The organism is Nocardiopsis sp. CNS-639, from assembly GCF_000381685.1.
GTDB lineage: Bacteria > Actinomycetota > Actinomycetes > Streptosporangiales > Streptosporangiaceae > Nocardiopsis > Nocardiopsis dassonvillei.
In genome coordinates, this window is the sequence record NZ_KB906864.1 from 1 (window position 1) to 57,671 (window position 57,671).

At 71.6% G+C, this 57,671-nt stretch carries 47 protein-coding genes (1 of these 47 running past the window's edge); 34 read left to right on the forward strand and 13 right to left on the reverse strand.

The features are described from left to right. Positions 1-1,008: ATP-dependent Clp protease ATP-binding subunit ClpX (gene clpX / locus G011_RS0117265; protein ID WP_019609581.1), on the forward strand; the 1,008-nt coding region annotated here is incomplete at its 5' end. A gap of 215 nt (positions 1,009-1,223) precedes the next feature. Here the strand turns inward: clpX and G011_RS0117270 are convergent. Beyond that, positions 1,224-1,937 carry a DUF305 domain-containing protein gene (locus tag G011_RS0117270; protein ID WP_019609582.1) on the reverse strand — a complete coding sequence of 238 codons (714 nt, stop codon included), beginning with the start codon at positions 1,935-1,937 and terminating at the stop codon, positions 1,224-1,226. A 324-nt stretch (positions 1,938-2,261) separates the two neighbouring features. Between G011_RS0117270 and G011_RS0117275 the strand changes: the two genes are divergently transcribed. The 3 genes from G011_RS0117275 to G011_RS0117285 all read left to right on the forward strand — a co-directional run bounded on the left by G011_RS0117275 (position 2,262) and on the right by G011_RS0117285 (position 6,811). Beyond that, positions 2,262-3,638 carry an LVIVD repeat-containing protein gene (locus G011_RS0117275; protein ID WP_019609583.1) on the forward strand — a complete coding sequence of 459 codons (1,377 nt, stop codon included), beginning with the start codon at positions 2,262-2,264 and terminating at the stop codon, positions 3,636-3,638. A gap of 193 nt (positions 3,639-3,831) precedes the next feature. Further along, on the forward strand, positions 3,832-5,244 hold the full coding sequence (locus G011_RS0117280) for a hypothetical protein (RefSeq protein ID WP_026338394.1): 1,413 nt from the start codon (positions 3,832-3,834) through the stop codon (positions 5,242-5,244). A gap of 151 nt (positions 5,245-5,395) precedes the next feature. Then, the gene (locus G011_RS0117285) at positions 5,396-6,811 is read left to right on the forward strand and encodes an LVIVD repeat-containing protein (protein WP_019609585.1); all 1,416 of its coding nucleotides are present in this window, start codon (positions 5,396-5,398) and stop codon (positions 6,809-6,811) included. 482 nt (positions 6,812-7,293) lie between these two features. On the opposite strand, the gene G011_RS0117290 is transcribed toward G011_RS0117285, so the two are convergent. Next, the gene (locus G011_RS0117290; protein WP_019609586.1) at positions 7,294-8,649 is read right to left on the reverse strand and encodes a hypothetical protein; all 1,356 of its coding nucleotides are present in this window, start codon (positions 8,647-8,649) and stop codon (positions 7,294-7,296) included. 120 nt (positions 8,650-8,769) lie between these two features. Here G011_RS0117290 and G011_RS0117295 point away from each other — a divergent pair, with 120 nt between their 5' ends. From G011_RS0117295 to G011_RS0117375, 17 genes are all read left to right on the forward strand, one after another. After that, entirely contained in the window at positions 8,770-10,122 is a 1,353-nt protein-coding gene (locus tag G011_RS0117295) for a folylpolyglutamate synthase/dihydrofolate synthase family protein (protein ID WP_019609587.1), read from the forward strand. Between the two features lie 31 nt (positions 10,123-10,153). After that, entirely contained in the window at positions 10,154-10,549 is a 396-nt protein-coding gene (locus tag G011_RS0117300; protein ID WP_019609588.1) for a DUF4233 domain-containing protein, read from the forward strand. 154 nt (positions 10,550-10,703) lie between these two features. Beyond that, positions 10,704-11,108, forward strand: a complete 405-nt coding sequence (gene ndk / locus G011_RS0117305) for a nucleoside-diphosphate kinase (RefSeq protein WP_013154401.1) — start codon at positions 10,704-10,706, stop codon at positions 11,106-11,108. 221 nt (positions 11,109-11,329) lie between these two features. Beyond that, entirely contained in the window at positions 11,330-12,364 is a 1,035-nt protein-coding gene (locus G011_RS0117310; RefSeq protein ID WP_013154400.1) for a rod shape-determining protein, read from the forward strand. A gap of 3 nt (positions 12,365-12,367) precedes the next feature. After that, the gene (gene mreC, locus G011_RS0117315) at positions 12,368-13,264 is read left to right on the forward strand and encodes a rod shape-determining protein MreC (RefSeq protein ID WP_019609590.1); all 897 of its coding nucleotides are present in this window, start codon (positions 12,368-12,370) and stop codon (positions 13,262-13,264) included. Then, positions 13,261-13,821, forward strand: a complete 561-nt coding sequence (gene mreD, locus G011_RS0117320) for a rod shape-determining protein MreD (protein WP_019609591.1) — start codon at positions 13,261-13,263, stop codon at positions 13,819-13,821. The genes mreC and mreD overlap by 4 nt, the downstream gene beginning before the upstream one ends. An 8-nt stretch (positions 13,822-13,829) precedes the next feature. Continuing rightward, on the forward strand, positions 13,830-15,980 hold the full coding sequence (mrdA, locus tag G011_RS0117325; RefSeq protein ID WP_019609592.1) for a penicillin-binding protein 2: 2,151 nt from the start codon (positions 13,830-13,832) through the stop codon (positions 15,978-15,980). Positions 15,981-15,982: 2 nt separating this feature from the next. Next, positions 15,983-17,155 (forward strand): rod shape-determining protein RodA, encoded by a 1,173-nt coding sequence (gene rodA / locus G011_RS0117330; protein WP_019609593.1) that lies wholly within the window; start codon positions 15,983-15,985, stop codon positions 17,153-17,155. A gap of 270 nt (positions 17,156-17,425) precedes the next feature. Further along, positions 17,426-19,363, forward strand: coding sequence for a TIGR03960 family B12-binding radical SAM protein (locus tag G011_RS0117335; protein ID WP_019609594.1), 1,938 nt, complete (start codon positions 17,426-17,428; stop codon positions 19,361-19,363). Between the two features lie 670 nt (positions 19,364-20,033). Further along, positions 20,034-20,810 carry a TIGR03936 family radical SAM-associated protein gene (locus tag G011_RS0117340; RefSeq protein ID WP_019609595.1) on the forward strand — a complete coding sequence of 259 codons (777 nt, stop codon included), beginning with the start codon at positions 20,034-20,036 and terminating at the stop codon, positions 20,808-20,810. A gap of 158 nt (positions 20,811-20,968) precedes the next feature. Continuing rightward, a complete protein-coding gene (locus G011_RS0117345; RefSeq protein ID WP_019609596.1) occupies positions 20,969-23,902 on the forward strand; it encodes an Rne/Rng family ribonuclease in 2,934 nt (977 codons plus the stop codon). A gap of 359 nt (positions 23,903-24,261) precedes the next feature. Further along, complete coding sequence (gene rplU / locus G011_RS0117350) at positions 24,262-24,573, forward strand: 50S ribosomal protein L21 (RefSeq protein ID WP_019609597.1); 312 nt, start codon at positions 24,262-24,264, stop codon at positions 24,571-24,573. A 14-nt stretch (positions 24,574-24,587) separates the two neighbouring features. After that, positions 24,588-24,848 (forward strand): 50S ribosomal protein L27, encoded by a 261-nt coding sequence (gene rpmA / locus G011_RS0117355; protein WP_019609598.1) that lies wholly within the window; start codon positions 24,588-24,590, stop codon positions 24,846-24,848. 121 nt (positions 24,849-24,969) lie between these two features. Further along, on the forward strand, positions 24,970-26,334 hold the full coding sequence (obgE, locus tag G011_RS0117360; protein WP_019609599.1) for a GTPase ObgE: 1,365 nt from the start codon (positions 24,970-24,972) through the stop codon (positions 26,332-26,334). A gap of 81 nt (positions 26,335-26,415) precedes the next feature. Beyond that, on the forward strand, positions 26,416-27,573 hold the full coding sequence (proB, locus tag G011_RS0117365) for a glutamate 5-kinase (RefSeq protein ID WP_019609600.1): 1,158 nt from the start codon (positions 26,416-26,418) through the stop codon (positions 27,571-27,573). A gap of 72 nt (positions 27,574-27,645) precedes the next feature. Further along, complete coding sequence (locus G011_RS0117370) at positions 27,646-28,536, forward strand: alpha/beta hydrolase fold domain-containing protein (protein ID WP_026338395.1); 891 nt, start codon at positions 27,646-27,648, stop codon at positions 28,534-28,536. Between the two features lie 37 nt (positions 28,537-28,573). Further along, positions 28,574-29,020 (forward strand): type II toxin-antitoxin system PemK/MazF family toxin, encoded by a 447-nt coding sequence (locus G011_RS0117375; RefSeq protein ID WP_019609602.1) that lies wholly within the window; start codon positions 28,574-28,576, stop codon positions 29,018-29,020. 115 nt (positions 29,021-29,135) lie between these two features. Here the strand turns inward: G011_RS0117375 and G011_RS0117380 are convergent, their stop codons facing one another. The 3 genes from G011_RS0117380 to G011_RS0117390 form a co-directional block, all read right to left on the reverse strand. Further along, positions 29,136-30,095, reverse strand: coding sequence for a cyclase family protein (locus G011_RS0117380; RefSeq protein WP_019609603.1), 960 nt, complete (start codon positions 30,093-30,095; stop codon positions 29,136-29,138). 460 nt (positions 30,096-30,555) lie between these two features. Beyond that, on the reverse strand, positions 30,556-31,794 hold the full coding sequence (locus G011_RS0117385) for an AMP-dependent synthetase (RefSeq protein ID WP_231391516.1): 1,239 nt from the start codon (positions 31,792-31,794) through the stop codon (positions 30,556-30,558). 482 nt (positions 31,795-32,276) lie between these two features. Further along, positions 32,277-33,938 carry an FAD-dependent monooxygenase gene (locus G011_RS0117390; protein WP_019609605.1) on the reverse strand — a complete coding sequence of 554 codons (1,662 nt, stop codon included), beginning with the start codon at positions 33,936-33,938 and terminating at the stop codon, positions 32,277-32,279. A gap of 222 nt (positions 33,939-34,160) precedes the next feature. Between G011_RS0117390 and G011_RS0117395 the strand changes: the two genes are divergently transcribed. The 4 genes from G011_RS0117395 (at position 34,161) to G011_RS0117410 (ending at position 38,836) form a co-directional block, all read left to right on the forward strand. Then, complete coding sequence (locus G011_RS0117395) at positions 34,161-35,633, forward strand: MFS transporter (protein ID WP_019609606.1); 1,473 nt, start codon at positions 34,161-34,163, stop codon at positions 35,631-35,633. Positions 35,634-35,812: 179 nt separating this feature from the next. After that, positions 35,813-36,910 carry a ScbA/BarX family gamma-butyrolactone biosynthesis protein gene (locus tag G011_RS0117400; protein WP_231391517.1) on the forward strand — a complete coding sequence of 366 codons (1,098 nt, stop codon included), beginning with the start codon at positions 35,813-35,815 and terminating at the stop codon, positions 36,908-36,910. Between the two features lie 35 nt (positions 36,911-36,945). Continuing rightward, positions 36,946-37,695, forward strand: a complete 750-nt coding sequence (locus G011_RS29950) for an HAD family phosphatase (RefSeq protein WP_019609608.1) — start codon at positions 36,946-36,948, stop codon at positions 37,693-37,695. A gap of 85 nt (positions 37,696-37,780) precedes the next feature. Then, positions 37,781-38,836 carry a 3-oxoacyl-ACP synthase III family protein gene (locus G011_RS0117410; RefSeq protein ID WP_019609609.1) on the forward strand — a complete coding sequence of 352 codons (1,056 nt, stop codon included), beginning with the start codon at positions 37,781-37,783 and terminating at the stop codon, positions 38,834-38,836. Positions 38,837-39,116: 280 nt separating this feature from the next. Here the strand turns inward: G011_RS0117410 and G011_RS32890 are convergent, their stop codons facing one another. From G011_RS32890 to G011_RS0117425, 3 genes are all read right to left on the reverse strand, one after another. After that, the gene (locus G011_RS32890; RefSeq protein ID WP_013154379.1) at positions 39,117-39,581 is read right to left on the reverse strand and encodes a MarR family winged helix-turn-helix transcriptional regulator; all 465 of its coding nucleotides are present in this window, start codon (positions 39,579-39,581) and stop codon (positions 39,117-39,119) included. A 99-nt stretch (positions 39,582-39,680) separates the two neighbouring features. After that, positions 39,681-40,643: an aldo/keto reductase gene (locus G011_RS0117420; protein WP_019609610.1), complete on the reverse strand. Its 963-nt coding sequence runs from the start codon at positions 40,641-40,643 to the stop codon at positions 39,681-39,683. A gap of 106 nt (positions 40,644-40,749) precedes the next feature. Then, on the reverse strand, positions 40,750-42,042 hold the full coding sequence (locus tag G011_RS0117425) for an AMP-dependent synthetase (RefSeq protein ID WP_231391518.1): 1,293 nt from the start codon (positions 42,040-42,042) through the stop codon (positions 40,750-40,752). A gap of 539 nt (positions 42,043-42,581) precedes the next feature. Between G011_RS0117425 and G011_RS0117430 the strand changes: the two genes are divergently transcribed. The 3 genes from G011_RS0117430 to G011_RS0117440 all read left to right on the forward strand — a co-directional run bounded on the left by G011_RS0117430 (position 42,582) and on the right by G011_RS0117440 (position 46,046). Then, entirely contained in the window at positions 42,582-43,856 is a 1,275-nt protein-coding gene (locus G011_RS0117430) for a glutamate-5-semialdehyde dehydrogenase (protein ID WP_013154376.1), read from the forward strand. 308 nt (positions 43,857-44,164) lie between these two features. Beyond that, positions 44,165-45,136 carry a hypothetical protein gene (locus G011_RS0117435; protein WP_019609612.1) on the forward strand — a complete coding sequence of 324 codons (972 nt, stop codon included), beginning with the start codon at positions 44,165-44,167 and terminating at the stop codon, positions 45,134-45,136. Positions 45,137-45,314: 178 nt separating this feature from the next. Continuing rightward, on the forward strand, positions 45,315-46,046 hold the full coding sequence (locus G011_RS0117440; protein WP_019609613.1) for a S9 family peptidase: 732 nt from the start codon (positions 45,315-45,317) through the stop codon (positions 46,044-46,046). Positions 46,047-46,322: 276 nt separating this feature from the next. On the opposite strand, the gene G011_RS0117445 is transcribed toward G011_RS0117440, so the two are convergent. Continuing rightward, a complete protein-coding gene (locus tag G011_RS0117445; protein WP_013154373.1) occupies positions 46,323-47,378 on the reverse strand; it encodes a M48 family metallopeptidase in 1,056 nt (351 codons plus the stop codon). A gap of 231 nt (positions 47,379-47,609) precedes the next feature. On the opposite strand from G011_RS0117445, the gene nadD reads away from it, so the two are divergent. Genes nadD through G011_RS0117460 form a run of 3 tightly spaced genes read left to right on the forward strand, consistent with a single transcriptional unit; the run spans position 47,610 to position 49,337 of the window. Beyond that, complete coding sequence (gene nadD, locus G011_RS0117450) at positions 47,610-48,263, forward strand: nicotinate-nucleotide adenylyltransferase (RefSeq protein ID WP_255342147.1); 654 nt, start codon at positions 47,610-47,612, stop codon at positions 48,261-48,263. A 17-nt stretch (positions 48,264-48,280) separates the two neighbouring features. Beyond that, positions 48,281-48,679, forward strand: coding sequence for a ribosome silencing factor (gene rsfS, locus G011_RS0117455; protein ID WP_013154371.1), 399 nt, complete (start codon positions 48,281-48,283; stop codon positions 48,677-48,679). A 34-nt stretch (positions 48,680-48,713) separates the two neighbouring features. Further along, entirely contained in the window at positions 48,714-49,337 is a 624-nt protein-coding gene (locus G011_RS0117460; RefSeq protein WP_026338398.1) for a histidine phosphatase family protein, read from the forward strand. 374 nt (positions 49,338-49,711) lie between these two features. Here the strand turns inward: G011_RS0117460 and G011_RS0117465 are convergent, their stop codons facing one another. Next, positions 49,712-51,331, reverse strand: a complete 1,620-nt coding sequence (locus tag G011_RS0117465) for a glycoside hydrolase family 13 protein (RefSeq protein ID WP_019609616.1) — start codon at positions 51,329-51,331, stop codon at positions 49,712-49,714. 19 nt (positions 51,332-51,350) lie between these two features. Continuing rightward, positions 51,351-52,370 carry a LacI family DNA-binding transcriptional regulator gene (locus tag G011_RS0117470; protein WP_036552793.1) on the reverse strand — a complete coding sequence of 340 codons (1,020 nt, stop codon included), beginning with the start codon at positions 52,368-52,370 and terminating at the stop codon, positions 51,351-51,353. A gap of 223 nt (positions 52,371-52,593) precedes the next feature. Here G011_RS0117470 and G011_RS0117475 point away from each other — a divergent pair, with 223 nt between their 5' ends. The 3 genes from G011_RS0117475 to G011_RS0117485 are packed head-to-tail and all read left to right on the forward strand — an operon-like array spanning position 52,594 to position 55,705. Continuing rightward, the gene (locus G011_RS0117475; protein ID WP_026338399.1) at positions 52,594-53,904 is read left to right on the forward strand and encodes an ABC transporter substrate-binding protein; all 1,311 of its coding nucleotides are present in this window, start codon (positions 52,594-52,596) and stop codon (positions 53,902-53,904) included. A gap of 56 nt (positions 53,905-53,960) precedes the next feature. Further along, entirely contained in the window at positions 53,961-54,809 is an 849-nt protein-coding gene (locus G011_RS0117480) for a carbohydrate ABC transporter permease (RefSeq protein WP_019609619.1), read from the forward strand. Then, positions 54,806-55,705 (forward strand): carbohydrate ABC transporter permease, encoded by a 900-nt coding sequence (locus G011_RS0117485; protein WP_013154366.1) that lies wholly within the window; start codon positions 54,806-54,808, stop codon positions 55,703-55,705. The genes G011_RS0117480 and G011_RS0117485 overlap by 4 nt, the downstream gene beginning before the upstream one ends. A 71-nt stretch (positions 55,706-55,776) precedes the next feature. Here G011_RS0117485 and G011_RS0117490 read toward each other — a convergent pair whose 3' ends face one another. Together G011_RS0117490 and G011_RS0117495 are read right to left on the reverse strand one after the other, a co-directional pair. Next, positions 55,777-56,940: an alpha-hydroxy-acid oxidizing protein gene (locus G011_RS0117490; protein WP_019609620.1), complete on the reverse strand. Its 1,164-nt coding sequence runs from the start codon at positions 56,938-56,940 to the stop codon at positions 55,777-55,779. A gap of 159 nt (positions 56,941-57,099) precedes the next feature. After that, a protein-coding gene (locus G011_RS0117495) for an ABC transporter ATP-binding protein (protein ID WP_019609621.1) crosses the window boundary here: on the reverse strand, positions 57,100-57,671 show its end. It continues 1,207 nt past the right edge of the window; 572 of the gene's 1,779 nt are visible here — the last part of the coding sequence; its start codon lies off the right edge, out of view; its stop codon occupies positions 57,100-57,102.

Below are 57,671 nucleotides of genomic sequence, written 5' to 3' on the forward strand. Positions count from 1 at the left end.
TACAACCACTACAAGCGGGTGCGTTCGGAGGGGGATCGTCCGGGCGAGGAGGATGTGGAGATCGCCAAGTCCAACATCTTGCTGCTGGGGCCGACGGGGTCGGGCAAGACGTTGTTGGCGCAGACTCTGGCGCGGATTCTGAACGTGCCGTTCGCGATCGCGGACGCGACGGCGCTGACGGAGGCGGGGTATGTGGGGGAGGATGTGGAGAACATCCTGCTCAAGTTGATCCAGGCGGCTGACTATGACGTGAAGAAGGCCGAGACGGGGATCATCTACATCGACGAGGTCGACAAGGTCGCGCGTAAGAGTGAGAATCCCTCGATCACTCGGGATGTGTCGGGTGAGGGGGTGCAGCAGGCGTTGTTGAAGATCTTGGAGGGGACGACGGCGAGTGTGCCTCCGCAGGGGGGTCGGAAGCATCCGCATCAGGAGTTCATTCAGATCGACACGACGAATGTGTTGTTCATCTGTGGTGGTGCGTTCGCGGGGTTGGAGAAGTTGATTGAGTCGCGGACGGGTCAGCAGGGGATGGGGTTCAACGCGGTGTTGCGTCCCAAGGGTGAGCTGGGTGGTTCGGCGTTGTTCGGTGAGGTGATGCCGGAGGATCTGTTGAAGTTCGGGATGATTCCGGAGTTCGTGGGTCGGTTGCCGGTGATCACGAGTGTGCATGATCTGGATCGTGAGGCGTTGATCCGGATTTTGACGGAGCCGCGGAATGCGTTGGTGAAGCAGTATCAGCGGTTGTTCGAGTTGGATGGTGTGGAGTTGGAGTTCACGCCGGATGCTTTGAACGCGATTGCTGAGCAGGGGATTATTCGGGGTACGGGTGCGCGTGGTTTGCGGGCGATTATCGAGGAGGTGTTGTTGTCGGTGATGTATGAGGTGCCTTCTCGTGAGGATGTGGGTCAGGTGATCATTACGCGGGAGACCGTGATCGACAACGTCAACCCCACCATCGTCCCGCGGGCCCAGCTGCGCCGGGCCCGCCAGGAGAAGTCCGCCTAGCTGCGTCCCTCCCGGACCCCGCGCACCGGGTCTCCGCGCCTGCGACGGGTCCGGCGGTACCTTTCCCGGACCCGCGTCCCGCTCCCCGGCGGCCAGGCCGCACGCGGGACGAGGCCCGGCACACGCGAGGGGGCGCCCCGACCGGGGCGCCCCCTCGCGTGTGCCCGGGGCCGTGATCCGTCCCCGCCGGGGCGGACGCGCGGGTCCCGCCGGGCCTACTCCTCCAGCGCCTGCTCCATGCGCGCGATGTCGGCCTTCTGCTCGGCGATCACGTCGTTGGCCATGCGCATCACCGTCTGGTCCTTGCCCTCGGTCAGCACCTCCTCGGCCATGGTGACCGCGCCCTCGTGGTGGGCGGTCATCAGCTCCACGAAGAGGCGGTCGAACTCGTCGCCCTCGGCCGCCGCCAGCTGCTCCAGCTCCTCCTCGGTGGCCATGCCCGGCATGTCGCCGTGGTCGACCTCCAGTTCGCAGGTGGGCACGTCGCCGCTCTCGTCGTGGTGGGTGCCGTCCCCCTCCAGCCCGCAGAAGTTCTGGTGCGCGGGGTTCTCCCTGGCCGGACCGAAGATGTTCTCCTCCAGCCAGCTCTCCATGGCGGTGATCTCCGGGCCCTGGGCGTCGGCGATGCGGTCGGCGATGAGCTCGATGTCCTCGCGCTCGTGGCGCTCGGGTACCAGGTCGGTCATCTCCAGGGCCTGTGAGTGGTGCTCGATCATCATCACCAGGTAGGTGACGTCGGCCTCGTTGTGGCCCTGCTCCTCGGCGAGGGCGGCGATCTGGTCGGCGGTGGCGGGGGAGGAGGACTCCCCGGGCGCGCCGGGGGCGATGACGTTGGCCGACTCCTGCTCCTGCCCGTCCCCCCCGTCCGTACAGGCTGAGGCTCCGAGCAGGGCGAGAGCGGTTCCGGCCGCGAGTACCAGGCGACGCACGAGGTGTCCTCCGATGGGGTGGGGTGCGGACGGGGCCGCTGTGCCGGCGGGCGCTGTGCCCTGGGGCAACGTCCTGCGGGCTTTCTTACTCACTCGACGGGTGTTCTGTCCAGTCCCGGACCCGGGTCGGTGCCATCTCGTTCGACTTCGCGGCACCGGGCGCGGGCGCCGGGGCGCCTCTCACCCCCGAGGATTTCTGCGTGCTTTTGGCCTTCTGAAGTGTTGTATGTCCGTTCTCGGCGTTTCGTCTGGTTATTACCAATGGAGAGGAGTAAAACCCATAGTAGTCAGTTGGATGCTTTGTGTATTTCCGGGGGGTGTGCGGTGGTGTCGGAGACGCGAAGGTCCGCGAACGGACTGCGGTGGGGGACGCTCGGAACGGCACCCCTCCTGGTCACCGCCCTCCTGGCCGTCCCCGGGGCCAGGGCCGACGGGGTGAGCACCGGCGGGGGCGTCGTGCACGTGGCCAACCTGCCCAGGCCGGAGGGGCTGGACGGCGCCGCGTCCTACAACTCCGACCTGGCGTTCAGCGGCGACTACGCCATCGGCGGCAACTACGACGGCTTCGTCGTCTACGACATCTCCGATCCGGAGAACCCGAGCCGGGTGTCCACGGTCGTGTGCCCCGGGAGTCAGGGCGACGTGTCGGTCAGCGGCGACCTGCTCTACCTCTCGGTGGACTACCCGCGCGCCGGCAGCGAGTGCGGCGCGCCCTCGGTGTCGGCCACCGACCCGGACGGCTTCGAGGGAATCCGGATCTTCGACATCTCCGACAAGGCCAACCCGCAGTACGTGTCGGCGGTGCGCACCGACTGCGGTTCGCACACCAACACGCTGGTGCCGGGCGAGGACGGTGAGCGCGACTACGTGTACGTCTCCTCGTACTCGCCCTCGAAGGACTTCCCCAACTGCCAGCCGCCGCACGACAGGATCTCCGTCGTCGAGGTTCCGCTGGCGGACCCGGCCTCGGCCCGGGTGGTCAGCGAACCGGTGCTGCTGCCGGACGGCGGCCACGGGACCACCACCGGCTGCCACGACATCACCGCCTACCCCGAGCGGGACCTGGCCGCCGCGGCCTGCCTGGGGGACGGACTGCTGCTCGACATCTCCGACCCGGTGAACCCGGTCGTCACCGAGGTGGTCCAGGACGAGAACTTCGCTTTCTGGCACTCGGCGACCTTCACCAACGACGCCCGCACCGTGGTCTTCACCGACGAGCTCGGCGGCGGGCACGCGGCCACCTGCGACGCCGAGACGGGGCCCGAACGGGGAGCCAACGCGGTCTACTCGCTGGACCAGAGCGGGGCGGAACCGAAGCTCGAATTTCGGAGCTACTACAAACTGCCTCGTCATCAGGCCGAAACTGAGAACTGTGTGGCGCACAACGGCTCGCTGATCCCGGTGCCCGGCCAGGACTACTTCGTGCAGTCCTGGTACCAGGGCGGCGTCTCGGTGATCGACCTCAACGACCCGACCGCCCCCGAGGAGATCGGCCACTTCGACCGCGGACCCTGGAACCCCGACGCCCTGACGACGGCGGGCTCGTGGTCGGCCTACTACTACAACGGCTACGTCTACTCCTCCGACATCATGCGCGGGCTCGACGTGCTGCGGCTCACCGACTCCCGCCTGGCGGGGGCCGAGGAGGTGCGGATGGAGGAGTTCAACCCGCAGTCGCAGCCGTCCACGCCCTCCGGCTGAGCCGTCGGTCGCGGCGCGCCGGAGCCCTTCGGTGCGCCGCGCGGCACCCGGATTAGGCGCCTTGTGTAGTCGAATCGGGCCAGCTGGACACCGTGTTAAGAACAAGGTTTCTTTTGTATCCCCCTATACATATAGATGTTGAACTGTGTACCTTCTTCCTGTTTCGCTCCAATCAGAATCAGGAGTACACAGGATGGCGTCATCCCCCCCGACCCCCACCTCCCGGCGCGCCAGACGCGGACTGACCGGAGTCTCCCTCGCCGGAGCGGCGGTGCTCATGGTCGGGCTCCTCGGCCCGGCCTCGGCCTCGGCGGACGACGAGTTCGCCAGTGACGCCGACACCAGTGCCAACATCACCCATGTGACCAACGTCCCGAAGACCGAGGCCATGAGTGACTTCAACTCCGACCTCGCCTTCAGCGGCGACTACGCCATCGGCGGCAACTACAACGGCTTCGTCATCTACGACATCTCCGAGCCGGAGGAGCCGCAGGTCGTCTCCGAGGTCCTGTGCCCGGGCGGACAGGGCGACGTGTCGGTGAGCGGCGACCTGCTCTACTTCTCGGTGGACTACCCGCGCGCGAGCACCGAGTGCGGCGCGCCCTCGGTGCCGACCACCGACCCGGACGGCTTCGAGGGCATCCGGATCTTCGACATCTCCGACAAGGCCAACCCGCAGTACGTGTCGGCGGTGCGCACCGACTGCGGTTCGCACACCAACACCCTGGTGCCGGGCAAGGACGGCGAACACGAGTACGTGTACGTCTCCTCGTACTCGCCCTCGGAGCGCTTCCCGAACTGCCAGCCGCCGCACGACAAGATCTCCGTCATCGAGATCCCCGTCGACGAACCGTCCGAGGCCAAGGTCATCGACACCCCGGTGCTCTTCCCCGACGGCGGCAACACCGGCACCGCGGGCTGCCACGACATCACCGTCTACGCCGAGCGCGACATCGCCGCGGGCGCCTGCATGGGCGACGGCGTGCTGATGGACATCTCCGACCCGGCCGCGCCGGTCGTCACCGAGGTGGTCCAGGACGACAACTTCGCGTTCTGGCACTCGGCGACCTTCACCAACAACGGCGAGACCGTGCTGTTCACCGACGAACTCGGCGGAGGCGGCGGCGCCACCTGCAACGAGGAGATCGGCTCCGAGCGCGGCGCCAACGCCATCTACGCCATCGGCGGCGGCCAGGACTCCCCCGACCTGGAGTTCGAGGGCTACTACAAGCTGCCCCGCCACCAGGCCGACACCGAGAACTGCGTTGCGCACAACGGCTCGCTGATCCCCGTCCCCGGACGCGACTACTTCGTGCAGTCCTGGTACCAGGGCGGTGTCTCGGTGATCGACTTCAACGACCCGGCCGCCCCCCGGGAGATCGGCCACTTCGACCGCGGCCCGATCAGCGAGGACAACCTCGTCCTGGGCGGTTCCTGGTCGGCCTACTACTACAACGGCTACGTCTACTCCTCCGACATCACCCGCGGGCTCGACGTCCTGAAGCTGGAGGACCCCCGGTTCCGGGTGGCCGAGCAGGTGCGGATGGACGAGTTCAACCCCCAGTCCCAGCCCGAGTACCGGCCGGGCCGCGGCAACGGCCGCTGACCGCACGGGCGCCCCGGGCCCGAGGGGAACCGGGGCGCCCGCCCGAACGCCGCCCGGCCCGTGGCCGGGTGACGAAGAACCGGGGCCGCGGCCGTGTACGCCGCGGCCCCGGCGCGTCCACCCCCACCCCCTAGTGCACACAGGAGAACCCATGCCCGCACCTCCCGCAGCACCACGGGCCAGGAAGGCGCTGCGGCGCACCGCGGCCCTCGCGTCCGCCGCGGCCGCGTCCCTGCTCCTCGGGCTCCTCGGCCCGGCCGCCGCCCAGGCGGACGAGGCGCCCGCCGAAGACATCCACAGCGACAACATCACCCACGTCGCCCACACGCCCAAGCCCTCGGCCGTGCGCAACGTCAACTCCGACCTGGCGTTCAGCGGCGACTACGCCATCGGCGGCAACTACGACGGCTTCGTCATCTACGACATCTCCGAGCCGGAGGAGCCGCAGGTCGTCTCCGAGGTCCTGTGCCCGGGCGGACAGGGCGACGTGTCGGTGAGCGGCGACCTGCTCTACTTCTCGGTGGACTATCCGCGCGCGAGCACCGAGTGCGGGGCCCCCTCCGTCCCGGTGACCGACCCGGACGGCTTCGAGGGGATCCGGATCTTCGACATCTCCGACAAGGCCAACCCGCAGTACGTGTCGGCGGTGCGCACCGACTGCGGTTCGCACACCAACACCCTGGTGCCGAGCAAGACCGGTGACAGCGACCTGATCTACGTGTCGTCGTACTCGCCCTCGGAGCGCTTCCCGAACTGCCAGCCGCCGCACGACAAGATCTCCGTCATCGAGGTCCCGCACGACGCTCCCGAGGAGGCCGCGGTCGTCAACGAACCGGTCCTGTTCCCCGAGGGCGGCAACCACGAGCAGGACGGGCTGCTGCTGCCCACCCAGGGCTGCCACGACATCACCGTCTACGCCGAGCGCGACATCGCCGCGGGCGCCTGCATGGGCGACGGCGTGCTGATGGACATCTCCGACCCGGTGAACCCGGTCGTCACCGAGGTGGTCCAGGACGAGAACTTCGCGTTCTGGCACTCGGCGACCTTCACCAACGACGCCCGGACCGTGCTGTTCACCGACGAGCTCGGCGGAGGCGGCGCCCCGACCTGCACCGAGGAGGTCGGCCCCCAGCGCGGCGCCAACGCGATCTACGAGGTGGGCGGCGGCGACTCGCCGGAGCTGGAATTCGCCAGCTACTTCAAGATCGACCGCCACCAGGGCGACCAGGTGTGCGTGGCGCACAACGGTTCGCTGATCCCGGTGCCCGGCCAGGACTACTTCGTGCAGTCGTGGTACCAGGGCGGGGTCTCGGTGATCGACTTCAACGACCCGGGCGCCCCGAGCGAGATCGGCTTCTTCGACGTGGACTCCCGCGTCGAGGAGGGCGTGCAGGACAACGACACCTGGTCGACGTACTACTACAACGGCTACGTGTACTCGTCCGACATCGAACGCGGCCTGGACGTGCTGCGGATCGACGACCCGCGCGTGCGCGCGGCCGAGCGGGTGCGGATGGAGGAGTTCAACCCGCAGAGTCAGGAGAGCTACCGGCCGGGACGGCGCTGACGGCGGGTAGGGGCTGACGGGCTTCCCGAGCCCGTGATCCGGGCGGGGGCGGTGCCGCGGCACCGCCCCCGTCGCCGTGCCGCGGTCCCGCGTGCCGCCCCGGACGGAGGAGGGTATGCCGGGCGGGGGCGGCCCCGAAGGGAGGGCATGTCGGGGCTGAGCGGATCCGGGAGGGCACGCTGTGGCGGAACGGGCCCCGGGGGAGGTGCGCTCCGGGACGGAGGGGCACGGGGAGAGGGCACGCCGGAGCGGAGCGGATCCGGGGGAGTTCTCCACAGCTGCGGGAGGGCGGTTCCGGGCCGGGGCCCGGCGGCGTAGGCTCGATCTCGGGGGAGCCGCACCCCACCGCGGGGGAACCCCGACACCCCCGTGTTCGAGTGTTCCGCGCCAGTGCCCGGCGCCGCCAGAGCCTCCTCCGACCTGTGGACGGCGTGGGCGTTCGGGGCCGGGCGGTCGGTCGGGGGCCGCGCGGCCGCCCGGCCTCAGCCGAAGAGGCGGTCGGTGGGGGCGTCCACGGCCTCCAGGACCCGGCCGGTGAAGTAGACCGTGCCCAGGGCCAGCACGCGTTCGCCGAGCGCGCGCAGGGCCGTGGGGGACAGGTCCGCGGCGTCCATGCGACCCCAGTGGCCCGGCAGGGCGTGCTCGAAGCGCAGGTGGGCCTCGGGCAGGCGCACGGCGGTCACGGGCAGGTCCCCCAGGACCTCCACCGCCCCCGACACGTCCTTGTGGTCGGGCAGGCACAGCAGCACGTGGTCCACCCCGCCCCACAGCCCACGGACGTGGGCCAGGGCGGCGGCGACCCCGTTGCGGTCGATGGCCGAGTCCACGACCACCTCGGCGTCCGGTGCGCTGCCGCCCCCCACGGGGTCCCCGCCGGCCCCACCGGACACTCCTCCAGCCCGACCGGGCGCCCCTCCGGCCCGTCCGGACGCTTCTGCCTCCTCTCCGGGCACCGTGTGGCGGGACAGCCTCCCCGGCAGCCGGACGGTGCCCAGGACGGCGTGCAGCCGTTCCCGGTCCAGGGGCGGGCGGCCCAGGTGGTCCAGCATCCGCGCCGCCGCAGCCGTCCCCAGCACCCCCGAGGCCGCGGACAGCCCCGGCGGGCGCAGCCCGGGCGGCGGCTCCACCCCCGGCCGGTCCGGATCGACCACCTCGGCCCGCACCCGGCCCCCGGTGGCCTCGGCCAGGGCGGCGTCGGCCGCAGCGGCCACCTCCGCGGTCTGCGGCAGGCGCACCAGCGCGCGGGTCCGCTCCCCGGCCACCCGCGCCTTCTCCCGGGCGATCTCCGCCACGGTGTCGCCGAGGACACCCACGTGCTCGGCGAAGACCTTGCCCAGCGCGACGACCTCCGGGCCGACCAGGCGCAGTTCGTCGCGGTGGCCGCCCATCCCGGCCTCCAGCACGCACACGTCGGCACCCACCTCGATGGCGCGCAGCAACCCCGCCACGAGAAACAGCCCGCTCGGCGCCAGGTGGCCGCCGAACTCCTCCACCGTCGGCAGTTCCCGTCGGGCGGCGTCGATCCGGGCGCCCAACACGTCCAGTTCGGCGTCGGACACCGAGGTCCCGTCCACCCGTACGCGCTCGCGGTAGGAGCGGAAGCTCGGCCCGGTGACCAGGACCGTGCGCAGTCCGGCCGACGCCAGCGCCGCCGCGGCCGTCGTCGCCGTGCTCCCCTTTCCCTTGGACCCCACCACTCCCAGCACCGGGGGGCGGCGCGTGTCCAGCCCGAGCACGCGCATCAGCGCCGTGGCACGCTCCAGGCTCCCGGTGCGGTCGCGGGGGCGGTCGGGGCGGCGCTGCGCCCACTCGGAGAAGAAGGGGTCAAGGCTTCGCATGGTCCCAGTATGGTCTGCGCGACACAGGCCACCGGTTCCCTTACCCGGGGATCGTGCCCAGGTGGGGGCGCGTAGACTGGCGCGGGTGTACACCCCGAACACACGAGACACCGAGACACCGTGAGCGAAGCCAGCGCCGAGCAGCGCTACGCCGAGGTGACCGCGGAGATCCTCGCCCGCGCGCCCGAGTCCGACATCGATCCTCGACTGGACCGGGTCCGCACCCTGCTGGACCTCCTGGGCGACCCGCACCGCAACTTCCGGGCCATCCACGTCACCGGTACCAACGGCAAGACCTCCACCGCCCGCATGATCGACGCGCTCATGCGCGGGCGGGGTCTGCGCGTGGGCCGCTACACCAGCCCGCACCTGCGCACCGTGCGCGAACGCATCGTCATCGATGGGGAGCCCATATCCCAGGAGCGGTTCGTCGCGGCCTACGACGACATCCGCCCCTACGTCGAGATGGCCGACTCGATGAACGACGCACCGCTGTCGTTCTTCGAGATCCTCACGGTGATGGCCTACGCCGTCTTCGCCGACGCCCCCGTGGACGTGGCCGTCGTCGAGGTCGGCATGGGCGGCCGGTGGGACGCCACCAACGTCATCGACGGAGACGTCGCCGTGGTGACCCCCATCGGGATCGACCACACCGAGTACCTGCCCGACACGGTGGAGGGCATCGCCGAGGAGAAGGCGGGCATCATCAAGCCCGACTCCGTGGCGGTCCTGGCCCAGCAGCCGCTGCCCGCCGCCGAGGCCCTGGTCCGCAACGCCGCGGAGGTCGGGGCGCGGGTGGCCAGGGAGGGCCTGGAGTTCGGCGTCACCTCCCGCGAGATCGCCGTCGGCGGCCAGCAGATCGCCGTCAAGGGCCTCACCGGCGACTACGAGAACCTGTTCCTGCCCCTGTTCGGGGCACACCAGGCCGGGAACGCCGCCGTGGCCCTGGCCGCGGTCGAGGCGTTCGCCTCCTCCGGCGACGACGCCGGGGGCCTGGACCCCGCGATCGTCGCCGAGGCCCTCGCGGGAGTGGACTCCCCGGGCCGCATGGAGGTCGTGCGCACCAGCCCGACCATCATCGCCGACGCGGCGCACAACCCGGCCGGGATGACCGCCACCGCGGCGGCCGTGGAGGAGGCCTTCACCTTCTCCCGGCTGGTCGGGGTGGTCGCGATCATGGCCGACAAGGACGTCGAGGGGATCCTCGAACCCCTCGAACCACTGCTCGACGAGATCGTCGTCACCCGTAACTCCTCCCCGCGTTCCCTCGAACCGGAGCGGCTGGCCAACGTCGCCCAGCACATCTTCGGTGAGGAACGCGTGCACGTGGAGCCCCGACTCGACGACGCCATCGACCGGGCCGTGGGCCTGGCCGAGGAAGGCGGGGAGTTCGGCGGCACCGGTGTACTGGTCACCGGATCGGTCGTCACCGCCGGTGACGCCGTCCACCTGTTGCGCGGTGCGCAGGAGTGACGGGCCAGGTCTACTACGAAGGGAACCCGCCGTGCGTGTAGTCTGCGCCGTCATCCTGGTGTTCGAGGTCATCGTGATCGGCCTCTTCATCCCCGTCGCGATCTCCCTGGAGGGGATGGACCCGGTCCTGGCCGGGAGCCTGTGGGGAGGGATGGCCGTCGCCGCCCTCGTGCTCTCCGGGCTCCAGAAGCACCGCTGGGCGCACTACGCGGCCTGGGCGCTGCAGGCCGCCTTCCTGTTCACCTCCTTCCTGGTCTCCGGGGCGGTGCTGGTCGCCGTGGTGTTCGTCTCCCTGTGGGTGACCGGCGTCATCATGGGCCGCCGCACCGACGAGATGAAGGCCGCCCACCTGGCCCGCGCCGAGGCGGAGGCCGCCGGGCGGGGCGAGGACACCGCGGCCTCCGCGCCCACGCGCCAAACGCGATAGTGTGACGCAGGTCCGGGCGGGCGGCCCGGGGAGAACCCTCCTCCTGCGGCCCTCGCACCTGTGACCCATCACCCGATTCCTCCGCGTGCGGCCGCTGCCGTGGGCGGGTGCCCACGTGCGCCACGCGGAGCCCCAGTGAGGAGTTGACACGCACGTGGAGCGCACTCTCGTTCTCATCAAGCCGGACGGCGTCCGCCGCAACATCGTCGGCGAGGTCATCTCGCGCATCGAGCGCAAGGGCCTGAAGCTGGTCGCCATGGAGCTGCGCACGCTCGACGCCGAGACCGCCAAGACGCACTACGAGGAGCACGCCGAGCGCCCGTTCTTCGGTTCGCTCGTCGAGTTCATCACCGGCGGCCCCCTCGTGGCCATGGTGGTCGAGGGCGAGCGCGCGGTGGAGGCGTTCCGCGCCCTGGCCGGCGCCACCGACCCGGTGACCGCCACCCCCGGCACCATCCGCGGCGACTTCGCGCTGGAGGTGCAGCAGAACATCGTGCACGGCTCGGACTCCACCTACTCCGCCGAGCGCGAGATCAAGCTCTTCTTCCCCGACCTGTAGGGGAAACGGGACGGTCCGCGGGTCCTTCGGCATGTGGGACCCGCGGACACGGGCGACTTCGGTCGGTTCGTCCGCCGACGGGGCAACAATTCGGTGTGTTTGCGTAACGGACTAAGTGCTGACCGTTACGATACGGGGGACTCAACACCTATCGTGCCGGAACGACTACGTATGGTCGCCCCGGGCAACCACGTCCGACACGGCGCCTCTGAGGACGTTACATGCCGAACAACCTTGCTTTTCTCGGCCGGGACATGGCCGTCGACCTGGGTACCGCCAACACGCTCGTGTACGTGCGAGGACGCGGCATCGTTCTGAACGAGCCGTCGGTGGTCGCGCTCAACACCTCAACGGGCCGAATCGTCGCTGTCGGCATCGAAGCCAAGCAGATGATCGGTCGCACGCCGACCAACATCACGGCCATCCGTCCCCTGAAGGACGGTGTTATCGCCGACTTCGAGATCACCGAGCGCATGCTGCGCTACTTCATCCAGAAGATCCACCGGCGGCGCCACTTCGCCAAGCCGCGCCTGATCGTGGCGGTGCCCAGCGGCATCACCTCGGTCGAGCACCGCGCCGTCAAGGAGGCGGGATACCAGGCCGGCGCGCGCAGGGTCTACATCATCGAGGAGCCCATGGCCGCCGCCATCGGCGCCGGGCTCCCCGTCCACGAGCCCACCGGGAACATGGTCGTGGACATCGGCGGCGGCACCACCGAGGTCGCCGTGATCTCGATGGGCGGCATCGTCACCTCGCAGTCCATCCGCGTGGGCGGCGACGAACTCGACCAGGCCATCGCGACCTTCGTCAAGAAGGAGTTCTCGCTGATGATCGGGGAGCGCACCGCCGAGGAGCTGAAGATGGCCATCGGCTCCGCCTACCCGACCGGTTCCGAGGAGATCCGCGCCGAGGTGCGCGGACGCGACCTCGTCAGCGGGCTGCCCAAGACCATCGTCCTGTCCGAGAGCGACGTCCGCCAGGCCATCGAGGAGCCGGTCACCGCGATCGTCGACGCGGTCCGCACCAGCCTGGACAAGTGCCCCCCGGAGCTGTCGGGCGACATCATGGACCGCGGTATCGCCGTCACCGGCGGCGGCGCGCTGCTCCGCGGGATCGACGAGAGGCTCCTGCACGAGACCGGGATGCCCATCCACGTCGCCGACAACGCGCTGGACTCCGTCGCCGTCGGCTCGGGCACCTGCGTCGAGAACTACGAACGGCTCCACCAGGTACTCGTCCCCGAGCGGCGGAGGTGACCCATGTTCCGCGACTCACGCAGATCCCGCGCACTCCTCGCCGTACTCGTCGCCGTGGCGGTGGCCCTGCTCGTCCTGGACGCCCGTCCCGGCGCCAACCCCGTCACCTCCGTGGCCCGCGCGGGCGGCGAACTCGTCTTCGCGCCCGCCGCCGCGGGCGTCACCTGGGCGACCGGACCCGTGTCCGGTCTCTACGAGGGGCTGGTCAGCGGCCCCGAATCCGAGCGCGTGGCCGAGCTGGAGCAGGCCAACGCCGAGCTGGAGGACGACCTGCGGGCCGCCCGCATCGACAAGGCGCGCGCCGAGCAGCTCGACGCGATGCTGGGGCTGGCCGGTCTGGGCGGCTACGAGATCGTCCCCGCCCAGTCCGTCACCCACGTCACCGCGCGCGGCTACGCCGACACGGTCACCATCGACGCCGGAACCGACTCCGGTGTGCGCCCGGACATGACCGTGGTCAACGGCTCCGGCCTGGTGGGCAAGGTGATCGAGGCCGGTCCGAGCACCGCCACCGTCATGCTCGCCACCGACGTCAACTCCGCCGTCGGCGCCCGTCTGGAGGCCACGCGCAAGATCGGCGTGGTCCGGGGCGGCACCGTCCCCGGCGGCCCCGACGCCGAACTGACCCTGGAGCTGTTCGACCTCCAGGCGCCGGTCGAGGCCGGGGACCGGCTGGTCACGCTCGGCTCGCACGAGGGCGCGCCCTTCGTGCCCGGCGTGCCGATCGGCACCGTCGAGGGGGTGCAGGTGGCGCCCGGCGCGCTCAGCCGCCTCGCACGTATCGCCCCGGCCGTGGACTTCTCGTCCCTGGACGTGGTGGGCGTGGTGGTCGGGGGTCCCGAGGAGGACCCGCGCGACTCCGTGCTCCCGCCCCGACCCGACAAGGGGGAACGCTCATGAGGAACGCAGCGACCCTGGCACTGGTGGCCGTCGCCGTGCTCGCCCAGGCCACCGTCGTCAACCGGCTCCCGTTCGAGTGGGGGGCCGGGCCCGACCTCGTGGCCGCGGCGATCGTCGCGGTCGCCCTGACCACCAGCCCCGCCGCCGCCGCGGCGTGCGGTTTCGCCGCCGGGCTGGCCATGGACGTCCTGCCGCCCGCCGAGCACGCGCTGGGCCGCTACGCCCTGGTGCTGTGCGTGGCCGCCTACCTGCTGGCCCTGCTGCACAGGAACACCGGCTCCGCCGGAGCCCTGGGCGGCAGGCCCTCGGTGTGGGCCCTGATGGCCGCCACCGCCGTCACCGCCGTGGGTGTGGGCCTGGGCTACGCGCTGGTCGGCGTGCTCATGGGCGACCCGCGGGTGTCGCTGGCCGCCGTGGCGGTCAACACCCTCGTCGGGGCCGCCCTGACCACCCTGGTCTCGCCGCTGGTCACGCTTCCGCTGCTGTGGGCGCGGGGGGCGCTCTCCGACAGCGAGCTCGCCGGCGTCCGGGGCCCCGTGTCCCCCGGGGGGTGGTGAACGTGCACATGTCGCCCGTCGACGACGTCGAACTGCCCGGCCGCAGACTCGGCCGGGCCGGTTTGCTGCTCGCCCAGATCCTGGTCCTGGTGCTCTTCGCGGCCCTGGCCGTACGGCTGTGGTACCTCCAGATTCCGATGTGGGACCACTACCGCGAGCTCGCGGTGGCCAACCACCACCAGCAGCTCCTCGTCCCCGCCACGCGGGGGCAGATCCTGGACACCACCGGCCGCCCGCTGGTCAACAACAGCACCGAGCTGGTGGTCTCCGCCGACTACCACGAGATCACGGGCATGGAGGACGGCGGCGAGAAGGTCCTGACCGACCTGTCCGAGGTGCTCGACGCCCCACTGGAGGAACTCCAGAAGCGCATGCGCCTGTGCGGGCCCGAGGTGAGCCGCCCGTGCTGGCCCGGCTCGCCCTACCAGCCCGTCACCCTCGCCGACGACGTGGAGCCCTCCGTCGCCCTCCAGATCATGGAGAGCGCCGACCGCTTCCCCGGGATCAGCGCCCAGGCACACGCCGTGCGCGAGTACCCGCAGGGCGAGCACGGCTCCCAGATGCTGGGCTACCTGCAACCGGTGACCCAGGAGGAGCTGGAGGCCCGCGAGGATCTGCGCACCCAGTTCACCGGCATCGACATGGTGGGTCGCGACGGCGTGGAGGCGGTCTACGACGCCCAGCTGCGCGGCACCGCGGGCAAGCGCGTCCTGGGCGTGAACAACCACGGCGAGGTCATGGAGGTCATCTCCGAGGCGCCACCCGAACCGGGGATGCACCTGGTCACCCACGTCGACCTCGGCGTGCAGAAGATCGCCGAGGAGGCGCTGGCCGAGGGGATGGCGAACGCCCGGCCCCGCTACAAGGCCGACTCCGGCGCCGCCATCGTCCTGGACGTGCGCACCGGCGGCGTGGTGGCCATGGCGAGCCTGCCCACCTACGACCCCGCGATCTGGCGCGGCGGCATCGACCAGGAGACCTTCGACGAGATGCTCAGCGAGGAGGCGGGCGAGCCGCTGCTCTCCCGCGCCGTGCAGGGCACCTACCCGCCGGGCTCCACGTTCAAGGTCTCCTCGCTCGCGGCGGCCGCGGAGAACGGGTACTCGCTGCGCAGCACCTACGCCTGCCCGGGCTCGGTGAACCTGGCCGGGCAGAACTACGAGAACTACGAGGGCCAGGGCCAGGGTCCGATCAGCCTCCACGAGGCCATCGTGGTCTCCTGCAACACCGTCTTCTACAACTTCGGCTACCAGATGTGGAAGGACGACGGCGGGCTCTACCCCGACGGCGAGGCCGACGAGGCGATGGCCGAGATGGCCAAGGGCTTCGGCTTCGGCTCCCCGACCGGGATCGACCTGCCCTACGAGACCTCCGGGCGCATCCCCGACCGCGAGTGGAAGCGCACCTTCTGGCAGGAGACCCGCGAGAACAACTGCCACCGGGGCGAGCACGGCTACCCCGACGTCGCCGAGACCGACCCGTCGCGCGCCGCCTACCTCAAGCTGCTGGCCTACGAGCAGTGCGTGGAGGGCTTCCAGTGGCGGGCCAACGAGGCCGTCAACTTCGCCATCGGCCAAGGGGACGTCCTCGTCACCCCGCTCCAGCTCGCCAGCGCCTACGCGGCCATCGCCAACGGCGGCACGCTCCACGAGCCGCGCATCGGCAAGGCGCTGGTCTCCGCCGACGGGACGGAGGTGCGCGAGATCGAACCGGTCGCGCGCGGCGAGCTCCCGGTCAGCGACGAGACGCTGGAGTACCTCCAGACCGCGCTCACCGCGGTCCCCAAGGAGGGCACCGCCCGCGGCGCCTTCGCCGGGTTCCCGCAGGACAAGGTGTCCGTCGCGGGCAAGACCGGTAGCGCCGACGTGGAGGGGCGCCAGGTCTCCTCCTGGTTCGCCTCCTACGCGCCCGCCGACGACCCGCAGTTCGCCATCGTCGTCCTGGTCTCCCAGGGCGGTACCGGCGGTACGACCGCGGCGCCCATCGCGCGCGCCATCTACGACGGCATCTACGGGTTCGACTCCCCGGCACAGGGAGCCGAGGCCGAGGTCGAGGAGGACGCGTCCGGCGGCGCGGAGCCGCTGATCCCGGGCGGCGCGCCGCCCGAGCAACTGCCCGACATCCGTCCCGACGGTTCCATCGACCTGCTGGATCGGTAGCCATGAGCACCTACATGGGGGCGCCCGGGTCACGGAGCGCCGAGATCGGACGCAACGCGGCGGGCCTGGCGCGCCGACTGGACTGGACGCTGGTCGCGTCGGTGGCGGTCCTGTGCGCCATCGGTTCGCTGCTGGTGTGGTCGGCGACCATCCCGGGCGACGGCAGCGACCCGCTGGAGTCCACCGAACACCTGGGCCGCCACCTGCTCCACCTGCTGGTGGCGTGGGCGCTGTGCCTCCTGATCGCCGCGGTGGACCACCGCACGATCCGCGCGTACGCGCCGATCGTCTACCTGGTCACGGTGGTCGCGCTGGTCCTGGTGCTCACCCCGCTCGGCGAGGTGATCAACGGGTCGCGCGGCTGGATCGTGGTCGGCGGCTTCCAGTTCCAGCCCAGTGAGCTGTCCAAGGTCGGACTGATCCTGGTCCTGGCCACGCTGCTGGGGGAGCCCCGCGACGGCGAGGCCCGGCCGATGACGCGGGACGTGGTGTTCTGCCTGGTGGTCCTGGCGGTGCCGCTGGCACTGGTGATGGCGCAGCCGGACCTGGGCACCACGCTGGTGCTGGCCACGATCTTCCTGGGCATGCTCACGCTGTCGGGCGCCCCGATCGTGTGGGTGGCGGGCATGCTGGCGTGCGGGGTGGTCGGCGCGCTGTGCGTGTGGTGGTTCGACCTGCTGGAGCCCTACCAGCTGGACCGCATCGCCACGCTGATGGACCCGACCGCCGACCCGCAGGGCGCGGGGTACAACTCCAACCAGGCGCTGATCGCGGTGGGGTCGGGCGGGTTCAACGGCACCGGGCTCTTCCAGGGCGAGCAGACGCACGGGCAGTTCGTGCCCGAGCAGCACACCGACTTCATCTTCACGGTGGCGGGCGAGGAACTGGGGTTCGTGGGGTCGGTGGTGGTCATCGGACTGTTCGCGCTGATCCTGTGGCGGATCCTGCGCATCGCCCAGGGGTGCGAGCAGCCCTACCCGCGACTGCTGTGCGTGGGAGTGGTCGCCTGGTTCGGGTTCCAGGCCTTCATCAACATCGGGATGGGCCTGGGAGTCGTTCCGGTGACGGGTCTGCCGCTGCCGTTCATGTCCTACGGCGGTACCGCGGTCGTGGCCAACATGGCCGCCCTGGGACTGGTGCTGGGGGTCGACTCCCGGGACCGGGGCTTCGCCTAGGGGCGCGGACCACGACACCGGCGGGGCGGGCACGGCGGAGGCGCCGGGCCCGCCCCGCCGCCGTCCGCAGGGAGGACCACGGCGGGGCACGGGTGGAACCGGGCCCGCCGCGGTCCGACCTGGCCTGTGGACGGAGCGGCCCGGGGCCCGTGGCGCCGGTAGCCTGGGAACATCAGCGCGGGCGCGCTCCACGCGTCACCGCGCCGACCCCCGCGACGGCGGGGGTCCACGCACACCCGACACGATGTCCGCCGAACGAAGGCCCACACCATGTCCGTCGAAAGCCTCTTCCCGCGGCTGGAACCCCTGCTGACGCAGGTGGCCAAGCCCATCCAGTACGTCGGTGGCGAGCTCAACTCCGTGGTCAAGGAATGGGACGAGACCCGGGTGCGCTGGGCGCTGATGTACCCGGACGCCTACGAGGTGGGAGTGCCCAACCAGGGCGTCCAGATCCTGTACGAGGTCCTCAACGAGCGCGAGGGCGTGCTGGCCGAGCGCGCCTACGCGGTGTGGCCGGACCTGGAGAAGCTGATGCGCGAGCACGGCGTGCCCCACTTCACCGTGGACTCGCACCGGCCGCTGGCCGCCTTCGACGTGCTCGGGCTGAGCTTCGCCAGCGAGATGGGCTACACCAACATGCTCACCGCGCTGGACCTTGCGGGCATCCCGCTGCGCGCGGCCGACCGCACCGCCGACCACCCGGTCGTGCTGGCCGGCGGGCACTCGGCGTTCAACCCCGAGCCGATCGCCGACTTCCTGGACGCGGTGGTCCTGGGCGACGGCGAGGAGATCACCCTCGCCATCACCGAGATCATCCGCGAGTTCAAGGAGGAGGGCGAGCCCGGCGGGCGCGACGGCCTGCTGCTGCGCCTGGCCGCGACCGGGGGCGTGTACGTGCCCCGCTTCTTCGACGTGGCCTACCACGAGGACGGGCGGATCGCCTCCTACACGCCCAACCGGCCCGGGGTGCCCGGCACGGTGCAGAAGCACACTGTGATGGACCTGGACCAGTGGCCCTACCCCAAGAAGCCGATCGTGCCGACCGCCGAGTCCGTGCACGAGCGCTACAGCGTGGAGATCTTCCGCGGCTGCACGCGCGGCTGCCGGTTCTGCCAGGCGGGGATGATCACCCGGCCGGTGCGCGAGCGCAACAAGGAGACCGTCACGAAGATGGTCGAGGACGGCGTCGAGGCCTCCGGCTTCCAGGAGGTGGGGCTGCTGTCGCTGTCCAGCGCCGACCACAGCGAGATCGGACAGATCGCCAAGGGGCTCGCCGACCGCTACGAGGGCACCAACACCGGCCTGTCCCTGCCCTCCACCCGCGTGGACGCGTTCAACATCGACCTGGCCAACGAGCTGACCCGCAACGGGCGCCGCTCCGGCCTGACGTTCGCGCCGGAGGGCGGCAGCGAGCGGATGCGCCGGGTGATCAACAAGATGGTCACCGAGGAGGACCTCATCCGCACCGTCACCGCCGCGTACGCGGCCGGGTGGCGGCAGGTGAAGCTGTACTTCATGTGCGGCCTGCCCACCGAGGAGGACGAGGACGTCCTGGCCATCGCCGACCTGGCCACCGAGGTGATCCGGACCGGCCGTGAGGTGACCGGGCGCAAGGACATCCGCTGCACGGTGTCCATCGGCGGGTTCGTGCCCAAGCCGCAGACCCCGTTCCAGTGGGCGGCGCAGACCTCGCACGAGGCCGTCGACGCCCGGCTGCGCAAGCTGCGCGACAGGCTGCGGGGCGACCGCAAGTACGGCAAGTCGATCGGTCTGCGCTACCACGAGGGCCGCCCCTCCATCATCGAGGGCCTGCTCTCCCGGGGGGACCGCAGGGTCGGCCGGGTGGTCGAGGAGGTGTGGCGCTCGGGGGGCCGGTTCGACGGCTGGAGCGAGCACTTCTCCTACGACCGGTGGTCCAAGGCCGCCGAGGCCGCCCTGGCCGACCTCCCGGTGGACGTGGACTGGTTCACCACCCGCGAGCGCGACGAGGACGAGGTCCTGCCCTGGGACCACCTGGACGCGGGCCTGGACAGGTCGTGGCTGTGGCAGGACTGGCAGGACTCGCTGTACGGCGAGGAGTCCCTGGAGGTGGACGACTGCCGCTGGAACCCCTGCTACGACTGCGGGGTCTGCCCGAGCATGGGCACCGAGATCCAGATCAACGCCCCTGCGGAGGGCCGCCCGCTGCTGCCGCTCAACGTGGTCTAGCCGGACAGCCGCCCGGTCGCGGCGCGGGGCCCGCACCGCGACCGGGCGGCTCCGGCCGCGGTGGTGTGCCGCGCGGACCCGGGAGGTTTCCGGCCGAGGCCGGACACGGACGGACCCCTGCTCCCACCGGTCGTCGGTGGGGTCAGGGGCTGTGGTGTTCGTGCCGGGGCAGGGGGCGGCTCACGTGCCCCGGGAGGGGGTGAAGTAGGATTTCGCGCTCCGGGCGCTCTCTCGACCCTTGAAGGGGAGTGGCCCGGGGGAGGAAGGTGTACGGCCCGGCGCCCCGCTCGCGCCGGGCCGTACGTGTAATAGGACTCGCGGGCTACGCGGGGGGTTGCCATCGGATCCAGATTTTCTTCGGATTTTTTTCGGCGAACCCCGCGTTCTGGTGGTGAACACGGCTCCGGTGTCCGCTTCGACCGCTCGGGGACTTTTCGACCGCAGGTCAGTGGGGGAGATACCGGTATGCGTAGTCCTGCTGGCGCAGGTGCACCACGGCGCACCGTACGCTGAACAGGACGAGGAACAGCCCCTTCAGGTCGCCCCGCCGACCGCACCAGGGGGCATGAGGAAAGGAGTTGAGCTGCCCCCCGCATCCGAGGGCACCACCTCACCCTCCACGGCCAAACCCGGACAGCGGCTTCGCGTCCACTACGCCAAGCGCGGACGCATGAGGTTCGCCAGCCACCGCGACATCGCCCGGGCTCTGGAGCGCGCCCTGCGCAGGGCCTCCGTACCCGTGGCTTTCTCCGCTGGCTTCTCACCTCACCCCAAGGTCTCCTACACCGGCGCGGCCCCCACCGGGGTCGCCAGTGAGGCGGAGTACCTTGAACTCACTCTGGCCGAGCACCGCCCGCCCGAGAGGGTCCGAGCCGACATCGACGCGGCCATGCCCCAGGGCATCGACGTCGTCGAGGTCGTCGAGGCCCGACATCCCGGGCTGGCCGACCGGCTCCAGGCCTCCGAATGGCGCGTGGAGATGGCTGGCGTCGACCCCGACGACGCCGCCAGGGCGGTGGCCGCCTATCTGGCCGCCGACAGCGTCGAGGTGGAGCGGATGACGAAGAAGGGCCGTCGCCGCTTCGACACACGGCCGGCGGTGGTCCGCATCGACGTGTGCGCTGAATCCCTCGGGCGCGCCCCAGAGGAACATCACACGACATATGCCATACTTCGGATGGTCGTACGGCACACGACACCTGCTGTTCGACCGGACGACGTGCTGACCGGCCTTCGCCGCGTGGCCGACCTCGCGCCGCCGTCATCTCCGATGATGACCCGGCTGGCGCAGGGGCCGCTGGACGAGACGACAGGTGCGATCGCGGACCCGCTCTCCCAGGACCGGCCCGAAGCCCACACGAGCTCCGGACCCGCGGACGACAACGCGGAGGAGCGGCGCGAAGACGCACCACGGCCGTCAACGCCCATGGCGGGACCGCACGGATGAGCGGCCCCGAAGCGGGGAACATGGGCGACACCACAGGACTTTGCCCCGACGGCGCCCCGGCGCCGTCGGCGCTGACACAGCGACGACAGTTCTCGTGAGCCGCGCCGCCGACCGAGAGGTCGCGGCGCGCCCGAGGACTCTGACGGGAGACCGCCCGGATGCTCGACAACGAGCCCAACAACGGTGCCGACGGCACCGCGGGTACAACTGAAACAACCAACAACACGGCGGCGGCGCCCCCCGCGGGGGGCGGTGAGGTGCGCGTGACCACGCCCGCGCCCGCCAAGGGCGTCCGCCGCGCCGCCGGACCACCCCCCGAACCCGACGACGTCTTCACTCCCCCCTCCGCGCCCGTCACCTCCCTCGCCGGTTCCGGTGAGGGGGGCACGGTCAAGACCTCGGTGGCCACCACCTCGCGCAGGCGCACCGTGCGCGCCGCGGGCCGTCCCGACGAGGACGCCGCCCCGCGCCGTTCGCGCGCCTCCTCCGCCTCGGAGGACACCGCCCCCTCCACGGCCAGGGGCCGCGGCCGTTCGCGCGCCCGCTCCGCCGCGGCCGCGGAGACCGCCGGTCCCACGTCCTCCGAGGCGGCCGACGAGCCCGCCAAGGACGAGGAGACCGTGGAGGCGGGCGGCGGCAACGTCTTCCAGGCCCCCTCCCTGCTCTTCCAGCCCCCGGTGGCCAGCACCGCCCCCGTGCCCGCACGCGGCACCGCCCCGGCGGAGGCCGACGAGGAGCCCGAGGAGTCCGAGGAGGAGACCGCCCAGGCCGCCGTCGCGGAGGAGACCGGCGACGGGGACGACGACCGCCCCAGCCGCCGTCGCCGCCGTCGCGGAGGCCGGGGACGCGGCCGCTCCCGCGCGGACGAGGACGAGGCCGCCGAGGCCCCCGAGTCCGCCGAGGACAAGGCGGAGCAGCACGGCGACAGGGACCGGGGCGAGGACGACGGCGCGGCCGACGAGGCCGCCGAGTCTGACGACCGCAGCAGCCGCCGTCGGCGCCGCCGTCGCCGCCGCTCCGGCGGGGGAGAGGGCCCCGAGGCCACCCCGGACGACCCGCCCAACACCGTGGTCCGGGTGCGTGAGCCCCGCCAGGAGAAGCCGATCGAGGACGAGGTCCAGGCGGTCCGCGGCTCCACCCGGCTGGAGGCCAAGAAGCAGCGCCGCCGCGAGGGCCGTGAGCAGGGCCGCCGCCGCGCCCCCATCGTCACCGAGTCGGAGTTCCTGGCACGGCGTGAGTCGGTCAAGCGGGACCTGGTGGTGCGCCGCGTCGAGGACCGCACCCAGATCGCCGTCCTCGAGGACGACATCCTCGTCGAGCACTACGTCGACCGGGCCACGCACCGCTCCTACGTGGGCAACGTGTACCTGGGCCGGGTGCAGAACGTGCTGCCCTCGATGGAGGCCGCGTTCGTCGACATCGGCAAGGGCCGCAACGCCGTCCTGTACGCGGGCGAGGTCAACTGGGACTCCTTCGGCCTGGACGGCCAGCCCAAGCGCATCGAGTCGGTGCTCAAGTCCGGCCAGTCGGTCCTGGTGCAGGTCACCAAGGACCCCGTCGGCCACAAGGGCGCCCGCCTGACCAGCCAGATCAGCCTGCCCGGCCGCTACCTCGTGTACGTGCCCGGCGGTTCGATGACCGGCATCAGCCGCAAGCTCCCCGACAAGGAGCGCGCGCGCCTCAAGCAGATCCTCAAGAAGGTCATGCCCTCCGGCGCGGGCGTCATCGTGCGCACGGCCGCCGAGGGAGCCAGCGAGGAGGAGCTGGAGCGCGACATCACCCGTCTGGCCAAGCAGTGGGACTCCATCAAGCGCAAGTCCAAGTCGGCCAACGCCCCCTCGCTGCTCAACAGCGAGCCCGACCTGACGGTGCGGGTCGTGCGCGACGTGTTCAACGAGGACTTCTCCAGCCTCGTCGTGTCCGGTGAGGAGGCCTGGACCACCGTCCGCGAGTACGTGGACTACGTGGCCCCCAACCTCTCCGAGCGCCTCTCGCACTGGAACGAGGACCGCGACGTCTTCGCCGCCTACCGCGTCGACGAGCAGATCAACAAGGCCCTGGAGCGCAAGGTCTGGCTGCCCAGCGGCGGCTCGCTGGTCATCGACCGCACCGAGGCCATGACCGTGGTCGACGTCAACACCGGCAAGTTCACCGGCCAGGGCGGCAACCTGGAGGAGACGGTCACCAAGAACAACCTGGAGGCGGCCGAGGAGATCGTCCGCCAGCTCCGGTTGCGCGACATCGGCGGCATCATCGTCATCGACTTCATCGACATGGTCCTGGAGTCCAACCGCGACCTGGTGCTGCGGCGCATGCTGGAGTGCCTCTCGCGCGACCGCACCAAGCACCAGGTGGCCGAGGTGACCTCGCTGGGGCTGGTCCAGATGACCCGCAAGCGGGTCGGCCAGGGCCTGCTGGAGGCCTTCTCGCACAGCTGCGAGCACTGCAACGGCCGCGGCCTGGTGGTCGCCAGCGACCCGGTCGAGAGCAAGGGCGGCGGCAACGGCAACGGCCGCAAGAAGAAGAAGGGCAAGGGCGAGCCCGACCAGGCGGCCGAGAAGCCGGAGAAGGCCCAGAAGCCGTCCTCCGAGAAGGACGACGGGGCCGACGGGCCGGAGAAGGCCGAGAAGGCCGGCGGTGACGCCGACGAGCCCGCCGAGGCGGACGCGGCGCGGACCGAGGAGGCCCCGCAGACGGCCGAGGCCCCGGCCGCCGAGCCCGCCAAGAAGACCCGTAAGCGGGCCTCCCGCTCCCGCAAGGCCGAGGCCGCCGCGGAGGAGCAGGAGGAGATCACCGCCACGGAGGAGGCTCCTGAGGCCGCGCAGCCCGAGCAGGCCGCGGAGGCCCCCGAGGAGGCCCCGGCCAAGAAGACCCGCGCCCGGCGCACCACCCGTCGTACCGCCCGCGGGGCGGCCGACACCGGTGAGGCCGAGGCCGCGGGCGGTGAGAGCGCCCCCGCCGAGGCGGACGCGACCGCCGCCGAGACGCCCGCCGAGGCCGGTGACGACGAGGCCGCCGAGCGGCCCAAGCGTCGCCGCACCCGGCGCACCAGGGCGGCGGCCACCCCGCCGACCGCCGTGGACGCGGGCTGAGTCAGGGGCGGTAGCCCCGCCGTGGTCCGGACCGGCACCAGACCGGTCCGGACCACGGCACGTGTACAGGCCCGTGGCGGGCCGATGGTAATCTGAGGGACGGTGCGTCGGCGCGCTATGCCACCACAATCGCGCGCCCCGACACCGAAGTGCTCTCCACGCAGGGTTTGTTTCCCTCGGATCCCCGCGCCCCGCTACAGGCGATCAGTGGATCGTGGAACGAGGCACCTCCCCGCCCACACGGGGATGGGCCTCCCGGCCGATCTGGGCACAGGTGCGGTCGGACCCGGACCCCGGGCTCATGTCTCGGGGATGGTCCCGAGCATTATTCGTTGAGCGAGCAGGAAGAGAGTTACCCGGTGTACGCGATCGTGCGAGCGGGCGGCCGACAGGAGAAGGTGTCTGTCGATGACGTCCTGAACATCGACAAGGTCTCCGACGAGACCGGCGCCACCATCACATGGCAGCCCATCCTCGTCGTCGACGGTGACAACGTCATCAGCGACGTCGACAAGCTGAGCGGCTACACGGTCAGCGCCGAGGTCCTCGGTGAGACCAAGGGCCCCAAGATCAACATCCTGAAGTACAAGAACAAGACCGGTTACAAGAAGCGCCAGGGTCACCGCCAGAAGCACACCCAGGTGCGCGTCACCGGCATCGCGGCGAAGTAGGAGGCCTGGAAGATATGGCACACAAGAAGGGCGCTTCGTCCAGCCGTAACGGTCGTGACTCGAACGCCAAGCGCCTCGGCGTCAAGCGCTTCGGCGGCCAGAGCGTCTCGGCTGGTGAGATCCTGATCCGTCAGCGCGGCACCAAGTTCCACCCCGGCGCCAACGTCGGCCGCGGTGGAGACGACACGCTGTTCGCACTGGTCGCCGGCGAGGTCAAGTTCGGCAACTTCCGCGGCCGCAAGGCCGTCAACATCGTTCCCGTCGCCGCCGAGTAGGCACGCGCGCGGACGTTGTACAGGGCGGGCCAGGGAACACTGGCCCGCCCCTTGCGTTGTCACTGGATGACGCGTGTGGGTCCAGGCCCCGCTCGGGGGCCGGAGAGTAACGGGGAGAGCTATGCCTGACTTCGTCGACGAGGCGGTCTTGCACGTCAAGGCCGGGAACGGCGGGCATGGCTGTGCCTCCGTGCACCGGGAGAAGTTCAAGCCGCTGGGCGGTCCGGACGGCGGCAACGGCGGCCACGGCGGGGACGTCGTGCTGGAGGTCGACACCCAGACCGCGACCCTGCTGGACTACCAGCGCCGCCCGCACCGCGCCGCCGGCAACGGTACGCCCGGCCAGGGCGGCCACCGCGCCGGGGCCAAGGGCGAGGACCTCGTCCTCAAGGTGCCCGACGGCACCGTGGTCAGCCGTATGGACGGCGAGGTCGTCGCCGACCTGGTCGGCCACGGCACCCGGCTGGTGCTCGCCGAGGGCGGCCACGGCGGCCTGGGCAACGCCGCGCTGGCCACCAAGCGGCGCAAGGCCCCCGGCTTCGCCCTCAAGGGAGAGGAGGGCCAGGGCTTCGACGTGCGCCTGGAGATGAAGACCATCGCCGACGTCGGCCTGGTGGGCTTCCCCAGCGCGGGCAAGTCGTCCCTGATCGCCGCCATGTCCGCGGCCCGGCCCAAGATCGCCGACTACCCGTTCACCACCCTGGTGCCCAACCTGGGCGTGGTGGAGGCGGGCAACGTCCAGTACGTCATCGCCGACGTGCCCGGCCTCATCCCCGGAGCCAGCGACGGCAAGGGGCTGGGCCTGGAGTTCCTGCGCCACATCGAGCGCTGCTCCACCCTCCTGCACGTGCTGGACTGCGCCACCTACGAGCAGGGCCGCGACCCGGTCAGCGACCTGGAGGCACTGGAGGCGGAGCTGTCCGCCTACGGCCGCAGCACCGGCGTGGACCTGTCCGACCGGCCGCGCCTGGTCGCCCTGAACAAGGTGGACGTCCCCGAGGCCCGCGAGCTCGCCGAGCTGGTCACCCCGATGCTGGTCGAGCGCGGCTACCGCGTCCTGGAGGTCTCCGCGGCCTCCCGCGAGGGGCTGCGCGAACTGTCCTTCGCCCTGGGCGAGCAGGTGGCCGCGGCCCGCGAGGCCGCGCCGCCCGCCGAGCCCACCCGGGTCGTGATCCGTCCCCAGGCCATCGGTGACGCGCCCTTCCAGGTGGTGCCGCTGGGCGGCAACGCCTTCCAGGTGCGCGGCGACAAGCCCGCCCGCTGGGTGCGCCAGACCGACTTCTCCAACGACGAGGCCGTCGGCTACCTCGCCGAGCGCCTCAACCGCCTCGGCATCGAGGAGCAGCTGGCCAAGGCGGGCGCCACCGAGGGCGCCGAGGTGCACATCGGCACCGAGGAGGACTCCGTGGTCTTCGACTGGGACCCCTCCACGGACGCCGAGGTCGTCCCGTCCGGCCCGCGCGGGTCCGACGCCCGGCTGGGCTGACCCGCGCGGGGACCGACGGCCCGGCCGACAGGCACGAGCGCGGCACCCGGTGCCGCGCCACTGGATGGAAAGCCCCACACGGTGCACAGCGCAGGAATCGAACAGACCGACTCCCTGGAGGCCTCCGGGCGCGCGGCGGTGGCCGCCGCGCGCCGGGTCGTGGTCAAGGTGGGATCGTCCTCCCTGACCACACCCGACGGCCGGATCGACTCCTGCCGTATCCGCGACCTGGTCCGGGTGCTGGCCGACCGCCGCGCCGCGGGCCAGGAGGTCATCCTGGTCTCCTCCGGGGCGGTCGCGGCCGGGATGACCCCGCTCGGCATGGTCCGCAGGCCCCGTGACCTGGCCTCCCAGCAGGCCGCCGCCAGCGTGGGCCAGGGGCTGCTGCTGGCCGCGTACACGGCCGAGCTGGCCGGCCACGGCCTCACCGCGGCGCAGGTCCTGCTCACGGTCGAGGACATGATGCGGCGGGTGCAGCACCGCAACGCCCAGCGCACGCTGCGCCGCCTGCTGGACATCGGCGCCCTGCCCATCGTCAACGAGAACGACACCGTGGCCACGCACGAGCTGCGGTTCGGCGACAACGACCGCCTGGCGGCCCTGGTGGCGCACCTGATGCGCGCCGACGCGCTGGTGCTGCTCTCGGACGTGGACGCCCTGTACGACGGCAACCCCTCCGCTCCGGGGTCGTCGGTGGTCAGCCTCGTGCGCGGCCCGGCGGACCTGGACGGGATCGACATCGGCAGCGCGGGCGGGCGGGGCGTGGGCACCGGCGGGATGGTCACCAAGGTGGCGTCGGCGCGGATCGCCACGGAGGCGGGCGTGCACACCCTGCTCACCTCCGCCGCGAACGCCCGCACGGCCCTGGAGGGCGGGCCCGCGGGCACCCTGTTCGCCCCGGCGCACGGACGGCGCCCCTCGGCCCGCCAGCTGTGGCTGGCGCACGCCACGGCGGGCCGGGGCAGCCTGGTCCTGGACCCCGGCGCGGTCACGGCGGTGGTGCGGGAGAAGGCGTCCCTGCTCCCGGCCGGTGTGGTGAGGGTGACCGGCGACTTCAACGCGGGCGACCCGGTGGACCTGTGCGACGAGGACGGCGCCGTCGTCGCCCGCGGACTGGTCAACTACGACGCCGCCGAGGTGCCCGACCTGATGGGCAGGTCCACGCGGTGGCTGGCCCGCGAGATGGGCCCCTCCTACGAGCGCGAGCTGGTGCACCGGGACGACCTGGTCGTGCTCTAGACCACACACCCGGACCGCCGCGACACCTCTGTGGCAATGTCGGGGACACCCCCGAGGAGAGTGAAGACACCCATGCCTAGCCTGGTGGCGAGAATGCTCGCGGTGGCGTTCCGGGTGGCGCGCAAGCGCCCCATGGAGACCGTCGAGGGCGCGCGCGAGCGCATCGACGAGGCCAAGGACGACCCCGAGCCGCCGCACTGGGTCGCCAAGCGCCACGAGACCACCCGGCGGGAGGTCGGGGGCTTCGCGAGCTACACGGTCCTCGCCCGGGACCGGGAGGAGGACCCCGACAAGGCCGTCCTGTACGTGCACGGGGGCTCCTACATCAGCGAGATCTCCCCCTGGCACTGGGTGCTGATCTCGCGCATGGCGGACGTGGGCTGCCGGGTGGAGGTGCCCATCTACGGGCTGGCGCCCCAGCACACCTACCGTGAGGCGTTCGGCTTCCTCCACACCGTGTACCGCGACCTGCTGGAGCACGTCGCGCCGGAGCGCACGGTGTTCGCCGGGGACTCGGCCGGGGCCGGGCTGGCGCTCGCCCTCGCGCAGACGCTGCCCGGGGAGGGCCTGCCCCAGCCCGCGCGGCTCATCCTGGTCTCCCCGTGGACGGACCTGACCATGTCCAACCCCGACATCGCCGAGGTGGAGGGCAGGGACCCCTGGCTCAGCCCGGTCGGCCTCAAGGAGGCCGCCAAGGTGTGGGCGGACGGCGACGACCTGTCCCTGCCCCGGCTCAGCCCCGTCAACGGCGTGCTCTCCGGTCTGCCGCCCATGGACCTCTACATCGGTACCCGCGACGTGTTCCTGCCCGACACCCGGCGCCTGCGCGCGCTCGTCGCGCAGGCCGGGGGAGAGGTGGACCTGCACGAGGAGGAGGGGGCCTTCCACGTCTACCCGCTGGTCCCGGTTCCCGAGGGCAGCCGGGCGCGGGCGCGGATCATCGGCACCGTCCAGGACCTGTGAGACCTCCCGGGTGGGGCGGACGCCCTAGGATGCGGGCGTGAGCGAACGAACGACGCGCCGAAGCGAGGACCACCCCCACCGGGGCGAGGTCCGCGAGATCCCCACCGCCACCAGCGCCACCAGGCTCGTCTACGCGCCCGAGCGCGACGGACTCGCCGACGCGGGCGAGATCGTGTGGACGTGGGTCCCCTACGAGGAGGACCCGGGGCGGGGCAAGGACCGCCCGCTGCTGGTGGTCGGCCGCCGGGGCGGGCGGCTGCACGGGCTGATGCTGTCCTCCCAGCGCCCCGACGCGTGGGAGCGCCAGGACTGGCTGCCCGTCGGCTCGGGCCCCTGGGACCGGGAACAGCGCGACTCCTACGTGCGGGTGGACCGGCTCTTCGAGTTCGACGAGGACGACATCCGCCGGGAGGCGGCCGTCATGGACGAGGAGCTGTTCTGGATGGTCGCCGACGTCCTGCGCGCCCGCTACGGGTGGAGCTGAGCGGCGGAGGGCGGTCGCCCGTCCGGGGGTCCCGGGGACGGCCGGGTCCCCACCGGAAGGGCGGTCGGGCCCCGGGGCGCAGGACCGCCGCCGGGGCCCTGCGCCCCCCGTCACCTCAGGAGAGGGCCAACAGGCGTACGGGGCCGCCGGAACCGCCCCGGATGTTGGCGACGCCGACGATCGCCATAGCGCCGCTCTCGGGGGCCGTCTCCAGGTGGGCGACCATCTCGACGGCGTACTTGTTCTCCCCGAGGAGGAACACGTGCGCCTCGGGGTTGGAGGCGGAGTCGGGCCCGTAGTCGAAGCTCGGGGTGTCCACGGCGATCCCGGCGATGTCCCGTGCGCTCAGCAGCCAGTCGATCGCCTCGATGTCGAACCCGGGGAAGTGGGCGACGCCGTCGCTGTCGCGGTTGAGCATCGCCTCCTCGCTCTGGAGTACCCGCGCGCTCCATCCGGAGTCCATGGCGACCAGGGCGCCCCGGGGGATGCGACCGTGGCGCCGTTCCCAGCGGCGCAGGTCCGCCACGGTGACCTGGGCGTCGTAGTGCCTCGCGGCGCGGTCGGCGATGCGGACGACGACGAGCGGACAGACCAGGTCGCGCGGGTCCACCTCGTGGGTGTGCAGTGCGTCAGCGCTGTCGTTGAAGTGCCACGGCGCGTCGAAGTGGGTACCGGTGTGCTCGTCGATCTCCAGCTTGAGCGCGTTGAAGCCGTCCTCCTCGATCGAGGCGAACTGGAAGATGTTCGGGTCGAGGATGTAGGGCCGGTAGATCGGGAAGTCGTTGTGGAGGACGTGGGTGAGGTCGGTGACCGTCAGCCGCGACGGGCTGATCCCGGCGATGGTCTGGGCGTGGGCGGACTCCACCGGCCCTCCGAGGGCGCCGATCCCGGTGAGCACGGCGCCGACGGCCGCCGAACCGGTCAGCATGCGCCTGCGGCCCAGGCCCGCGCCGGCCGGGCGCGCGGGCGGCGCAGGCCGCTCCGCCGTGATCGTGCCCCCCGGCGTTTCCGGGGCGTGCCCCGATGCGGTCATGAACGTCTTCCGGGCCTTGTGGATCACGTGGGGTCCGCACATCGCAGTGTTCCTCTTCCAGGTCTGCTGTCCGTTCGATCTGGAATGAGTATACGATCTCTTATGTAAAAGTGAAGCCTGTGCCCCATGCGATGTCTTGTGCTTAGGACGGATGCGGACCGGCGGTCTCGCCGCGGAAGGTGACCGGGCGAACACGCGGACGGACCGGCGCGGAGGCTCGCGCCCGTTCCGGGAGGTGTCGTTCTCCGGCGGGGAAGCCGGAAGGGCCGGAGCGGTTGGGGCGTGTCCGGAGTCGGTACGGCGCTTTCCGCCGTTCCCCTGGGCCCGTTGTGTGTTAACCGAGTACACCCCGCCCTCCGGGCCGCCGCGCCCGCCTGGGGAGCGGAGGGTATTGCTCCTCGACGTGACAGCCCGCGTCCCGCGGTATTCCGCGGAAGCCGCGCTCGCGCCGCGCCGGTGAATTCCCGCCCGGCCCTGTGCGGGGCCGGGTGGCGGGAACGGGTTACGCGGAGCAGCGGCCCCGGGACGCGGTGCGGACCACCATCGTCGGCGCCGAGCCGTCCGAGGACTGGTCCAGCAGCCGCCGGGAGAGGGTCACCTCGAAGGTCTCGGGGGCCTCCTCGATGATCTCCGCCAGGGCCAGGCAGCCGGACACCACGTGGTGCCGGATCCACTCGACGGTGTACAGGTCCGGCTCCGTCCCGGGGCGGAGCCGGACCCGCAGGCGCAGCCGCTCGTTCTCGGTGTGCGGACGGATCATGACCACCTGGGCGGCTTCCACCGAGTCGAGTTGGAGGGCGAGCGACGCCAGGTCGGCGGGGGACACCAGACTGCTGAGCGGACCGTAGGGCGCGTCTATGCGGCTGTTGGTCCGCAGGGGCCGACCGGGCAGCTCGCAGGTGCACGACGTCCACTCGGCCCCGGTGCCGGTGTCGTAGCGCAACAGGGGGACGACCGCCTTCCTGTGCGTGACGGTCACGAGCATGCGTCCGTTGACGACCTCGGTGTACTGGTAGGGGAGCGGGTGGAAGGTGTCGATCGCGCAGTCGGGTCCGCTGTGCCCGATGATCCAGGTCTCCGCGGAGCCGAACAGCGCCCATGTGCGCAGGTGGGGGAAGTGCGTGCGGATCAGCGAGCGCGTCCCCGCGTCCATCGCCGGTCCGCTCCAGAGCACCTTGCGCAGGAAGTCCAGGCGCCGTCCGGACGCGGCGCAGAAGCGCAGGACGCGCTGGACGGTGTCCAGGGTGGCGGCGAGGGCGCTCACCCCGTGCCGCTCGAAGAGGTCGAGGCACGGCTCGATCATCTGGTCCGTCGGGGCGTCGAGCGACAGGGTGGGGACGCCGGCCCGTGCGGCGAGCGCGTTGTGCAGGTCGTGCGACGCGCGCATGTGGAACGGAGTGCTCAGGCTCGCGACCAGGTCGCCCGGCGCGAAGGGCTGAAGGTGCGGGGCGATCTCGTCCACGTGGAGGTCGGAGGGGAGCGCGCCCAGCCGGCTCGTGGACGTTGTTCCTCCCATGAGGTGGAGCGAGGCCCGGGAGAGTTCGGCCGGGGACTCCCGCATCATCGTGTCGACGGCCTCGCCGAGCTCCTCACGGGTGAGGGGAGGCAGGTCCACCAGGCGGGGCCTGCGCCCCAGCACGAGGTGACGGCCGTACTTGCGCCGCATGGACGGGATCCTCGCCAGGCGCTGTAACGCGTGGGCCAGGGAGAGCGGCCCCTCCACTTTTCCTCCGATATTCATCGTCATTCTCGTGCTCGCATCTCTGGGTGTCAGGGATTTCGTTCATCCCGCCGGGGCGGCTGCGGTGACGTTAATGAATGTAGAATTCCCGTTAATTCTTCTCGGGGAAATGCCTTCGTTGTCGGCATGGCGGGTTCGAGGCCGTTGGACAGTAAAGCAGATTCCCTCACCGAGGAACATGGTGAAGATTTCCCCTGCTGGTAAGCGTGCGATCACCGCAGGTCATGTGCACTTGTTGGGAGACACCTCGGAGCGTGTCCCCCCGGTGGCCGGATGCGGTCGAGTGACCTTGCTCACCGATCCTGGCCGCTGTGCGGGGTGGAGGTGGCGGCCGCGGGAGGCGCCGGGGCACGACCCGGCGTGCGCGGGGGCTCGGTGTGACCGTGTCGGTTCGGCGGCCCCGCCGGCGGGGCCGGTCCGCGTCGGAGCCCCGGCGGTGCCGAACGCCGTCGGCACCGCCGGGCGCCGTGTGGAGGAGGCTCTCAGACGCGGCTCGGCGCGGCCTGTCCGACGGCCCCGGGCGCATGTCGCCGACCGTCCGCCGCCCCCAGGTGCACGGCCAGTTCCACCCTCAGGCGGGCGTGGTCCCGCGCGTGCCCGTGGGCGGCGACGTAGCCGTCCGGTCGGACCAGGTGGTAGCCCGGTGCCGAGCACAGCCGGTGCTCCGAGGCCTGGTCGGCGCTCAGCGCCACCGTCCGCACCTGGGGCCGGTCGGCGACGAGCGCGGAGAACGGCTCCCCGTCGCGGGTGTGTCCGCGGCCGGGTGTGACGGCGAGCGTCCACCCGTGGACCCCCTGCCCGCTCCCGGCCTCCCCGTGCCCGGCGACGCCCAGGTCCACGGCGAGGGAGCGGGGGAGGGCGTGGCCGGTGCGGACGGCGCCCGCCAGCCGTCCGGTCACCCGGCACAGGGAGGGCCAGGTGGGCTCCTGGGTGAGGCGAGCGGGTGTGTAGCGGAACCGGTAACCCGCCATGACGGGCAGGTATCCGCGTTCCATGACCGGTTCCAGTATGCGGAAGGCCGCGTCCCGGCCCGCCGTCTGCACGGGGTGCTGGAGCATCCACCCGCGTGTTTGGATGTCGGTGTCGCGCACGACCTGCCGCGCCACGTCCTTGCGTTCGGGGCCGTAGGTGGAGAGCAGTTCCGGTCCGGCCTCGCCCCGTGTCACCGCGGCCAGCTTCCAGGCCAGGTTCTGCGCGTCCTGCATCCCGGTGTTGAGGCCCTGGCCCCCGGCCGGGCTGTGCACGTGCGCCGCGTCCCCGGCGAGGAAGACGCGGCCCCGCTGGAAGTCGTCGGCGTGCCGCCGGTGCACGCGGAACACGGACTCCCACACCGGGTCGACCAGCCGGACCCCTCCCGGGCCCTGCTCGTCCGTGATCCGCTGGAGCAGGTCCACCCCCGCCTTCTCCCCGGGCGGGAGGCTGGCGAAGAACCGGAAGACGCCGTCGGGCAGGGCGACGATCACCAGGGCGCCCCGGGGCGACTGGTAGTAGAGCGCCTCGTCGACGGGCAGCTCCCCCTCGATGTGGCAGTCCACGAGGGCGAACGCCGACTCGTAGGTGCTGCCGACGAAGCCGGTGCCGATCTGGGCGCGCACCGCGCTGCCCGCGCCGTCCGCGCCGATGAGGAAGGGCGCGTGGTAGCGCTCGACGGTCCCGTCGGAGTGTTCGAGGATCGCGGTCACCCCCTCGGTCGCGGTGATGTCGCCGGAGAAGTCCAGCCCGTCGAGGGCGAGCAGCCGCACCCCCCGTTCGATGCGCCCGCCGAGCGCGTGCAGCCGCTCGGTGAGCACGCGCTCGGTCTCGTTCTGGGGCAGGCACACCGGAGCCAGGTGCTCGGGGAACGTGAACGTGGCCAGCGGGTCGCCGGAGGAGTAGTAGCGGAACCTGCGGATGTCGATACCCGCCCGCCGGGTGGATTCCAGGGCGCCCAGGTCGTCCAGCAGGTCGAGGGTGCGCGGCCAGAGCAGCAGGGCCTTGGGGAAGGGGGAGGCGGACTCGGCGCGGTCGATGAGCCGTACGCGTACTCCTCGTCTCAGGAGCTCGCACGCGGCGGTCAGGCCCACGGGCCCGGCACCGACCACGAGGACGTCGGAGGGGGCGCCGTGTGCGCGGGTGGGAGCGGTGTCGTCGCTGGTCAACTGCATTTCGGGGAGCTCCGATCGAACAGGTTGCGGCGGGTGTCCCGGGTCCGCCCGCCGCGTGCGTGGCCAGTCCTATAAGATTGACGATGGACATAAGACACCTTATGCTCATCCACGAATGGATGGCTATAAGGAAGCGAATTAAGGGGTAGGGGAATGGCGATAGAAGCAACGGATCGGCAGGGCGCACGGAGTGCTCCCGCCCCGTTGACCAGGGGACAGGCGGTGGCCACACTCGTCGCCGTCGCCCTGTCCAGCGTGATGCTGCCGCTCGCCGTCACCGCTCCGGCCGTGGCGCTCACCCAGCTCGCGGCCGACCTGAACGCCAGCGTCGGCGAGGCCCAGTGGGTCCAGAACGCCTACAACGTCACTTTCGCGGCGTTCATGCTCGCCGCCGGCGGACTCGCCGACCGCTTCGGCAGGCGCCGGGTCCTCGTCATCGGCCTCGTCGTCTTCACCGCGATGGCCACGGTGATCGGCCTCTCCTCCAACATCCTCGTCATCGACGTCGCCCGCGCGGTCCAGGGCATCGGCGCCGCGGGCATCATGACCAGCGGATCGGCGATCCTCGCCGACTCCTTCCGGGGAGCGGCCCGGGCCCGGGCCTTCGGCCTCCTGGGAACCTCCTTCGGCTTCGGGCTGGCCATGGGGCCCTTCGTCGCCGGGCTGATGGTCAACTTCCTGGACTGGCGCATGGTGTTCCTGATGAACCTCGCGTTCGCCGCCGTCGTCCTGCTCCTGGTCCGCTCGATCCGGGAGTCGAGCGACCCCGGTTCCACCTCGGTGGACTGGGGCGGCGTCATGACCTTCAGCACCAGCCTGTTCCTGCTCTCCCTCGCCTTCGTCCAGGGCGCCGAGGCGGGTTGGCTCAGCCTGAGCGCGATCGGGTCGGCGGTCGGGTTCCTCGTCTTCCTCGCGGCCTTCGTCGTGGTGGAGTCACGGGTCCGGCGCCCGATGTTCGACCTCTCGCTGTTCAAGCGGCCCACGTTCGTCGTGGTCGTCTGCCAGCCCTTCACCATCACCTTCGGCTTCGTGGTCCTGCTCGTCTACCTGCCGCCCTTCTTCCAGGGCGTCGGCGGGTTCGGCGCCGCCGAGGCCGGGGCCCTGCTCCTGCCCCTGACCCTGCCGGTGCTCGCCCTGCCGATGCTGGCCGGGCAGCTCGCCGCCAGGCTCCCCCTGCGGGTCATGCTCGCCACCAGCTCCCTGCTCATCGCCGGCGGATCCCTGTGGTTGACGACCCTCCAGCCGGGCCAGCACTGGACGGCGCTCGCCGCTCCCCTGGCCCTGTTCGGCACGGGGGTGGGAAGCGCCTTCGGCGTCATGGACAACGCGGCGCTCAGCTCCGTGGAGGTCGAGCGGGCCGGGATGGCCTCGGGCATCTTCAACACCATGCGCATCACCGGCGAGAGCGTGGCGATCGCCGGAGCCGGGTCCGTGCTGGCGACCCTGTCCCTGAACACGCTCGACCTCCCCTTCGCCGACCCCGAACAGGAGCGGACCCTGGCGGGTGAGGCCACCCAGGGCCGACTGGAAACGGCGCTGGGCCAGTTCGCCGAGGCGGACCGCTCGACCGCGCTGGACGCCGTCTCGGCCAGCCTCACCTCCGCGATGCACACCACGTTCCTGGGCCTGGCGCTCCTCGCCCTGGCCGGCGCGGTGGTCACGTTCCTCGTCGTCAGGGAACGCGAGCTCCGCTAGGCGGGGTCCTCGCGGGCCCTCCGCCCGGGCTCCCGTCCACCGTCCACCACCGACCGCCCCTCCCGGACCCCGGCCCCCGGCCTCCGGCCCGCCGTACCGACGCACCGCGGGAGACGCTCTCCGTCCGCGGCCCCCACATCAGGACCACAAGCCCGAGGAATGTGAGACATACCATGCAGATGCCCGTGCACCACCTCCTCAACGGCGCCACCGACACCGTGACCGCAGGCCCGGAGGGTCCGGCCCTGGACTACGAGCGGACCGTCGACCGCACCGTCGTCCACCGGGAGTCGTTGGCGGAGGTCTTCGTCACCGACACCCAGCCCCTCGGCGGTGACGCCCACGCGGCCGCCGCCCAGCTCCCCCGTTCGCACGCCTACTACGGCGACCACCTGCTCCGCCCCCGCCGCCACGACCCCGTGCTGCTGCTCGAAGCATGCCGACAGGTGGGGCTGGCCATCGCGCACACCCACTACGGCGTCCCCTTCGACCACAAGTTCGTGCTCACCACCTTGGGCATCACCATCACGCGCCCCGAGCTGATGACGGTGGGGACGGCTCCGTGCGCCCTCCGCATGCTCTGCTCCGTCGGGGACAAGAGGGTCAAGGAAGGACGCGTCGTCGGCTACGACGCCAGGTTCCGACTCTTCGTCGGCGGCACGGAGGTCGGCAACGCCGTCGTCGGCCTGCGGTTCAAATCCCCGGCGAGCTACGAGGCGCTGCGCCTGCGCAACCGCTCCGGCGAGCCGGTCCCCTCGACGGAGACCTTCGACTTCACCGTCAGCGGGGAGGTCCCCGCCCCCTACCTCGTCGGCCGGTCGAACGGCGACAACGTGGTCCTGACCGGGCTCGCGGGGGCCGGGGACACCGTGTCGGCCTCCCTGCGCGTGCTGCCCCAGCACCCGAGCCTGTTCGACCACGCCCAGGACCACCTGCCGGGCATGGTCCTGATCGAGGCCGGGCGCCAACTGGCCCTGAACACGCTCCTGGAGGTCCGGGGCACCTCGCCGGCCAAGGCCTACCCCACCGAGATCACCGCCACCTTCACCAGCTTCGGCGAACTGGAGCCCCGGACCGAGTTGCGGGCCGTCACCGCTCCGGCGGGGGCGGAGGGGCCCGAGGAGGAGGGCGTCTACTACACGCAGGGCGGAATCGTGGAGTTCCTCGCGCCCACCGGCGGCCCGGAACCCGCCCCGACCTCCGTCGAGGTGGACGTGCTCCAGAGGGGCGCGTCGATCTGCCGGATCGAGGTCGCTCTGGTCCGCCTCCCCGCGTGAAGCGGACCGTGCCGACCCCTACGACAGGAGAAGCCATGACCCCTGCGAACGAAGCGCACACCCCGGGGACCCGGGGGCGCGGCATCGCGTTCTTCGACGTGGACGAGACGCTCATCGGACCGAAGAGCATGTTCTCGTTCCTGGAGTTCCACCTCGGGAACGGCTCCAGGCCGCCCGGCTCCTACGAACGGGCCGTGGCCCACCTCAAGGCGGCGGCGGCCCGGGGCGTGCCCCGCCAGGACGTCAACCGCCTCTACTACCGCATCATGGCGGGCGAGTCCGTCGAGGAGCTGCGCGCCGAGGGCCGCGCGTGGTTCTCCGAGGCCGCGCGCGTGCCGGGCTTCTGGCACACGCCGGTGCTGGAGCGCCTGCGCCGCCACCGGACCGAGGGCGACCTGGTCGTCCTGCTCTCGGGCTCCTTCTTCGCCTGCCTGGACCCGATCGCGGAGGAGGCCGGAGCCCACTGGGCACTGGGCACACGGCCGGTCGTCCGCGGCGGGCACCTGACCGGTGAGGTCCTCGTCCCGATGATCGGCGCGACGAAGGAGACCGCCGCCAGGGCCGCCGCGGCGGTGAGAGGCGTACCCCTGTCCTCGTGCACCGCCTACGGAGACCACTCCAGCGACCTCGCCCTGCTGTCGGCCGTGGGAGTCCCGGTCGCCGTCGGCGAGGACGCGACGCTCACCGCGCACGCCGAGGCCAACGGATGGGAACGCGTCCGCTCCGGCCGCCCGGGCCCCGGCGCGGCGGAGGGAGCCCTACCCCTCCCGTCGGTGAACGCGTGACGCCGGGTCGGGAGCGCCTCCGCGCGGTGCGGCGGCGCTCCCGGGCCCTCCCCTCCCCTCAGCCCAGCAAGAAGGAGACAGCACGATGACCATCGCCATCCTCGGCACGGGCTCGTACCTGCCGGACGAAGTGGTCGGCAACGAGCCGATCGCCCGCACCGCCGGTGTCACCGACGAGTGGATCCGCCGCAAGACGGGGATCCGCGAGCGCCGCCGCGCCGCCCCCGACCAGGCCACCTCCGACCTCGCCGCGGCGGCCGGCCGCCGGGCCCTGGCACAGGCGGGCGTGTCCGCGGACCGCCTGGCCTACGTCATCGTCGCCACGTCCACCCCGGACCACCCCCAGCCCGCGACGGCCAGCATCACCCAGCACCTGCTCGGCGCGCGGTCCGCGGCGGCGTTCGACGTCAACGCCGTGTGCAGCGGGTTCGTCTACGCCCTCTCCGTGGCCGAGCACCTGCTGCGGCCGCACGGGGAGGCCTACGCGCTGGTCATCGGCGCGGACATCTACTCCCGCATCCTCGACTACGGCGACCGCAGGACGGCGATCCTGTTCGGTGACGGCGCGGGCGCGGTCCTGCTGGGGCCCGCACACGACCGCGGCGGCGTCATGGGGACGCAGCTGCTCACCGACGGGGACCACCACCACCTGATCAGGGTTCCGGCCGGGGGCTCGCGCCTGCCCGCCTCCGCGGAGACCCTGGGACAGGGCGGGCACTTCTTCACGATGGAGGGCCGCGGCGTGCGCGAGTACGTCACCCGGCGGCTGCCCGAGGCGGTCCACCGGATGCTCGACGGCCTGGGCGTGGACCGGGAGGAGATCCGCCACTTCGTGCCCCACCAGGCCAACGGCGCCATGCTCGAGGACGTCTGGCCGTCGCTGGGCCTGGACAACGCCCACCTCCACCTGACCGTGCAGACCCATGGCAACACGGGTTCGGGATCGGTGCCCGTCGCCTTGGACACGGTGCACCGCGCCGGGCTGCTCGAACGGGACGACCTCGTCCTGCTCGCGGGGTTCGGCGGCGGCATGAGCGTCGGGCTGGCCCTCGTGCGGTGGAGTCCCGTGGCCGCGAGGGCGGCCTCCGTGGTCCGTTCGGTCCGGTCCACGGGGACGACTCCGGTCCACGTTCCCGCGTGACCCCTCCCGGGCCGGGAGGCGGGGCGTGTCCGGTCCCCGAGGCCGTGCACGCTCCATCCCGGGACGTGCGTGAACGGTCGGTGTCCCGACCGTGGGGGCGCGGCCTCTTCCGGACGCCTTGCCCGGGACGCCTGTCCGGATGCCTTTCAGAACGCCTCGGTGAGCGCCCCTGCGAGCGCCTCTCCGGGAAGACGCGGGAGGCGGGCGCCCACGGAGTGGCGGGGCGGGGCCCCGTCCGGCTCCCCGCGCGGTGACGCCGGGGCGCCCGCCCGGACCGGGGTCACTCCTCGCCCAGGTCCGCCAGTTCGGTGCGGGTCTCCGCGGAGACCTCCGCGCACCGGCTGAGGAAGCGGACGAATTCACCCTCCTCCTCGCTGCTGAACGCCTCGCTCAGCCGCATCTCCACCCGGATCGCGGCCTCGTCCGCCTTGGCGAGCAGGTCCTGTCCGCTGGGGGAGAGCCTCGTCTCCAGGATGTGGGAGTGCAGCGGGTGGGGCTTGCGCTCGATCAGTTCGCGCCTGCTCAGGGTCGCGAGGACCGAGGACATCGTCTGGGGGGTCACCAGGCACCTGCGGGCCAGGATCGCACCTGAGGCCCCGGGCTCCTCCGAGAGCACGAGCAGGACCGTGTACTGGGGGACCGAGAGGTTGAACTGCCTCAGAACAGCGTGCTTCGCGGAGATCAGCTCCTGCTCGGCGCGCTTCAGGTGATGACCGATCCGCTGGTCCATGGGAAGCTGGGTCATCTGGGAATCGTATCTCAGAGCGCCTGTCCCTCCGTGCTCGTCGGCCGGTCGTCAGGCCGGCGCCGGGAGCCGTCCGCTCCACCCCGGCTCGGGGGAGGGTCAGTACCGCGCGCCCGCGGTGGCGTCGGCGATGGTGTCGAGTTCGGCGAGGTCCTCCGGGGAGAGGACCAGGTCCGCGCCGCCCACGTTCTCCTCCAGGCGTTCGCGCCTCTTGGTTCCCGGGATGGGGACGACGGGCAGGCCCCAGCGCTCGGCCTGGGCGTGGACCCACGCCAGGGCGACCTGGCCCGGGGTCGCGCCGTGTGCCTCGGCCACCCGCCGCACGATGGCGAGCAGATCCTGGTTGCGCACGGCGTTCTCACCGGAGAAGCGCGGCTTGCCGCGGCGGAAGTCGTCGGCGGACAGCTCCTCCACCGGAGGGAGGGCCCCGGTGAGGAAGCCGCGTCCCAGCGGGGAGTAGGGGACGAAGCCCACGCCGAGCCGCGCGCACTCGCCCACCACGGACTCCTCCACGTCGCGGCTCCACAGCGACCACTCCGTCTGCACGGCGGCGATCGGGTGCACGGAGTGGGCGGCGCGCAGTTCGTCGGCGCTCACCTCGGACAGCCCCAGGTGGCGCACCTTGCCCTGGGCGACCAGCTCGGCCATGGCCCCGACCGTCTCCTCGACGGGGACCGAGGCGTCGCGCCGGTGCATGTAGTAGAGGTCGATCGTCTCGACGCCCAGGCGGGAGAGGCTGGCGTCGCAGGCCGCGTGGACGTACTCCGCGTCCCCGCGGTGGCTGCGGGCGCCGGTCCCGCGGTCGCGGACGATCCCGAACTTGGTGGCGAGGACGACCTCCTCCCGCCGTTCCCGGACGACCTTGCCCACCAACTCCTCGTTGGCCCCGTGCCCGTACATGTCCGCGGTGTCGAGGAAGCCGACGCCCAGGTCCAGGGCGTGGTGCAGGGTCGAGAGGGAGTCGGCCTCGTCTCCCGGGCCGTAGAACTCGCTCATCCCCATGCAGCCCAGCCCCTGGGCGGACACGGTGGGGCCGTCGGTGGTCAGCGGAACAGTCCGCATGCGCACTCCTGTGCTCGGTGGTCGTGCTCGACGCGACTCAGGGAGGTGCTACCCGGTGGTGTGACCTGGGCGCCGCATACGGCGCGTGCGACCCGCCCTCCTGAACCTATGCCGAGAAGGTACCATAAGAACCCTGAGCCTGACTCGATATCGATTGGATTCGGAGGCGTCCCCCCTCGCGCACCAGGAACTCGGGGGCCGACCCGTCCGGGAGTTCCCGCAGCATGTGCCGGGAGACGATGACCTCGAAGGACTCCGGGGCCTCCTCCGTCACCTCGGACAGCCCCAGCGACTCGGACAGCACGTGCTGCCGGATCCACTCGCCGGTGTAGAGCTCGGACCTGGTCTCCGGGCGCAGCCGGACCCGCAGGTGGAGCCGTTCGTCCTCGGTGTGGGGATCGACCAGGACGACCTGGGCCGCCTCCACCGAGTCGAGCCGCAGGGCCAGCGGCACGAGGTCGAGGGGGGAGACCACGCGGCTGAGCGGCCCCATCGGGGCGTCTATGCGGCTGTGGGTGCGTACCGCGGGACCGGGCAGGCCGCAGGGGCAGGCCGTCCATTCGGCCGCGACTCCGGTCTCGTAGCGCAGCAGCGGGACGACCGCCTTCTCGTGCGTGACGGTCACCAGCATGCGCCCGTCGACGATCTCCGTGTACTGGTGGGGGAGCGGGTGGAGGGTGTCGTTGGCGCAGTCCGGACCGCTGTGCCCGATGATCCAGGTCTCCGCCGAGCCGAAGAGCGCCCATGTGCGCAGGTGGGGGAAGTGTGTCCGGATCAGCGCTCGGGTGGCGGCGTCCATGGCCGGGCCGCTCCACAGCACCTTGCGCAGGAACCCGAGGTCCCGGCCGGACGCGGCGCAGTAACGGAGCAGGCTCCGGAAGGTGTCGAGGGTGGTGCCCAGGGCGTTGACCCCGTGGCGCTCGAACAGGTCGAGGTAGGCGTCGATCATCTGGTCGGTCGGCGCGTCCATGGAGAGTGTGGGCACACCGGCCCTGGCGGCGAGTCCGTTGTGCAGCTCCTGGCAGGCCCGCATGTGGAACGGGGTGCCGAGGGTGGTGAACAGGTCGCCCTGTTCGAAGGGGCGCACGTGCGGCGCGATCTCGTCCAGGTACAGGTCCGCCGGGACCGCCCCCAGGCGCATGGTCGACCGGGTGCCCCCCATGACGTTCAGGGAGGCGCGGGTCAGGGCGGAAGGGTCGGTGCGCACCAGGGTGTCGATCGCCCGGCCCAGTTCGTCCCTGTCGAGCGTGGGGAGGTCGGACAGCTCCGGCGCGGAGACCCCGGAGGTGTAGCGGAGGTACTTCTCCCGCAGCACCGGAATCCTGGTCAGCCGGGCCAGTGCCCCTGCCGTGGACGGAGCCCCGCCGAGGGTCGTTCGTGGACCGAAATTCGTTGTCATTCTCGCACTCGCGTTCCTGGTGTACTCAAATGCGGCAGATCACGGTGGTTCGTACTGCTGCGGAGCCATGAATCCGAAGTGACCAGAAGTTCCCTGGACTTCGTTGTCCAGTCGTCGGCGGGGCGGGCCGCAGCTACCTTCGGAATGCGTCCATTCGAGAGAATGCGACGATATCCGAGGCGCCCTCCGGGGCCGTGTGACCGCGTCGACACCTTTCGTTATCGTCCGTCGTCGGGGGCGTTCCCGTGATAGGGGCCGTCGTCTCCCGCCTTGTATGACCTTCCTCACGTGTGGCCTGCGGGGCATCACGCCCGGTCACCGACTCGGGTTCGGGTACCAGTGTCCGTCCGGTGGGCGCCGAGGTGGCGGGCCGGATCGGACGGCCCGGCCGCGCGTGCCCGACTCCGCCCTGTGGACAACCCCCGTCCGGCGGGGCCGCGCTATACGCTGAAAGCGTTCACCCCGGCGCATGCCCCTGAGAACCTTCGACGCCGCAGGGCGGGTACGCCGGGATGGCCTCCCAACCAAGAGAGAGCACCATGAGTGACATCGAGCGCGAGGTCCACGCGGTAGCCGGGCGGGCCAGGGACGCGGCGGCCGACCTCGCCCCGCTCAGCCGGGCGGTCAAGGACGCCGCACTGCTGGCGATCGCCGACGCCCTGGTCAAGCGGTCCGACGAGATCACCGCGGCCAACGCCGAGGACGTGGCGCGGGCCCGCGAGGACGGCACCAGCCCGGCCATGGTCGACCGGCTCACCCTCACCCCGCAGCGGATCGAGGCCATCGCCGAGGCCGTCCGCGAGATCGTCGAGCTCCCCGACCCGGTGGGCGAGTCCGTGCGCGGATCCGTGCTGCCCAACGGCCTGGACCTGCGCCAGATCCGGGTGCCGCTCGGTGTCATCGGCATCATCTACGAGGGCCGCCCCAACGTCACCGTGGACGCCGCCGCCCTGTGCCTCAAGAGCGGCAACGCCGCCCTGCTGCGCGGCTCCTCCTCCGCCTACTCCTCCAACACCGCCATCGTCGGGGTCCTGCGGGACGCCCTGGAGGGCACCGGGGTCCCGGTGGACGCCGTCCAGATGGTGCCCGGCCGCACCCGCGAGTCCTCCACCGCGCTCATGCGGGCGCGCGGCCTGGTGGACGTGCTCATCCCGCGCGGCGGGGGCTCCCTCATCCAGGCCGTGGTGCGCGACTCCACCGTGCCGGTCATCGAGACCGGCGAGGGCCTGTGCCACGTCTACGTGGACGCCGACGCCGACCTCGACAAGGCCGTGGCCATCACCACCAACGCCAAGGCGCAGCGCTGCTCGGTGTGCAACTCCGCCGAGACCCTGCTGGTGCACGAGGCCGTGGCCGAGGAGTTCCTGCCGCGCGTGCTGCGGGCCCTCGGCGAGAGCGGCGTGACCGTGCACGGCGACCCCCGGGTGCTGGAGGCCGCCGCCGCCCACCCGACCGGGGCCCGGGTGGTCGAGGCCACGGAGGAGGACTGGGCGACCGAGTACCTGTCCATGGACCTGGCCGTGCGCGTGGTGCCCACCATCGATGAGGCGCTGGCCCACATCCGCAGGTACTCCACCCAGCACACCGAGGCCATCGTCACCGACTCGCTGAAGGCCTCCCGGTACTTCGTCTCCCGGGTGGACTCCGCGGCGGTCATGGTCAACGCCTCCACGAGGTTCACCGACGGCGGCGAGTTCGGCTTCGGCGCGGAGATCGGCATCTCCACCCAGAAGCTGCACGCCAGAGGCCCGATGGGGCTGACCGAGATGACCTCCACCAAGTACGTGGTCACCGGGGACGGCCACCTCAAGTAGCCGCGCGCGCCGGGGCCGCCCTCGCGGTGGCGGCCCCGGGCCGAAAAGGACCGCACGCCACGGGGCCGACCGCGGCGCCGGCCTGACGCGTGTGTCCGTTGTGCGACCGAGAGTCACTTCCGGGGTTCGAGGGACCGTTGGCATCTGGAGCGTTTTCCCGCTGGAAACCTGGACAGAAGCGAATCTTCGTCTAGCACGTATTCCCAAAGGGACGGCTGGTCGGTAATTTCACTGTGGTGTCTCACGGCGCGCCTCCGCATCGCTCGGAGTGTCGCCCCCCCACGGTCACAACGAAAGGAATCCCCCGAATGAAGCTCCGGAGCAAGGTCGCTGCCATCGCCACGACCGCCCTGGCCGTCGGTGGTGTCACGCTGATGGCCTCCCCCGCCCAGGCTGACCTGGTCACCCTCTGCTCGGGCCACGGCGGTGCCATCACCCTGCCCACGGACCTCGCGGTCCCCGCCGGCAAGAGCTGCTTCCTGGACGGCACGGTCATCCAGGGCGACGTCACCGTCCGCCAGGGTGCCAACCTGCACATCATCGGCGGTGAGATCGAGGGGAAGGTGACCGTCCAGCAGGACGCCTACTTCGACTCCCAGGAGAGCTCCGTCGGCGACCGCGTGGTCAACCGCGGCTCCTACGGCACCTACCTGGAGAACAGCTCCACGGGTGCCGCCCTGCGCGCCGTCCCGGTCGACGGCGGCAACACCGACGGCTTCGCCTACGTGGTGGACTCCTCCGTCCACAGCATCAACGCCGAGGTCGGCGCCGTCTACGTCTCCGGCTCGCGCATCGGCGGCGCCGTCAAGGCCGACGGTGTCGAGTACGCCGACATCTACGACTCCGTGGTGCGCGGCGCCCTGACCGTCAACAACCCCGCCAGCGGCGGCATCCTCTGCGACAGCGAGGTGATCGGCGCGGCCACCTACAGCGGCGGCACGGGTCCGGTCGCGGTCGGCGCCGGGGAGCAGGAGGGCTTCTGCTCCTCCGTCAACTACGTCGACGGCGACCTGAGCGTCACCGGCGTCAGCGGCGGCGTCTACATCGACAACAACATCGTCGGCGGTGACCTGTCCACCTCCGCCAACAGCCCGACCGCCCAGATCGGTGAGAGCAACCGCGTCCGCGGTGACATCCTCACCGAGGAGATCGCCCTGCGCAGCTTCTCCGCCGCCGTGGTCGAGGAGTTCGAGGCGCACGAGGACGACCTGGTCGAGGAGGTCGAGGAGGCCCGCTCCACGACCATCGACGAGGCCATGGCCGCCGGTCCCGCCTTCTAGGACCCGCTTTCCGGTCATGCCAGGACGCCCGACAGCGCCGACGGCCCCGCCGTCGGCGCTGCCGTGTGCCGGGGCCCCGCGGCCCCGCCGGAGCGCATCGTGGGGACGCGCGGTGGGGGCGGCGGGGAGAGGGCTGTTACCGTCCGCGGGAGGCCGGCCCGACGACGAGGAGCGACGCGTGCCCACCACCGTGTCCTACGGAGAACACCCCAGCCAGATCGCGCACCTGTGGGAACCGGAGGGCGGCGGGCCCGCGCCCGTCGCCGCCCTGCTGCACGGCGGCTGGTGGCGGGACGGGCTCGACGCCGGGCTCATGGATCCGCTGGCCCGCGACCTGGCCGCCGCCGGGTGGGCGGTGTGGAACGTGGAGTACCGCCGCACCGGCGACGACGGGGGCGGCTGGCCGCAGACGCTCGACGACGTCGACCGCGCCCTGGCGGCCCTCGCCGAGACCGCGGCCCGCGAGCCCGGCCGTTACGACCTGTCCCGCACGGTGTCCGTCGGCCACTCGGCGGGCGGGCACCTGGCCCTGCTCAACGCGCTCCACCCCCGCACGCCCGTGCGCGCCGTGGTCGCCCTCGCGCCTGTCACCGACCCCGAGCGCTGCGCACGGGAGGGACTGGGCGAGGGGGCGGTGGAGCCGTTCCTGGGCCCCGCCCCCTCCGCGCGGGTGTACGCCGCCAGCTCGCCGCTGCTGCGCGTGCCGCTGGGGGTGCCCCAACTCGTCGTACACGGGGACGCCGACCAGCGCGTCCCGGTCGACCACAGTCGCGTCTACGTGGCCGCCGCGCGCGCCGCGGGGGACACCGTGGACCACCACGAGCCGTTCGGAGCCGACCACTTCGCGGTCATCGACCCCGCCCACCCCGCCTGGCGGGGGGTGCGCGCCTACCTCGCCGACCTGCGCTGAGCCGGACACGCCCGAAGACGCGCTCGCACCCCGCGACGTGGGAGACCCCGGCTCAGCGGAGCCGCGCGCCGGGAAGCGCACCCGCCGGACACGCCGGAGGGGCGGCCCGCGTCCGGGGGCCGCCCCTCCGGGCCGGGAACCCGGCACCATCTCCCGCCCGGGCGGCGTCGGCTTCGCGGGTGCCGCCCCTCGCGGCCGGGCACCCGTTTCCCACGCGCGTCGGGAACCGGTGCCGGGTTCCCGGGCGCCGGTGCCGGTGTCGGGGGGAGAGCCCGGTCAGGAAGAGGTTCCCGAGCCCTGGTTGGTGCGGGAGGAGCCGTTGCGCCACCGGTCGGCGACGGTGTCGAAGATCTTGCCGCCCGCGCTGGCCGCGCTGCCCGCGACGTCGCGCAGGGTGCCCAGCAGCGGGTCGCCCGTGCGCTCCCAGGACTGTTTGTAGGAGTCGGCGGCCTTGCGCGCCTCCTCGCCCACCCGGGCGTCGCGGTCGGTGGAGCGGCGCGGGTAGTCGCCGTTGACGATGCTCTGGTAGGAACCGTCCTCGATCCACCGGTGCAGCTCGGCCAGGCGCACCACCGCGAACGGGTGCGTCTGCCCGACCAGGCTGACCAGCTTGATGAGGCTGTCGCGGGCGTCGCCGCCGGACTCGTACTCGCGGGCCTGCTCGAGGAAGGCGTCGGGGTTCATCTCCACGAGCTTGGAGCCGCCCGCCAGCTTCATCAGGGCGCGCTTGCCCGCCTCGGGGTTCTGGCTGGCGAGGATCCCGGCGCGGTCGCAGGACAGCTCGGACTTGCGGTACCACTCCTCCAGCGCGGCCACGATGGCCTGGATGCCGATGAAGCCCAGCGGCACCCACGCCACGCGGGTGGCCAGCCGGATCAGGGCCAGCAGCATGGTGCGGTAGACGGCGTGGCCGCTGAGGATGTGGCCGACCTCGTGGCCGATGACGAAGCGCTGCTCCTCGGCGTCCAGCAGGTCGAACAGGCCCGTGGTCATCACGATGAACGGGCGGTTGCTGCCGATCGCCATGGCGTTCGGCTTCGGGTTCATCTGGATGTAGAGCTCGGGGACCTCGTCCATGTCCAGGACGTAGGCGGCGTCGCGCACGTAGTCGTACACGTGAGGGAACTGGGTGGGACCGACCCGGACGGCACTGGACAGGAACATCAGTCGCAGGGCGCGCTCGTTGAACAGTCCCGACAGGCGTTTGAACACCTCGTCGAACCCGCGCAGCGAGCGCAGCGCCACCAGGGCGCCACGGTCTGCGGGGTGTTCGTAGGCGCGGGGCGAGATCTCGGAGAGCCGGACGCGGACGCGGTCTGGTGTGTTGGCCATATCGGCATGCTATGCGCCGTGATCGCGCTTGGCCACGGTTTCCGGCTTCGAGATATGACGCGATTTCCGAGCGCCGTCGACGCACCCGGGGGAAGGAACCCGGCACGGCGTTCGTTGTCCCGGTGCGAGGACCGAAAAGGGAGGAAGGGGACAGCGGTGGTGCCCTCCGTCGGCTAATCTCGGTTGGCCGATCCCGGCAACGGCAACGTCCACGGCGAAACGGAGCGCACAGTGGCGCACGCAGCTTCCGACGCATCCCGCAACGGGGACTCCCCCGCGCCCCGGGGAGGAACCGGCCCGACCAAGGTCGGCATCATGGGCGGCACCTTCGACCCCATCCACCACGGCCACCTCGTGGCGGCCAGCGAGGTCGCGCACCTCTTCGGCCTCGACGAGGTGGTGTTCGTGCCCACCGGCCAGCCCTGGCAGAAGGACCTGGCCAAGGTGACGCCCTCCGAGGACCGCTACCTGATGACGGTCATCGCCACCGCCGAGAACCCCCAGTTCCGGGTGGACCGCATCGAGATCGACCGTTCGGGGCCCACCTACACCCTCGACACGCTCCGCGAGATGCGCGCCAAGTACGGCCCCCACGTGGAGCTGTACTTCATCACCGGGGCGGACGCGCTGGGCGCCATCCTGAGCTGGCACAACGTCGACGAACTCTTCGAGCTCGCGCATTTCGTAGGCTGTAACCGGCCCGGTCACCACCTCAGTGACACCGGACTGCCCGAGGGCAAGGTCTCCCTGGTGGAGGTCCCCGCGCTGGCCATCTCCTCGACCGAGTGCCGGGAACGCGTCCGCAAGGGCGAACCCATCTGGTACCTGGTGCCCGACGGCATCGTCCGCTACATCAACAAGACCGGGCTCTACCTAGAGAGCTGAAAGGCAGCAAGCACAACGTGACAGCCACCGACAGGGCACTGGAGCTGGTCAGGGTCGCGGCGGAAGCCGCCTCCGACAAGCTCGCCCAGGAGATCATCGCCTACGACGTCAGCGAGCAGCTGGTCATCACCGAGGCCTTCGTGCTGTGTTCGGCCCCCAACGACCGGCAGGTCCGCGCGATCGTCGACGAGGTCGAGGACCAGCTCCGCCTCCAGGCCGGGGCCAAGCCGGTCCGGCGCGAGGGCGAGCGTGACGGCCGCTGGGTCCTGCTGGACTACGCCGACATCGTCGTGCACATCCAGCACGAGGAGGAGCGCGGCTACTACGGTCTCGAACGGCTGTGGAAGGACTGCCCCGAGATCGACCTCCCCGAGGGCGCGCGCGGCGCCCAGCGCACGCCGCTGGACGAGTTCTGACCCCGACCCCACTGCGAGCGGAGAGACACACCACGTGAGCGACACCCCTCGTGTGCTGTTCTGGCGGCACGGACGCACGTCCTGGAACGTGGAGAACCGCTTCCAGGGGCAGACCGACATCGCACTCGATCCGGTCGGCCACGCCCAGGCCAGGCGGGCGGGGGAGCTGCTCGCCTCGTTGAACCCCGACGTCATCGTCGCCTCCGACCTGACCAGGGCCGCCGACACCGCCGGATACCTCTCCCGGGCCTCCGGGGTGCCCGTGGAGTTCGACGAGGGGCTGCGCGAGCGCTTCGGCGGCTCATGGGAGGGGATGACCGGGGCGGAGCTGTCCGCGCGCTGGCCGGTCGAACACGCGCGGATGGACATCCCCGACGGCGAACTCATCGCCGAGGTCGGCGACCGGATGCGCGCCGCCGTCGAACGCGGACTGGGCAAGACCCCGACCGGGGGGCTGCTCGTCGTGGTCAGCCACGGCGCCGCCCTCAGAGTGGGGATCGCCCGGCTGCTGGGGATCCCCGACGAACAGCGCGAGCTCCTGGGACCCATCAGCAACTGCTGCTGGTCGGTGCTCCAGGAACGCCGGGGGCAGTGGCGGCTGATGGAGCACAACGCGGCCAGCCTCCCCGAGCCGGTCGTGCTCAGCGACGACGCCTGAACCGTTTCGACGTTCGGGCCGGATTCCGCTATGGTTCAGGGAGTCGGCAGGACCCCACAGGTCCGATCGACTCCCTTGTGTGCGTCAAGGGGTTGCGGGAATCGGCGGGGCGGATGGGGTGCTCTCCCGCAACGTGGGGCTTCGCCTCTGGGCCCCTGTGGTTGAGGCCGCGTTGATCGGCCGGGTGGGGGCGTGTTTCCTCGCAACGCGGGGCTTTGCCCCGAGGCACCCCCTGTGGTCGGGTTCGCGGGGGTCGGTGGGGTGTTCTCCCGTGACGTGGGGCTTTGCCCCGAGGTGCCCCTTGTGGTCGGGGCCGCGGTGATCGGCGGGGACGTCCTCCCGCGAGGCGGGGCTTCGCCCCGGGACCATGCTGGTCAGCGGTGCAGCCACACCGCCGCGTTTCCCGGGAGCCTCCCGTCCAGGTCCGCGCTGGCCACCAGCACCCGGCCGGGCGGCAGCTCCACCGCCTCCTCGCCCGTGTTGACCAGAACCAGCACGTCCTCACCCCGCCAGTAGGCCAGCACCGGCCCCCGGTTCAGCGTGTCGTCCCAGGTCAGAGTCTCGTCCGAGGAGAACTCCCGGCGGTGTGCCAGAGCCCGGCGGTACAGGGAGAGCACGGACCCGGGGTCGTCGTGCTGGGCCCGCACCGACCACCGGCCCCATCCTTCGGGTTGGGGCAGCCACGGGGTGTCCCCGCCGAACCCGTACGACGCTCCTTCCCGTGTCCACGGCAGCGGCACCCGGCACCCGTCCCGCCCCTTGTCGGTGTGCCCGCTGCGCACCCACCGCGGGTCCTCCAGCGCCCGCGCGGGCAGGTCCGCCACCTCCGGCAGCCCCAGCTCCTCGCCCTGGTACACGTACGCCGCCCCCGGCAGTGACAGCTCCAGCAGTGCCAGCGCCCGCGCCCGCCGCGTGCCCAGCTCCAGGTCCGGCTCCGGGTCGCGCCCGTCGGAGAGCAGCCACGCCTTCTGGTCGGTGCCCGGGGGCAGCCCCAGCACCGACACCGGCCGCACCACGTCGTGGTTGCCGATCACCCACGTGGGCACCGTGCCGACCTGTCTGGCGTCGGCGATCGAGGAGTCGATCACGCCGCGGTAGGCGTCGGCGTCCCACGAGGTCCTCAGGAAGTCGAAGTTGAACGCCTGGTCCAGCTCGTCCGGGCGCGTGTACAGCACCCGCCGCTCACCGGGCAGCCACACCTCGCCCACCGTGGCCCGGGGCGGGTCGAACTCCGTCAGCACCCGCCGCCAGTCCCGGTACACCTCGTGCACCTCGGGCCGGTCCAGGAACGGGTGGTCCGGGTTGGCCGCGATGTCCTCGAACCGGCCGCCCTCCACCAGCACCAGGTCGCGCAGTGGCTCTCGCAGGTCCTTGACCAGCGCGTACGCCACGTCGATCCGGAACCCGTCCACTCCGCGCCCGCTCCAGAACCGCAGGATGCCGCGGAACTCCTCGCGCACCCGCGGGTCGTCCCAGTTCAGGTCCGGCTGCTCGGGCGCGAACATGTGCAGGTACCACTGCCCGTCCGCCACGCGGGTCCACGCCGGGCCGCCGAACGTCGAACGCCAGTTGGTCGGCGGCAGTTCGCCGTCCGCGCCCCGCCCGTCGCGGAACACGTACAGCTCCCGTTCGGGCGACCCGGGGCCGGCCTCCAGCGCCTCCCGGAACCACGGGTGCTCCTCGGAGGTGTGGTTGGGCACGATGTCGACCATCACCCGCAGGCCCAGCGCGTGCGCGGCGGCCACCATCGCGTCGAAGTCCTCCAGGGTGCCCAGGCGCGGGTCCACGTCCCGGAAGTCGGCCACGTCGTACCCGCCGTCCGCCCACGGCGATGTGTAGAACGGCGACAGCCAGATCCCGTCCGCGCCCAGGTCGGCGACGTGGCCCAGGCGCGCGGTGATCCCCGCGATGTCGCCGGTCCCGTCCCCGTCGGCGTCGGCGAAGCTGCGCGGGTAGACCTGGTACAGGACCGCGTCGCGCCACCACTGCTGCATGCTGGTTCCTCCGGGTGGGTCAGGAGAACAGGCCGCGCGTGCTCCGGGGCGCGGCAGTGGACTGCCTCAGGATGAGCTGGGTGGGCATCTCCACCTGGAGGCGCGTGGCCGTCCCGCCGAGGATGCCCACGGTGAGCCGACCCGCGGTCAGCCCGGTGTCGTAGGGGGCCTGGTCGACGGTGGTCAGGTCCATCACCGCCGCGGTGTCGTGGTTGTCGAAGCCCATGAGGGAGATCGACTCCGGCACGCGCACGCCCGAGCGGCGCAGCGTGCGGTACGCGCCCAGAGCGAGGTCGTCGAACTCGGCCAGCACGGCCGTGGGCGGGTCGTGGTCCGACAGCAGCTCGCCCATGGCCAGCTCACCGCCCGTGTGCCCGGTGGCCTTGGCCACGCTCCGCGGCGTCAGTCCCGCCTCCGCCATGGCCGCCCCGTACCCCTCCAACCGGTGCCGCGAGCTGGCGCTGGACCAGGCCTCGGTCCGCGAGGCGATGTAGGCCACGCGCGTGTGCCCCAGGTTGAGCAGGTGCCGGGTGGCCCCCGCGGCGCCTGCCCGGTCGTCGATGTACACGCTGGCCCGATCGGGTGTCCTCTGCCCGACCAGCACCACGGGCACGCCCACGTCGTCGAGCCGGTGGCACTCCTCCTCGGACAGGTCCATGGACACGGTGACCACGGCGTCGGTGTTGCGCCGCAGCGGCAGCGCCCGCGTCCAGCCCTCCCTGGCCCGCGTCTCGCCGACCTGGTAGACGAGCATGTCCAGGTCCGCCTCGCGAAGAGCGTCGCTGACCCCCGCCAGGACCATCCCGAAGAACCACGGCTGGAGGAAGGGCACGACCACCGCGACCCGCCCGGTGCGGCCGGTGACCAGGCCCGAGGCGTTGCGCGAGACCACGTAGGCCAGCTCGTCCGCGGCCCGCTGGACGCGCTGGCGCACCTCCGGGGCGACCCCGGGGGCTCCGCGCAGCACACGGGAGACCGTCGAGAGGGAGACCCCCGCTCGATGGGCGACGTCCCGCATGCTCGCGGGTTGGCTGGCCATGCCGTCCACGGTAGGAGCGCGACCCCGGTTATGGCAACGTTTTCATGAGGACATTCGGACAGCGTGCCTTTCCTTTCCGCGCATGACGTATATCGGAACGCGTTCACTGTTGACTAGATCACACAGTCGATGGCATCGTTTGCGCACGACCACGGGGGGACGTCCCAGCACACACTCGATGCCGCGCGCCCGGAGACCCGTCCGGCGCGGTAAGGAGAGAGCCATGCCAGTGCATTCACACCAGAAGGGGTACACGGTGCGCGCATGCGCTGCCGGGCTCGCCGCACTGAGCCTCACCCTGGCCACCGCGTGCGGCGAACCCCCCGGGGAGGAGACCGCGGGGGAGGGCGGCGAGACCGCGGGCCTGGCCGAGGACCCGGCGTTCGTCTGGGCGGTCACCGGGGCCGACCGCGCGATCCACGAGGAGGTCGCGCGCCTGTGGAACGAGAACAACCCCGACCAGCAGGTCGACATCTTCTTCCTGGCCCCCACCGCCGACGAGCAGCGCCAGGCCATGTTCCAGGACCTCCAGAACCAGGCGGGGGAGTTCGACGTCCTGGGCCTGGACGTCATCTGGACCGGTGAGTTCGCCGAGTACGGCTACGTCGAGAGCCTGGAGGACCTGCGCGGCGAGGTCGAGGGCGTCAGCCTGGAGGGGGCCGTCGACAGCTCCCAGTGGCAGCAGGAGCTGTTCGCGCTGCCCTACTCCTCCAACGGCGCGTTCCTCTACTACCGCACCGACCTCATCGAGGAGCCCCCCACGACCTGGGAGGAGCTCTACGACACCGGCATGGCGGCCGCCGAGGAGGAGGGCATCTCCGCCTACGTCGGCCAGGGCGACCAGTACGAGGGCTTCGTCGTCAACTTCCTGGAGCTGTACTGGTCCGCGGGCGGCCAGCTGTTCGACGACGCCCAGGAGCAGAGCACCTTCCTGGAGGGCGACGCCGCCACCACGGCCCTGGACTTCATGACCGAGGCCTACGAGAGCGGGTTCTACGCCGACGGCTTCGACACCATGGTCGAGGACGACGCGCGCGCCCTGTTCCAGGCGGGCGAGGCCGTCTACATGCGCAACTGGCCCTACGCCATCCCGCTCCTGGCGGGCGAGGGCGACGAGGAGAGCGCGGTCGCGGACGACTTCGCGGTCGCCCCGCTGCCCACCTTCACCGGTGAGGGCACCACCAGTGCGCTGGGCGGTCTCAACAACGCGGTCAGCACGCTGAGCGACAACAAGGAGCTGGCCCGCGAGTTCGTCCTGTGGGCGGCCACCGACCCCGAGGCGCAGGACATCCTGCTCCAGAACAGCCTGCCGCCGACCATGGCGAGCGCCTACGAGAACACCGACGACCCCGACTTCCAGATGCTCGGCGACATCCTCGCCCAGGCCCAGGCCCGCCCGCCGGTGCCCGGCTACAACTCGCTGTCCCTGGCCGTGCAGGACAACCTGCACCCGGCCTTCCGGGGCCAGGAGGAGTCCGGCCCGGCCCTGGAGGCGGTGGACCAGGCGGCCAACGACGCGCTCGAACAAGAGTAGGTCACATGGCGACGACCCAGAGAGTCCGCGTGAGCAGGGGCCTGGGTGAGCGTGCGATGGGGCGGATCTTCCTCGCCCCGTCGTTCGCCTTCATGGCCGTGATCGCGCTCTTCCCGGTCTTCTACGCGATCGGGATGAGCCTCTACGAGATCCGGGGGTTCCGCCAGGAGTTCACCGGCGTCGACAACTACGTCCGCGTCCTGACCGACTCCGGCTTCTTCAACGCCGTCTGGAACACCCTGGTGTTCACGGTCGCGTCGGTGTCGCTGGAGTTCCTCGTCGGGATGGCCTTCGCGCTGATCATGCACCAGGCCTTCCTCGGCCGGGGCCTGACCCGCGCGGTCATCCTGATCCCGTGGGTCATCCCGACCGCCGTGGCCGCGCAGGTGTGGCGGTTCATGTTCGACCCCAACCCGGGCTTCGTGAACGCCGTCCTCGGCACGGACATCAACTGGCTGCGCGACCCGTTCTGGTCGATGGTCGGCATCATCAGCGCCGACGTGTGGAAGACCGCGCCGTTCGTGGCCCTGCTGCTGCTCGCGGGCCTCCAGACCATCCCGAAGGACTACTACGAGGCGGCCAGGGTGGACGGGGCCAACGCGCTCCAGCGCTTCTGGAACATCACCCTGCCGCTGCTGCGCCCGTCGATCGTCGTGGCCCTGCTGTTCCGCACGGTGGACGCCCTGCGCATGTTCGACTTCGCGTACGTGTTCACCGGCTACTCGAACTCGCTGGCCACCCTGTCGGTCTACGCGCAGCGCTACCTGGTCCGGGACCCGGACCTGGGCTACGCCAACGCGTTGTCCACGGTCACGTTCGTCATCGTCATGCTCGTCGGCCTGGCCTTCATCAGCCGGATGGGCCGCCACATGATCGGTGAGGCGCCGCGGAAGGAGAAGCGATGACGGCCGAGACGGTGAGGCCGAGCGGGCCGGTGCACAAGCCGCGCCGACGCGTCCACCCGGCGGTGGGCAACACCCTCAAGCTGCTCGGGCTGGCCGTGGTGCTGCTGTGGTGCCTGTTCCCGTTCCTGTGGATGGGCATGACCAGCCTGCGGACGGGATCGGCGGCGATCACCGATCCGAACATCTTCCAGGGGCCCTTCGACTTCAGCAACTACCGGGAGATCTTCAACCAGGGCTTCCAGTTCGCGCTGCGCAACTCGCTGATCGTGGCGACGGTGACCACGCTGATCTGCATCCCGGTGGCCTCGCTGGCGGGCTACGCCCTGGCCCGGCTGCCGCTGGCGGGCAAGTTCGCGATCCTGGCCGCCACCCTGGTCGCGACCCTGTTCCCGCCGGTGGCGCTGGTCAACCCGCTCTACCAGATGTACCTGCAGCTCAACGAGTGGACCGGGATCAACCTGCTCAACTCCTTCGCGGGCATGATCATCCCGTACGTGGCGCTGACCCTGCCGCTGGCCGTCTTCATCCTCACCACGTTCTTCGCGGGCATCCCCAAGGAGATCGAGGAGTCGGCGAAGGTGGACGGGGCCACCCCGTTCCAGGCCTTCCTGCGCGTGGTGGCGCCGCTGGCGGCGCCGGGCGTGGGAGCGGCGGCCATCCTGACCTTCGTGTACGCCACCAACGAGTTCCTGCTGGCCTTCTCCTTCGCCCCGAACGACCTGAACGTGCAGACGGTCCCGGTCTTCGTGGCGACCTTCCAGCGGGTCGGCTACGAGAACCCGATCGGGCAGATCATGGCCGCGTCGGTCCTGGTGTCGGTCCCGCTGATCATCTTCGCCCTGGTCCTGCAACGCAGGATCGTGGCGGGCCTGACCTCCGGAGCCGTCAAGGGCTGACAGCACGACCGGAAGGAAGCGGACGGGTCCCGGCGGCGCACGGCGTCTCCGGGACCGGCTCCGTGTCCGCGTCAGCGGCGCACGACGTCGCTCCCGTCCAGGTCCTTCGCGTCCTTGCCCATCAGCTCGGCGGTGATCTGCAACTCGGCCAGCGTCGCGCGCAGCACGTGCTCCACGCCCGCGGCACCGCCCACGGCCAGCCCGTACACCCACGGCCGCCCCAGCAGCACCGCCTCGGCCCCCAGCGCCATCGCCACGGCCACGTCGGCGCCCGAGCGCACACCCGAGTCGAACAGCACCGCGGCGCGGTCGCCGACCGCGTCCACCACCTCGGGCAGGGCGTCCAGCGCCGCCACGGCGTTGTCGACCTGCCGGCCGCCGTGGTTGCTGACCACGATCCCGTCCACGCCCGCCGCCACCAGGTCGGCGGCCTCGTCTCCGCGCACGACGCCCTTGACCAGTACCGGCAGGTCCGTCCACCGGCGGATGCGGGCGATGTTGTCGGTGCTCAGGGACCTGCTGGCGAACGCGCCCAGGAAGTGGAACACCGCCTCGGTGAACACCCCGCCCGGCTCCGGGTCGGCCTTGAGCCGGGACCGGAACTCCGGGTCGCTGAAGTAGTTCGCCGTGCCCTGGCTGCGCAGGAACGGCAGGTGGCCCAGCGCCAGGTCACGGGGCCGCCACCCCAGTCGCTTGGTGTCGGCGGTGACGACGACCGCCTCCGCCCCCGCGGCCGTCGCCCGCCGCACGAACGACTCGGCCAGCGCGTCGTCGCCGGGCCAGTACAACTGGTACCACCAGGAGTCGACCGCCTCGGCGACCCGCTCCATCGGGGTGGAGGCGGCCGTGGACAGCACCATCGGCACGCCCACGGCGTTGGCGGCCTCGACCACGGCGAGCTCCGCCTCCTCGTGCACCTGCTCCAGGACCCCGATCGGTGCGGTCAACAGTGGTGTGGCGTACTCCCTGCCGAACAGGGTGACCCCCAGCCCCCCTGCCCCCTCGGCTCCCGGCCGCAGGCTGCGCGGGCGCAACGCGTAGCGGGAGAACGCGTCCACGTTGGCGCGGGCGGTGCGCTCCCGTCCCGCACCGCCCTCCACGTAGCCGAAAGGACCCGGCTCCATGGCCCTCTCGGCCAGGTCGCGCAGGTCCTCGTGGTGGTAGGGCAGCCCGGGCAGGATGCCGTTGGTCGCGTCGGCGTAGACGCCGTCCTGGTACTGGGCGAAGTCGGTCATGGTTCCCTCGCTGGCGCCGCGGCGCCGGGTACGGGCACCGCGGGGCACGGCGCACGGGACGGAAAAGAGGACGGACCGGGCCACGGGGAGGCGTGCCCCCGCAGCCGTGGCCGTCGAACCGCTCGCGCCCACCGGTTCTGGCCGGATGCTACCGCGCGCTCACGTGACCGGCGTCACCCGGTCCGCCTCGGTCCGGTCACCGCCCGGGTCCGGAGCCCCGGACTCGGCGATGTGCAGCGCCGTGACCAGCTCCCGGTACAGGTCGTCCCGGTCCATCAGCTCCCGGTGCGTGCCCCTGGCCCGCACCCGTCCATCCTCCATCAGCACGATGGTGTCGGCGTGGATCACGGTGGACAGCCGGTGCGCGATGGTCACCACGGCCGCCCGCGCGGCGTGGGCGCGTACGCTCTCGGTGATGGCGGCCTCGGTGATCGCGTCCACCTGCGAGGTGGCCTCGTCCAGCAGCAGCACGTCCGGCGAGCGCAGCAGGGCGCGGGCCAGGGCGATGCGCTGGCGCTGGCCCCCGGAGAAGGACGTGGCGTCCAGCGGGGTGTCCAGCCCCTCCTCCAGGGCGTCGATCTTGTCGGCCAGCCGCACCTGGCCCAGGACCCGGCGCACCTCCTCCTCGGTGGCGTCGGGGTGGCTGAACAGCAGGTTCTCCCGGATGGTGCCGGGGATGACCGGGGTGTCCTGCTCCACGTAGGCGAAGCGGCCGCGCACCTGCCCGGGGG

Coding starts and splice junctions, on each gene's coding strand:
- G011_RS29950 (WP_019609608.1), top strand. CDS start 36,946: ATGACCCCTGCGAACGAAGCGCACACCCCGGGGACCCGGGGGCGCGGC.
- G011_RS0117370 (WP_026338395.1), top strand. CDS start 27,646: ATGCCTAGCCTGGTGGCGAGAATGCTCGCGGTGGCGTTCCGGGTGGCG.
- mreC (WP_019609590.1), top strand. CDS start 12,368: ATGTTCCGCGACTCACGCAGATCCCGCGCACTCCTCGCCGTACTCGTC.
- G011_RS0117490 (WP_019609620.1), bottom strand. CDS start 56,940: ATGACCGACTTCGCCCAGTACCAGGACGGCGTCTACGCCGACGCGACC.
- G011_RS0117390 (WP_019609605.1), bottom strand. CDS start 33,938: ATGCAGTTGACCAGCGACGACACCGCTCCCACCCGCGCACACGGCGCC.
- G011_RS0117280 (WP_026338394.1), top strand. CDS start 3,832: ATGGCGTCATCCCCCCCGACCCCCACCTCCCGGCGCGCCAGACGCGGA.
- G011_RS0117345 (WP_019609596.1), top strand. CDS start 20,969: ATGCTCGACAACGAGCCCAACAACGGTGCCGACGGCACCGCGGGTACA.
- G011_RS0117465 (WP_019609616.1), bottom strand. CDS start 51,331: ATGCAGCAGTGGTGGCGCGACGCGGTCCTGTACCAGGTCTACCCGCGC.
- G011_RS0117430 (WP_013154376.1), top strand. CDS start 42,582: ATGAGTGACATCGAGCGCGAGGTCCACGCGGTAGCCGGGCGGGCCAGG.
- G011_RS0117385 (WP_231391516.1), bottom strand. CDS start 31,794: ATGAATATCGGAGGAAAAGTGGAGGGGCCGCTCTCCCTGGCCCACGCG.
- rodA (WP_019609593.1), top strand. CDS start 15,983: ATGAGCACCTACATGGGGGCGCCCGGGTCACGGAGCGCCGAGATCGGA.
- mreD (WP_019609591.1), top strand. CDS start 13,261: ATGAGGAACGCAGCGACCCTGGCACTGGTGGCCGTCGCCGTGCTCGCC.
- mrdA (WP_019609592.1), top strand. CDS start 13,830: ATGTCGCCCGTCGACGACGTCGAACTGCCCGGCCGCAGACTCGGCCGG.
- G011_RS0117480 (WP_019609619.1), top strand. CDS start 53,961: ATGGGGCGGATCTTCCTCGCCCCGTCGTTCGCCTTCATGGCCGTGATC.
- obgE (WP_019609599.1), top strand. CDS start 24,970: ATGCCTGACTTCGTCGACGAGGCGGTCTTGCACGTCAAGGCCGGGAAC.
- G011_RS0117410 (WP_019609609.1), top strand. CDS start 37,781: ATGACCATCGCCATCCTCGGCACGGGCTCGTACCTGCCGGACGAAGTG.
- G011_RS32890 (WP_013154379.1), bottom strand. CDS start 39,581: ATGACCCAGCTTCCCATGGACCAGCGGATCGGTCATCACCTGAAGCGC.
- G011_RS0117310 (WP_013154400.1), top strand. CDS start 11,330: ATGCCGAACAACCTTGCTTTTCTCGGCCGGGACATGGCCGTCGACCTG.
- G011_RS0117475 (WP_026338399.1), top strand. CDS start 52,594: ATGCCAGTGCATTCACACCAGAAGGGGTACACGGTGCGCGCATGCGCT.
- G011_RS0117485 (WP_013154366.1), top strand. CDS start 54,806: ATGACGGCCGAGACGGTGAGGCCGAGCGGGCCGGTGCACAAGCCGCGC.
- G011_RS0117470 (WP_036552793.1), bottom strand. CDS start 52,370: ATGGCCAGCCAACCCGCGAGCATGCGGGACGTCGCCCATCGAGCGGGG.
- G011_RS0117420 (WP_019609610.1), bottom strand. CDS start 40,643: ATGCGGACTGTTCCGCTGACCACCGACGGCCCCACCGTGTCCGCCCAG.
- G011_RS0117425 (WP_231391518.1), bottom strand. CDS start 42,042: ATGACAACGAATTTCGGTCCACGAACGACCCTCGGCGGGGCTCCGTCC.
- rpmA (WP_019609598.1), top strand. CDS start 24,588: ATGGCACACAAGAAGGGCGCTTCGTCCAGCCGTAACGGTCGTGACTCG.
- G011_RS0117445 (WP_013154373.1), bottom strand. CDS start 47,378: ATGGCCAACACACCAGACCGCGTCCGCGTCCGGCTCTCCGAGATCTCG.
- G011_RS0117380 (WP_019609603.1), bottom strand. CDS start 30,095: ATGTGCGGACCCCACGTGATCCACAAGGCCCGGAAGACGTTCATGACC.
- G011_RS0117400 (WP_231391517.1), top strand. CDS start 35,813: ATGCCCGTGCACCACCTCCTCAACGGCGCCACCGACACCGTGACCGCA.
- G011_RS0117290 (WP_019609586.1), bottom strand. CDS start 8,649: ATGCGAAGCCTTGACCCCTTCTTCTCCGAGTGGGCGCAGCGCCGCCCC.
- G011_RS0117435 (WP_019609612.1), top strand. CDS start 44,165: ATGAAGCTCCGGAGCAAGGTCGCTGCCATCGCCACGACCGCCCTGGCC.
- G011_RS0117285 (WP_019609585.1), top strand. CDS start 5,396: ATGCCCGCACCTCCCGCAGCACCACGGGCCAGGAAGGCGCTGCGGCGC.
- G011_RS0117335 (WP_019609594.1), top strand. CDS start 17,426: ATGTCCGTCGAAAGCCTCTTCCCGCGGCTGGAACCCCTGCTGACGCAG.
- G011_RS0117340 (WP_019609595.1), top strand. CDS start 20,034: ATGAGGTTCGCCAGCCACCGCGACATCGCCCGGGCTCTGGAGCGCGCC.